Consider the following 57671-nt stretch of genomic DNA (forward strand, 5'->3'; position numbering starts at 1 on the left):
CCTACCTGATGCCACAGCGTGACTTTCTCACCCAACTGTGCGGCAACCTGCGGCATTGTCTGATTTAGCACCCGCGCGCCTTGGCTACCACCGATAACCAACACACGAACCGGGCCTTCACGGCCGACCAAACGTTGCGCCGGCAATGGCAGCGCAAGAACATCGGTACGAACCGGATTACCCACCACATCAGCATTTGGGAATGCGCCGGGGAAGGCCTGTAACACCTTTTTGGCAATTCTGGCTAGCCAGCGATTAGTCAAACCGGCAATGCCATTTTGCTCATGCAACACCACTGGAATACCGCACAGCCATGCCGCCAAACCACCGGGACCGGAAACATAACCGCCCATGCCTAGCACCACGTCCGGCTGGTAGTCACGCATGATTTTCTTGGCCTGACGCACCGCACGATAAATCCGCACTGGTGCCATCAGTTGCGCCATTAGCCCCTTGCCGCGTAGACCAGAAATCTGGATGAAATCAATCTCAATGCCATTTTGGGGTACCAATGACGCTTCCATTCGGTCTGCGGTGCCGAGCCAACGCACCTGCCAGCCTTGCGCCATCAGATGATGTGCCACGGCCAATCCGGGGAAGACATGCCCCCCGGTGCCACCAGCCATCACCATTAAACGCTTGGTCTTGCCACTCATCGGGCACTCCTTACAAACGCCTGGGCTTTTGCCAGGCGTGTTTCAAAATCAATGCGTAGCAACAGCACAATTGCCGTTGACATAATAATCAAGCTCGAACCACCGTAACTGATCAGTGGTAAGGTCAACCCTTTAGTCGGCAACATTCCGGCAGCAGCCCCAACGTTAACCAGAGCCTGAAAACTGAACCAGACGCCGATTGAGCAAGCCAAAAAGCCAGAAAATCGCTGATCTATCTCCAACGCGCGACGGCCGATGGACATAGCACGAAAAGCGACGAAGAATACCATTAACAGTGCCAGAACCACACCGAAATACCCCAGCTCCTCGCCTAAAATCGAGAAAATAAAGTCGGTATGCGCTTCCGGTAAATACTCCAGTTTCTGCACTGAGTTACCTAAGCCTTGCCCCCAGAATTCACCACGGCCAAAAGCCATCAGCGACTGGGTTAACTGATAACCACTACCGAACGGATCCGCCCATGGATTCCAGAAGGATGTCACACGGCGCATACGGTAGGGTTCAGCAACAATCAGCAGACAAACCGCAAACACACCAGAGCCGATAATCGCCAAAAACTGCCACATTTTCGCGCCAGCCAGAAACAGCATCGCCAGCGTGGTAATAAACAGCACCACCACCGTGCCTAGATCAGGCTGTGCCAGCAGTAACACCGCCAGAATAACCATGACCCCCATCGGTTTACAGAAGCCCCAGAAATTACTGCGAACCTCTTCAACCTTACGCACCAGATAGCTGGCCAGATAACAAAACAGTGACAGCTTGGATAATTCCGCTGGCTGAATACGCAGCGGCCCCAATGAAATCCAGCGTGATGCCCCGTTTACCGAGCTACCCACCACCAACACTACCAGCAACATTACTATCGAAATCAGCAACATAATATTGCTATAGCGCTGCCAAACCTCCATCGGGATACGTAATGTCACTAGCGACAAACCCAATGCCAGTGCCAGATAGAGAGCATCACGTTTGGCAAATAAGAAGGGATCACTAGCCAGACGCTGACCAATCGGCATTGATGCCGATGTCACCATCACAAAACCGATAATCGCCAAACCGAATGTCAGCCACAGCAAGGTTCTGTCGTAAAGCACCATGCTGGTGGTGTCGCTTTCGCGCGATCCCATCACAAAATGTTTTACGGTATTAAACAGCCCCAGCCCCGGCATGCGCATCAGCCCAACTCCTCTGCCAGGCGAGCAAACTCATCACCACGTTGTTCAAAACTGCGGAATTGGTCCAAACTGGCGCAAGCAGGAGACAGCAACACCATATCCCCCGGAGCCAGTCTCTGCGCCAGCAGTACCATGGCCTGTTCCATCGTCTCGGTAAGCTGAGAGACCTCAGGGCGCAGTTCAGCCAGTTGCTCACCATCACGGCCAAAGCAGTAAATTTTGATATGGTCGCCTTGTAGAAAACGCGTCAACCCAGAGAAATCAGCGGATTTACCGTCGCCGCCCAACAATAAATGCAAGGTACCGTCAACCTGCAAGCCATCCAACGCTGCTTCCGTACTGCCAACATTGGTGGCTTTAGAGTCATTAATCCAACGCACGCCATTGTGCTCAAACACCAGTTGGAAGCGGTGTGATAAACCGGTAAAGGTGGTCAATGCTTTCAAACTTGACGAGCGGGGAATCCCCACAGCATCAGCCAGCGCCAGTGCTGCCAACGCATTGGTATAGTTATGGCGACCGGTCAATTTCATTTCGCGGGTATTCAAGACTTTTTCACCCCGAACCCGCAGCCAGATTTCTCCCTGCTGCTTATTCAGATGGTAGTCACCCACATCCACACCAAAGCTAATACAGCGGCTATCAGCGCCACGCACCGGCATGGTAAGCGCGTCATCGGCATTCACCACACAAACTTTAGCGTTTTCATAGACTCGCAGTTTAGCTGCGCGATATTGCTGCAAACCGAACGGATAACGGTCGGTATGATCTTCTGTTACGTTCAAGATGGTGGCCGCACTGGCATGCAAGCTTGAGGTAGTTTCCAACTGGAAGCTCGACAGCTCTAATACCACCAACTGGTTTTCTTGTTTCAATAGCGCAAGAGCCGGAACACCGATATTGCCACCGACGCCAACCTGCCAGCCCGCCGCTTTAGCCATCTCGCCCACCAGCGTGGTCACGGTACTTTTACCGTTAGAGCCAGTAATCGCAACTACAGGCGCCTGATTCTCACGACAGAACAGCTCGATATCGCCGACAATCTCGACCCCCGCCTCAGCGGCATCACTCAAGGCAGGATGTGCCAGCGCAATACCTGGGCTGGCCACAATCAAATCTGCATCTAATAACCACTGCTGATGAAGGTCACCGACATGGCGCTCAACGCTTTCAGGCAATTTATCCAGGCCTGGCGGATTAATACGGGTATCCATCACACGCGGCGTAACCCCGCGCGCCATAAAGAAATCAACGCAGGAAAGGCCGGTTAGCCCCAGCCCGATAATGACTACTTTTTTACCCTGATAATCAGCCATAATTACCGCACCTTCAGCGTCGCTAGGCCAATCAGCACCAGCATCAGCGAGATAATCCAGAAACGCACGATAACCCGTGGTTCTGGCCAGCCTTTAAGTTCGTAATGGTGATGAATCGGGGCCATGCGGAAAATACGCTGCCCACGCAACTTAAAGGAACCTACCTGTAGGATCACCGACAGCGTTTCAACCACGAATACCCCGCCCATAATCACCAATAAGAACTCTTGGCGCAGTAACACCGCGATGGTGCCTAACGCACCGCCCAAGGCCAACGAGCCGACATCCCCCATAAAGACCTGTGCCGGATAGGTGTTAAACCATAAGAAGCCCAGCCCAGCCCCCACAATCGCGGTACAGACAATAACCAGTTCACCGGCATGGCGTAGATAAGGAATGTGCAGGTATGCGGCGAAATTCACGTTACCTGTCGCCCAGGCAACCAAGGCAAAACCACCGGCGACGAACACGGTCGGCATAATGGCCAAACCATCTAATCCGTCAGTCAGGTTCACCGCGTTACTGGTACCGACAATCACAAAGTAAGCCAGCAAGATATACATCAAACCCAGTTGCGGCATGACGTCTTTGAAAAATGGCACCACCAGCTCGGTAGCCGCGGTGTCTTTACCGATGCTGTACATGGCGAATGCTGCAGCTAGGGCAATCACTGACTGCCAGAAATACTTCCAGCGGGCGATCAACCCTTTAGTGTTTTTACGCACTACTTTGCGATAATCATCGATAAAGCCGACGATGCCATAACCGATAAGAATGAATAGTACACACCAGACATACGGATTGGAGGGGTAAGCCCACATCAGCACTGAAATGGTGATAGAGAACAGAATCATCAGGCCGCCCATGGTCGGCGTGCCGCGTTTACTGAAGTGTGACTCTGGCCCATCGTTACGTACTACCTGGCCAATCTGCAATTTCTGCAAATAAGCAATCAGGTGCGGCCCCATCCACAAAGAAATAAACAGTGCCGTCAACAGACTGACAATCGCTCGGAACGTCAAATAGGAAAAGACGTTAAAGCCCGAGTAAAATTTTACTAAGTATTCAGCCAACCAAACTAACATGATGCATTCTCCTGTAACGCACGCACGACATTTTCCATGGCGGCGCTACGTGAACCTTTAATTAAGACGGTGATAACCGGATGTTCGAGCAGCAATTCACTCACACGGGCTGCCAATGTGTTCTTATCCTGAAAATGTTCGCCGTTGCCGCTCGCATCACTCAGTGTTTGACTCAATGTGCCAACACTCAGCACTTTATCGACTCCCGCCTGTCTGGCCGCCTCACCCACCTGGCGATGACAATCCACGGCGGTATCACCCAATTCGGCCATATCCCCCACCACCAACACACGGTAGCCGGGCATATCTGCCAACACTTGGGCCGCGGCAGTCATAGAACCGACGTTGGCGTTGTAGGAGTCATCGAGCAGCAATTTACCTGCCGATAATTGAATCGGGAATAAACGGCCCGGTACAGCTTGTAATTGTGCCAGCCCTTGGCGGACGGCAGCTAAATCAGCGCCAACCGACATGGCTAACGCCGTTGCAGCCAAGGCGTTAGCAATATTGTGCCGCCCCGGCAGTGGTAATTCGATGGCTATAGTGCCAAATGGCGAATGCAGGGTAAAATGTGTCGCCTGTGGTGTAATACGCACATCACTGGCATAGAAATCGATATCTTCTGCGCCGCGAGGTGAAAAATACCAAACGCGCTTGTTGTGCAGCATTTCCTGCCAATGCGGCCAGTCATTGCTGTCAGCATTAATAATTGCCGTCCCGTTAGCAGGTAACCCGGCAAAAATTTCACCTTTGGCTTTCGCCACCCCTGCCAGTGAACCAAAACCTTCCAGATGAGCGGCCGCTAAATTATTAACCAAAGCACTTTCAGGGCGGCTTAAATCCGTGGTGTAGGCGATTTCGCCCACATGATTAGCACCCAACTCAATCACGGCAAAATCATGTTCAGGCGTCAAACGCAGTAAAGTCAGTGGCACCCCAATATCGTTATTGAAGTTACCGGCGGTATACAGCACATTGCCGCATTGACGCAAAATGGCGGCAACCATTTCTTTTACCGAGGTTTTACCGGATGAGCCGGTTAAAGCCACCACCCGAGCAGGCACTTGCTCACGCACCCACGCAGCAAATTGCCCCAGTGCCAGACGAGTGTCTTTGACCACTAACTGAGGGGCCCCCACCAGTAAGCGTTTACTTACCAGCAAAGCGCCTGCACCTGCGGCAACAGCATCTTCTGCAAAATCATGCCCATCAAAACGCTCGCCTTTCAGCGCCACGAACAAACACCCCGGTGTGACCTTACGGGTATCAATGGTCACTTCGGTGATGTCGACGTTTTCACTGCCAATATATTCAGCATTAAGCAGCGTAGACAGGAAATGCAGCGAGACCTTAATCATGCCATCACCCCCAACAAACGGGCGACGGTAACTCTGTCTGAATAATCCAGGCGGCGATTACCCACTAATTGATAATCTTCATGTCCCTTACCTGCCACCAGGACGACATCTTCTTCTTTGGCTTGCATAATGGCGCTGGTCACCGCTTCGGCGCGGCCATGAATTGCCAATGCATGCCCAGCATCCAACAAGCCACTGAGGATATCCGCCACGATAGCCTGCGGCTCTTCACTGCGTGGGTTATCGTCGGTGACGACCACCCGATCCGCCAGTTGTTCTGCGATACCGCCCATAAGTGGGCGCTTACCTTTGTCACGATCACCACCGCAACCAAACACACACCACAACTGACCTTTGCAATGTAAGCGGGCCGCAGCCAGGGCTTTTTCCAAAGCATCCGGGGTATGAGCATAATCCACGACCACCGTCGGCTTACCGGGCGCGTTAAACACTTCCATACGCCCGCACACCGGTTGCAGGCTTGGTGCTGTTGCTAATAATTGTGCTAACGGATACCCCAGAGAAAGGAGGGTTGACAGTGCCACCAGCAGATTACTGACGTTAAACGCCCCCATCAGACGGCTTTCTAATTGGCCTTCGCCCCAGCTTGAGTCAAAAGTGATGCTGGCACCGTTATCGTGATAATCAACGTTACTCGCCGATAACCATGGGCCATTCCAGCCCGTAGGAACTTTGTCTTCCATGCTGACAGCAACAGCTTGCGGCAACTGCCCTAACCAGCGGCGACCGACTTCGTCATCAGCATTGATAATTTTATGTTCGGATTGATGGGTGGAGAACAGCAACCATTTTGCCGCCTCATAACTCGCCATATTACCGTGATAATCCAGATGATCGCGGCTTAAGTTAGTAAACACTGCTGCTGCAAACGGCAATGCGGCTACGCGGTTCTGAATCAAACCGTGGGAAGAAACTTCCATCGCCGCAAAAGTAGCCCCTTGCTCAACCAAATTGCGCAGTAAATGTTGAATATCAACCGCTGAACCGGTGGTATTTTCCGTCGGAATCACTTGCCCTAACAGACCATTGCCAACTGTACCCATTACCGCGCTGGTTTCCCCCAGTGCCTGACTCCATTGTGCCAGTAGTTGGGTGGTGGTGGTTTTGCCGTTGGTCCCCGTCACACCGACCAAACGTAATGCTGTACCCGGCTGATGGTAGAATTGCCCCGCCAGCTTGGATAAATGTTGATTCAAATTACGCAAATAAATAACAGGAATGCCATGCATCTCTACCACACTGGCATCCGGCGCTACACCATCGGCTTCAGCGACCACTGCCGCAACACCTTGTGCAATGGCTTGCGGGATATAGCGACGCCCGTCCGTCTGGTGGCCGACAATGGCGACAAACAAATCCCCGGCAGCGGCAACACGGCTGTCTAATGTCATTTCCCGTAGCGCCCGCTCCGGGACGTCTAGCCCCCAAGGAGCGAGTAAGTCGCGCAAGTTACGATCTGCCACCTGAACCCTCTTTTGTATTAATCACTAATTCGCTTTTATCACCGGTGGGTAACGCATCTGGCTCAATGTTCATGGTACGCAGGACGCCGCCCATGATGGCACCGAACACCGGTGCAGAAACCGCACCACCGTAATATTTCCCTGCCTGCGGGTCATTGATGACCACAACCAGAGCAAATCGAGGGTTACTCGCGGGCGCTACGCCGGCGGTGTAAGCGAGGTATCGATCCATATATTTACCGTCCGGGCCAACTTTCTTGGCAGTACCGGTTTTAATGGCAATACGGTAGCCTTTAATGGCGGCTTTGGTACCCCCGCCGCCAGGTAATGCCACGCTTTCCATCATATGAACCACGGTACGAACCAGCGGTTCAGGGAAAACGCGTTCACCGGCCACTGGCGGGTCAACTTTAGTGATCGACAGCGGGCGATAAATCCCCATGCTGCCGATGGTTGCATAGACTCGCGCTAGTTGTAACGGTGTTACCATTAGCCCGTAGCCGAAAGAGAAGGTGGCCCTCTCTATGTCAGACCACCGTTGTTTTTTAGGATATAAGCCACTGCTTTCTCCGACCAACCCCAAATTGGTCGCTTTCCCAAACCCAAACCGTGAGTAAGTATCTACTAACGCTGAGGATGGCATCGCTAACGCCAGCTTAGAAACGCCGACGTTACTCGACTTCTGCAAGATCCCGGTCACAGATAGTTCTGCATAACGGGCCACGTCTTTAATCTGGTGACCGTTAACAAAGTACGGCAAGGTGTTCAGCACGCTGTTTTCTTTCACAACGCCATGCTGCAATGCCGTCATCACTACCATGGGCTTCACTGTGGAGCCGGGTTCAAAAATATCGGTTATCGCCCGGTTACGCATAGCATCTTTCGGCGTTCCGGTCAGGTTATTCGGGTTATAAGACGGGCTATTCGCCATGGCTAATACTTCGCCGGTACTCACATCTACCAGCACCGCAGTGCCTGATTCTGCTTTGTTGAATGCCACCGCATTGTTCAATTCGCGATACACCAGCGCCTGTAAACGCTCATCAACACTCAACACCAGATTATGTGCTGCCTGACTATCGACAGAAGAGATATCCTCAATGACACGGCCATAGCGGTCTTTACGTACCGTACGTTCACCCGGTTGCCCGGTAAGCCAACGGTCAAAGCTTTTCTCAACCCCTTCGATACCTTGGCTATCGATGTTGGTCACACCGATAATGTGTGCCATCACTTGGCCTGCCGGATAGTAACGGCGTGATTCCTGGCGCAAATAGATACCGGGAAGTTTCAGCTTATGGATATAGTCGCCAATCGCGGGATTAACCTGACGCGCCAGATAAACGAAACGTCCCTTCGGGTTAGCATTAATCCGGGCCGCCAATTGATCCAGTGGGATTTCCAGTGCATCCGATAGCGCTTTCCAGCGAGTATCTAACGTAATACCCCCGCGCTCGGTCAGCTCTTTCGGATCTGCCCAAACCGCATTAACCGGCACGCTAACCGCCAACGGGCGACCTGAACGGTCACTGATCATGCCACGGGCTGTCGGCACTTCCTGTACCCGTAACGAGCGCATATCACCCTCACGCACCAGTCTGTCAGGGTTAATCACTTGCAGGTATGCAGTACGTAACATCAAACCGACCAATGCCAATAAAATACAGCCGCACAGCAACGCAAAACGCCAGCTAATAAAGCTGGCTTGTTCTTCCTGGCGCTTTAACTTCCCGGGGCGCGTTGCTTTCATCCGTTACCTTGGCTGCTAGGCGTCATGGTGGCGACTCATTCCTTTATTTATTGGAGAAATTTATTGTTTAACCACAATATTTTCTTGTGATGGATCAACATGTTGCATTTTCAATTTGTCAGTCGCGATACTTTCCACACGACTGTGGTCACCCAACGCATTCTCTTCCAGAATCAGGTTACGCCACTCGATATCGAGCGCGTCCCGCTCCAGCACCAACTGCTCACGCTCTGCGGTCAACAAGCGTGTACGGTGGGCGGTGGTTACCACGAAAACAGCAGATACCAACACCGCGATCAGTAAAATCAACGGGATCTTCGCATTGCGGATTAAATCACCGCCGATGACCCCAACTAAACCGTGGCGTTCGCTGCCTATCACTCTTTAATCCTCTCGGCAAAACGCAATACCGAGCTTCGTGCCCGTGGGTTTTCAGCCACTTCAGCATCTGGAGGCATCATCTTGCCAACCGATTTCAATGTGCGCCCACCCATGCTGCGCAACTGCGCTTCCGTCAATGGCAACCCCGCCGGCACCTGTGGTCCACGGCTGTGATGACGAATAAAGTTTTTAACAATGCGATCTTCAAGAGAGTGGAAGCTAATTACTGACAAACGGCCCGCAGGGGCCAGGACTTCAAGTGCGCCATCAAGTGCGCGCTCAATCTCTTCCAACTCACTATTGATATAGATACGAATAGCCTGGAAGCTACGGGTAGCAGGATGTTTGTGCTTTTCGCGAAATGGGCTGGCGTTGGCAATCAAATCCGCCAGCTCTTTGGTACGAGTCATCGGTTGAGTAAGGTTGCGCTCAACAATGGCTTTGGCCAGACGCTTGGCAAAACGCTCTTCACCAAAGGTTTTCAGCACCCACGCGATATCATCAGCGCTGGCTTTCATCAACCATTCAGCAGCTGATAATCCACGGGAGGGGTCCATGCGCATATCCAACGGCCCGTCACGCATGAAAGAGAAACCACGCTCAGGGTCATCCAACTGTGGTGATGAAACCCCGAGATCCAGCAATACACCGTCAATCCGGCCCACTAAGTCCAGCTCTCGCACATAATGTGCTAACTCGGAAAAAGGACCGTGTACGATAGAGAAACGCGGATCTGTAATAGATTTTGCCGCTTCGATAGCTTGTGGGTCACGGTCAATTGCAATCAGACGCCCTTCTGGCCCAAGCTGGGACAGAATCAGACGCGAATGGCCACCACGGCCAAAAGTTCCGTCAATATAGATGCCGTTATCGCGGATGTTCAGGCCATTTACCGCCTCATCCAGCAATACGCTTGTATGCTTGTAGTTGTTATCTACAATTTTGTTGTTATCTACCATGCTTATAGCGATAAGTCCTGTAGCCGCTCAGACAATGGTTCCTGAGTGGACTGTTCTGCGTCGATGTCATCCTTGACTTGTTGATACCAGGTCTGTTCATCCCACAGTTCAAACTTGTTGAACTGCCCAACCAGCATCACTTCTTTATTCAGCCCGGCATGCTGTCGCAGTGTTCCTGCGATCAGTAAGCGCCCAGCACCATCCATCTGACATTCACTGGCGTGCCCTAACAGCAAACGCTGAACCCGACGTTCAGCCGGATTCATGCTCGACAGACGGGATAATTTTTGTTCAATGATTTCCCACTCAGGGAGTGGATAAAGCAACAGGCATGGTTGGTGAAGGTCTATGGTACAGACCATCTGGCCCTGCGATTCCTCATTCAGTAAATCCCGATAACGGGTAGGTACGGCAAGCCGCCCTTTACTGTCGAGGTTAACCATCGTTGCACCACGAAACATGACTGAGTTACCCCTTCATGACCCAATTCGCCACTTTACCCCACAAATCCCCACATTAAAGAGTTTACGGATGGTATGAAAACCTTGTCAAGCCAGAGCCGATGCGCTTTGACAATATTTATGGGCCGTTTTTGAGATATATCTCGTAGAAGGGGCTATTTTAGTGGTTGTAATAGAAATTAACGTCATGATAAACGGGCTATTTTTCCGCCAGTAATTCCAGCTACTTAAATAAATAATTAATTGTCGATTAATTGTCTCATTATTTCCTTCTGCAAGGAATGTCTCATTTTTAGTATGAAAATTGTACGGTCTAAAAATAAACAGCCTGAGCACAAAACCCGCTGCCGCTGGCGTCTCCTAAGGAAAAACAGCGGTAATCGACGGCAAAACCCACAGCAACACAATAATAACCTTGAGAACAACAAGTGTTACTGGCGCGACATTTTACTTCAATTAACCGACGGGGATTAATCTATTTTGAAATAAATTATTGGTGTCTATTTCCGAGCATCACTGAAATATGAATGCCTTCAGACAGATAAATCTTAAATTAGCAAAATTGAATGATTTAGTTTTTGTCTCACTCATTATTTTAAATTTGACTGACCTTTGCCGGCCCCCCTCTGCTGATAACGGAGAAACACAACTATCTGTTTTTAAAGTAAAACAAGATACCTTACCATTTAAAAAACCGCCAAAAGCTCAATTCCTCACAGTACAAAGTATAAAAATCAGCCAAATGTTAAAAATAAAAATTTTGAGCTGGTTATATTACAAACAATAGCACTGTAAACTACATCAAAAGCAAAAAAGCAATACAATCACCTGCCATTAAAATTATTAGCAATATATAAACCCTGCCAATAATCTCATCAATTGGCGATTTGGCAGATTTTTCCCCCAAGTAGGGAGTTAATGACAATGTTTTCAACTGGGTCCCGTCTGCGTAGTGCCGCAGCCGATACTTTTGCACTGGTAGTGTATTGTTTTGTCATCGGCATGATAATTGAAATCGTGATCTCGGGAATGACCTTCCAGCAGTCTCTTTCTTCTCGCCTGGTTTCAATACCGGTCAATATCCTTATTGCCTGGCCTTATGGGGTGTATCGGGATGCTTTTATCCGCTTTGCGCGTCATCATGCCGGCAAGTATTTTTGGGCAAGGAATCTGGCAGACTTACTGGCCTATGTCAGCTTCCAGTCTCCAGTTTATGCCATAATTTTGTGGTCGGTCGGGGCTGATTTAGAGCAAATCACTACAGCGGTTACCAGTAACGCGTTGGTTTCAATGGCGATGGGTGTGGCTTACGGCTATTTCCTGGAATATTGCCGTCGATTGTTCCGCGTGGCGGGCTATATTTGAATACCCGCCATCTTTCATGGTGCAGGTGTGTTGGCTGTGCTCACTACTCGGCCCATCCATGGGCCTCACCTCATTGAGGCCGCTGCCGCCTCCTGCACCATAAATCTATTGGGTATTAAGCGTCCTAACCGAAATGTTTATTACTCGGTTACTTGCGGCTCAAACTGCCACGGCGGAACAAATTGCGGCGAATACGGGTTAAACCCGGTTTCGGTTTATGCGGTTCATCCAGACTGGCTAATACCAGCTCCAGTACGCGCTCGGCAACATCGCGATGACGCTGTGCCACCGCCAGTACTGGGCACTCAAGGAAGTCCAGCAACTCGTTATCACCAAAAGTAGCAATCGCCAGATTACTGGGTAAACGCCCACTTTGCTTTAAGGTAACATCCATAACGCCCTGTAGTAGCTGGAATGAGGTGGTAAACAACGCCTGTGGCATTGGGTGGGTCTTAAGCCACTGCGCAAACAGCACACCGGCAGCTTCGCGCTCGTAGCTATTGGCATACAGGTAATCGACTTTACGTGGATCATCTTTCCACGCCTCACGGAATCCCATCTCACGCAAGAAACTGACTGACAGTTCCGGCAGCGCGCCTAAATACAATACAGATTCCGCCGGGAAGGCACGCAGTTCTTGTGCCAACATCAGTGCATCTTCTTGATCCGCGCCGACGACGCTAATGAAATGCTCCCGATCTAGCGCCCGATCCAATGCAATTATTGGCAATGGATCATTAGCCCAGCGCTGGTAAAAAGGGTGCTCAGGGGGCAATGCGGTAGAAACGATAATGGCATCAACCTGACGCTGTAACAGGTGTTCGATACAACGCATCTCGTTATCTGGTTGATCTTCCGAGCAGGCTATCAACAGTTGATAACCGCGCTGGCGCGCCTGGCGTTCCAGATAATTTGCAATGCGGGTATAGCTGGTATTCTCAAGATCCGGGATCACCAAACCGATGGAGCGGGTTCTGCCCGCGCGCAATCCTGCTGCAACAGCATTTGGGTGATAGTTATGTTCCCTGACAACCGCCATAACTTTGTCTACTGTTTTATCGCTGACTCGGTACTGTTTCGCTTTGCCATTAATGACATAACTGGCCGTTGTACGCGAAACGCCCGCAAGACGCGCGATTTCATCCAGTTTCACATTAACCCCTTATAAACCCAATAAAGTGATGAAAGGCATGATGTCTGCCAGAGCTAAATATCCCAGAATTTCTCAATACGCCAATAAACCGCAGTGTTACAGGCTAAAACACACGATTTATAGACATAGTTTAACTACGGATATAGCACACTGTAGATCTAACCGCAGAACTCACTATTGAGCAACCGCTTTAACCGCCCTATAACGCTATCTCGGTTAAAAAATAAGAAAAAAAAAGCCCGACACACCTGCCGAGCCTGATTATTGGAGATTAGTCAGTGTTAATAAGTTTCATTAACGCATAATCTTGTCACCGCGTGACACACCAACAATGCCTGAGCGGGCAACTTCAACAATTTCTGCCACTTCCCGCACCGCATTGAGGAATGCATCCAGTTTATCACTGGTGCCCGCCAGTTGGACGGTGTAGAGCGTGGCGGTAACATCCACAATTTGCCCACGGAATATTTCCGCACATCGTTTCACTTCCTCACGCCCGTAACCACTGGCCTGCAACTTTACCAGCATAATCTCACGTTCAACATGCGAGCCAGAAACCAGCTCACTGACGCGCAGTACATCCACCAATTTATGTAGCTGTTTTTCTATCTGCTCCAGAACTTTGGCATCACCTACGGTCTGAATCGTCATGCGGGAAAGTGTAGGATCGTCGGTCGGCGCAACCGTTAAACTCTCAATGTTATAACCACGTTGAGAAAACAGGCCCACCACTCTTGAGAGGGCACCTGATTCGTTTTCCAGTAGAACTGATAAAATCCGGCGGCGCATAATTATGTCCTCTCCGTTTTGCTAAGCCACATTTCGTCCATGCCACCACCACGAATCTGCATCGGGTAAACATGCTCCGTTTCATCAACCGTCACATCTACAAATACCAAACGCTTGGTCTCGGATAATTGTGTCAGGGCATCAGCCAGTTTGCTTTCCAACTCATCCGGCGTGCGGATGGAAACACCAATATGACCATAGGCTTCAGCCAATTTGACGAAGTCAGGCAGCGAATCCATATAAGACTGTGAGTGGCGGCCAGAGTAGATCATATCCTGCCACTGTTTCACCATGCCGAGATAGCGGTTGTTCAGGTTCAGCACGAGCACTGGCAAGTTATATTGCAGTGCAGTAGATAACTCCTGAATATTCATCTGGATGCTACCATCACCGGTAACGCAAACTACCGTTTCGTCTGGTAACGCCAGTTTAACGCCAAGCGCTGCCGGCAGGCCAAAGCCCATCGTCCCAAGGCCTCCTGAGTTAATCCAACGGCGTGGTTTATCAAACGGATAATAAAGTGCGGCGAACATCTGGTGTTGACCGACATCAGAGGTGACATAAGCATCACCGCTGGTGAGGCGATGTAGGGTTTCGATCACTGCCTGCGGCTTGATTTTTCCACTGTCTTTGTTGTAACTCAGACAATTACGGGCACGCCATTGTTCGATGGATTGCCACCAATCACGTAAACTATCGCAATCTTGTGTGCAATCAATCTGAGACAGCAGCTCCAGCATCTGTACCAAGACTTGTTTGGCATCACCAACAATCGGAATATCGGCATTTACGGTTTTCGAAATTGAAGTCGGGTCGATATCAATGTGTACCACAGTGGCATTCGGACAGTATTTCGCCAGATTATTGGTGGTTCGGTCATCAAAGCGCACGCCAACGGCAAAAATCAGATCCGTATTGTGCATCGCCATATTGGCTTCGAATGTCCCGTGCATCCCCAACATACCCACGCTTTGGCGATGAGTGCCCGGGAAGCTCCCCAGCCCCATCAAAGAGCTGGTCACCGGCAAATTCAGTTGCTCAGCAAGAGCTAGCAGCTCTTCGTGGCAGGCAGAATTAATCGCCCCACCGCCGACATACATGATGGGTTTTTTAGCCGTCAGAATAGTTTGCAGCGCGCGTTTAATCTGCCCACGATGGCCTTGTACCGTGGGGTTATAAGAGCGCAAGCTAACCTGATCCGGGTAGGCGTAAGGCATTTTTACCGCAGGGCCAACGATATCTTTTGGCAAATCGATAACGACCGGACCTGGGCGGCCAGTCGATGCCAGATAGAAGGCTTTTTTCAGTACCATTGGAATATCTTCAGTGCGCTTCACCAGAAAACTGTGTTTCACCACTGGGCGGGAGATCCCCACCATGTCACATTCCTGAAAAGCATCGTAACCTATCAATGAGCTAGGTACCTGACCGGAAAGCACCACCATCGGTACAGAATCCATATACGCGGTAGCAATACCGGTAATGGCATTGGTCGCCCCAGGGCCGGAAGTGACTAGCACCACGCCAACCTCACCGGTTGCCCGAGCATAACCATCGGCCATGTGAACCGCGCCTTGTTCATGGCGTACCAGCACGTGATCGATGCCGCCGACCGTATGCAGGGCATCGTAGATATCAAGTACGGCCCCGCCGGGATAACCGAATACATGCTTCACGCCCTGGTCGATTAACGACCGGACAACCATCTCGGCTCCTGACAACATCTCCATGGGTTTTGCCTCCAGGCTTTGTTTGCTCATTGGATAACGGGAAGTCATTTCCACGGGATCCTGTAGGAAAGGCACTACGCCCTGATTCCTATATTTATTATTTTTAACGTAACCAACTTATTAACATAACGTCAGATTTTCTGGCAGGCAAATGGCAATTCGCTGCGCTAAAGACAATTCTGTTGGTCGTGCTCTGTTTTTGCTTACATTCCAAACATAAAACACTGCCTGTTAAGGAGTGACCTTAGTTTAAACACCGCCAAGATGACCAATCATAGAACTTAATTAGGCTGATAATTTTTATGCATCGGAGGAAGAAAAACAGGGGGCGATACCGAGCCAGGTGGCGAAAGTGCTGAACGTTCAGAAAAACAGCGGCTGCCTGTTAACAACAGACAGCAACGTAATAACACTATCGATTAATCACGGTACATCGAATCAATTTCATTCTGATAACGCTGGAGAATGATTTTGCGACGCAATTTCATCGTCGGTGTCAGTTCACCGGTTTCCATGGTGAATGCCTGTGGTAACAACGTAAAGCGCTTAACCTGCTCGAACATCGCCAACTCTTTTTGCATATCTTTCAGTCTTTGTTCAAACAAACCGACAATATGGCTATGGCGTAACAACTCTAACCGGTCATGGTATTTCAGGTTTATCGAACGGGCATACTCTTCAAGTGATTCAAAACAGGGCACAATCAGCGCTGAGACAAATTTGCGCGTATCGGCAATAATCGCGACCTGCTCAATGAAACGATCCTGACCGAGTGTGCCCTCAATCATTTGCGGCGCAATGTATTTGCCGCCGGAGGTTTTCATCAAATCTTTCAGCCGTTCGGTGATAAACAAATTACCCTGAGCATCCAACGCCCCGGCATCCCCCGTTTTGAGCCAACCATCTTCGGTGAACGACTCTGCCGTCTGTTGCGGTTTATTAAAGTAACCACGCATCACAATCGGGCCACGTACCTGAATTTCATTCTCTGCGCCCAAACGCACATCAATCCCCGGTAATGGCTTACCGATAGAGCCGAACCGGAAGTCGTGCTCTTCCCAACAAGAGACGGTGGCACAGGTTTCGGTCATGCCATAGCCGTACTTAATGTTGATACCGATGGACTGGAAAAACAGGATGATATTGTCATCTAACCGAGCACCGGCGGCCGGTAAAAAGCGCACTCTACCCCCCAACACCCCTCGCAATTTCCTCAACACCAGACGATCCGCCAACTGGTACATCTGTTCGGATAGCAATGATAATGTTTCCCCACGTTGCAGGCTTTGGAATTTGCGCTCACCCCGACCTACCGCCCAGCGAAACAATAGCCGGCGATGCCATTTTGCCAGAGCAACTTTGTCATTGATGGCACTGAATACCTTCTCGTAAAAACGAGGGACGGCACACATCACTGTCGGCTTTACTGCCTGCATTGCCGAGCGCACCCAATCAGTGTCGCTGATATAGACATTTTGCGCGCCGGTATGCATTACATAGAAGCTCCACGCCCGCTCAAACACATGGGATAACGGCAGGAAACTAAGAGAGACATCCTCTGCTGTCAGGGTTAAGCGCTGATCGTGCAAATAAAGCTGGGCTGCCATATTACGGTAATCCAGCATCACACCTTTAGGTTCACCCGTGGTACCCGAGGTATAAATCAGTGTGAATAAATCATTTAAGTCGCAACTATCTATACGTGTAGTGAGTAGGTGCTGTTGGACCGCATCAGGTTGTTGCTCAAAATCAGCTAAGTGTTGGGCATATTCACAACCGCGCAAATCGACTGCGGGGTTTAATACAATAATTTGGGCAAGTTGCGGGCACAATGGCTTTAGTGTTGCAGCAACATCAAATTGTGTCTGTCCACCGACAAATAAAATACGCACATCGGCATCATTGAGCACATAAGCGGCCTGAGTGCTGGTATTGGTGGCATACAGTGGGACGCTGACGCCACGCAACTGTAAAATAGCTAAATCCGCCAACGACCAAGTCATACTGTTGTTGGCAAAAATCCCAATACGCTCCTGAATGGCAACCCCGAGGGATAACAAAGCTGCTGAAATCCGGGTGACATGCGTGTCAACCTGCTGCCAGCTTAGTTGTTTTTTACCCTCGGGTGACCATTCACGCAAAGCTATCTGGTCAGCACGGTGGCTGATTTGTTGGCGCAGACGGCGCACAAGGTGGTATTGCTCTAATGTGTGGGTCATAACATCGCCGCTCGCTATATACTTGCTGTCTTCCAAGTTGCTACTGTGTGATGGCGGGTGCTCATCCAAATCACATGACGGAGTCCGTTCATTGGGAGCCTTTCATTTACCGCCTTGCTACACCTTGAAATCTATTGGGTATTGATTATTCATTAAAGTGTACTGTAACTTACCACTAATTGGCATTCAGCTTACATGTGTTCACTTTTTTTCGCGCAGTCTACCTGCTCTATTGGCTATGGCAAACAAAATTCAGAGTAGAAGTGTGAGCTGAAATTGACTTTGATGAAAAAGAGAGCGTTTAGAACCATAAGAGTGAGGGGTAAACACGTCAATAACGTTGTATTGAACTGACCAATGGCTGGAAACAAAACATGTTTTAATTTAGTTGTTACCTTTACCTGCCACTGAAAATAATATGATTCCAGCAGCAGGGGTTAATAAAAGTAATTACTCAGGAGTATCCAATTGGCTGAGTAACTCTTTCATCCACTGATGGCCTTTATCTCTATCAGTAGATTCGTGCCACGTGAGATAACATGGGCGGCATGTTTCCTTCCAAGGTAAAGAGATAAGTTTCAGATTAAGTGCTTCACTGTATGTTTGAACAAGCCAGCGAGGAGCAATCGCCACAAAGCAAGTTTGGGATACAATATTAAGCACACTATTCATATCGGTACTTTCATATACAATAGTTTGAGCACTTATCTCTGATTCATAATAATGCTCACTGAAAGAACCTACTTTATCCAATGACACTACCGCGTGTGACTCTGAAAGGAGCTGTTCTTGCGTAATTGAATTATCAATACGGGGGTGATTTTTTGAGACCGCCAAAACGGACTCATCATTAGATATTGATAAGTAATGGAAGTCTGGGCGCTCAAACTTGGTATAACCTATCACAAACTCGGTCTCTTGATAACGTAACTGATGCTCAATATTATCATTCAAATAGGATTTGATAATGAGTTGAACATTAGGCGCTAATTGCTTAACACTTTCTATTATTTGTGCCGTCAATCTAATATCTAACGGGCTACAAATAGATAGATTAAAGATTCGCCCACTCTTTTTGGCTTCAAAGCCCGCACCGGGTAACTCATTTTGAACTAATTGCAGAGCTTGTCTAACCGGGCCAAACAATTGACGAGCCCTGGCGGTAGGCTGGATACCACGGCCATAACGAACAAACAGCTCATCATTAAACATCACTTTCAAGCGAGCGACTGCGTTACTCACCGCAGGCTGGGACATCCCCAGTGACTGGGCTGCACGTGTTACATTATGCATTTGCATCACCGCATCAAAAACCGTTAATAAATTGAGATCGACACTTCTTAAGTGAACATCACTACCTTCTTTTTTAGTTACTTGGTCGTCGGCTACTAAGTTGTGTTCAAGCATGCTTAACTCCACTGATCTTTATGCAGATGACATGATTAATAGAAGAATCCTGCTGATACTTTTACATACCTCAAAATATCTTTATTCTCTTACTATTAACGATGCCAATGTTCTCATCATTACTCTTGTCAGGTAAAATGAGTCTCATCCTTGTATAAATGCAAAAGTATTAATTCCCTCCCTACCTTTCAGTCAATAACGCCCATAGATAAGTGCGTGAACAAGATATTCACATAAAGTATCTTATATATGCTCATACAGTAATTTACATCAGGAATATCAAACCATTAAATTATAAGCACCAGTAATAAAATCAACAAGATGATCACATCACAAAATGGGATAGTTGACAACTATGCCATTAATAAATAATAAATTCATCAATTGAAACTTATTAGTTCTTATTTATTAGTATGAATATATTAAATAGTGGATTAGATCTAACCACACTTAAGTATGAATTCACGCCATATTCATAACATCTAAAGCCAATAAATAATAGCATTTATTAGAGTGATGAATATTTATATTCAACAAATATATAATAGGAAGATAATAAGGCTTATTGTGAATTTATAATTATGGATTACTCTTACTTACCTCATTCCATCTCTGGGAGACTTAAATATAACGTCCCAAAACTGATGTTCACCTCTCTAGCTAGAGAATTTATGATCCAAATATCAAAAAAGCACAATAATCCATATTATTAAGACTATGCCAAATAAAACAAAATCATCAGCATCTATTTTTAGATTAAAAATCCTATATTTTTAATTTTTAGGTTTTTTGTGTCGTTATAAGGAATTGATAACCCGTGCAACCAGTTGAACTGGCCATTTTAAACAAAAGTTGACATGACCACAAAATTCACGTATCAATTTAGGCAACGCACTATTTTAACCCATGAGAAACTGAAAAATTATGTTCTACTCAACCCGCCTACTAAGCCTACTACTTAACGCATCTCACTTGCGCGGTATGTTGGTGGACGGAAATCAGAACTGATTCAGTCATCAAGATTAACAAGCCCGCGCAAATGCGCGGGTTTTTTTTTACCCGCTAAGCGCAAATGTAAACACGACAAGGAACAACCCATGAGCCAACAAGTCATTATTTTCGATACAACATTGCGCGACGGTGAACAAGCATTGCAAGCCAGCCTGAGTGTTAAAGAGAAGCTGCAAATCGCGCTTGCACTGGAAAGAATGGGTGTCGATGTAATGGAAGTCGGTTTCCCGGTTTCCTCCCCTGGCGATTTTGAGTCAGTGCGCACCATCGCTCAGCAAGTCAAAAACAGCCGCGTGTGTGCTCTGGCTCGCTGTGTAGACAAAGATATTGATGTCGCCGCCGAAGCTTTACGTATTGCTGAAGCCTTCCGTATTCATGTGTTCTTGGCGACATCCACCTTACATATCGAATCCAAATTAAAGCGCTCATTTGATGATGTGTTGGCGATGGCAGTGCACTCGGTGAAACGCGCTCGCAACTATACCAATGATGTTGAATTCTCTTGTGAAGATGCTGGCCGTACCCCTATTGATAACCTGTGCCGCATCGTAGAAGCTGCGATTAATGCCGGCGCGACTACCATCAATATCCCTGATACTGTCGGTTACACCACTCCTTATCAATTCGGCGGAATTATCACCGACTTGTATGAGCGGGTGCCAAATATTGATAAAGCCATTATCTCGGTGCATTGCCATGACGATTTGGGCATGTCCGTTGCCAACTCCATCACCGCAGTACAAGCCGGTGCGCGTCAGGTAGAAGGCACGATTAATGGTTTGGGCGAACGCGCCGGTAACTGTTCACTGGAAGAAGTGATCATGGCTATCAAAGTGCGTGAAAAGATGTTGGGCGTGCATACCAATATCAATCATCAAGAGATTTACCGCACCAGCCAGTTGGTCAGTAAGTTATGCAACATGCCAATACCCGCTAACAAAGCCATTGTCGGCAGTAATGCTTTCGCTCACTCATCCGGTATTCATCAGGATGGCGTGCTGAAAAATCGTGAAAACTACGAAATCATGACACCACAATCCATTGGCTTGAAAGAAGTGCAGTTGAACCTGACCTCCCGTTCTGGTCGCGCGGCGGTCAAACACCGTATGGAAGAGATGGGTTATCAGGATAAAGATTACAATTTGGACTCTTTGTACGACGCATTCCTGAAGCTGGCAGATAAAAAGGGCCAGGTATTTGATTACGATTTAGAAGCGTTAGCCTTCATTAATAAACAACAGGAAGAGCCGGAACACTACCGTTTAGACTATTTCAGCGTGCAGTCGGGTTCCAGCGTAATGGCAACAGCATCCGTGAAATTGGTCTGTGGCGAAGACATTAAATCAGAAGCGGCCACAGGTAATGGCCCGGTTGATGCGGTGTATCAGGCCATCAATCGCATTACCGGTTATGAAATTGAACTGGTGAAATATCAACTGTCTGCCAACGGTCAGGGTAAAGACGCATTGGGTCAGGTTGATATCGTGGTTGATCATAAGGGCCGCCGCTTCCACGGCGTGGGTCTGGCAACAGATATTGTCGAGTCATCCGCTAAAGCGTTGGTTCACGTATTAAATAACATCTGGCGCGCTCATCAGGTAGAGATTGAGAAGCAGCGCTTGCAACAAAATAATCAGGAAATGGTGTGAACATGACTAAGACTTATCATATTGCCGTTTTGCCCGGAGACGGTATTGGCCCTGAAGTAATGGCTCAGGCAAATAAAGTATTGGATGCGGTGCGTCAACGTTTCGGCATCAAGATTTCAACTAGCGTTTATGATGTAGGTGGTGCAGCCATCGACCGTCACGGCAGCCCGTTACCGGCAGCGACAGTCAGCGGATGTGAGCAGGCTGATGCTATCTTGTTTGGCTCGGTAGGCGGCCCGAAATGGGAACATTTGCCACCGGCTGAACAACCCGAGCGTGGTGCGTTGTTGCCTTTGCGCAAGCACTTCAAATTATTCAGCAACTTGCGCCCGGCGCGGTTGTATCAAGGGTTAGAAGACTTCTGCCCATTGCGCAGCGATATTGCTGCCAAAGGTTTTGATATTCTGTGTGTGCGTGAATTAACCGGCGGTATCTACTTCGGCCAACCCAAAGGCCGTGAAGGCCAAGGCCAGCACGAGCGTGCTTTTGATACCGAAGTTTATCATCGCTTTGAGATTGAACGTATTGCCCGTATTGCCTTTGAATCTGCGCGTAAACGTCGTGGCAAAGTTACTTCTATTGATAAAGCCAATGTGTTGCAAAGCTCTATTCTGTGGCGTGAAGTGGTAACTGCCATTGCGGCCGATTACCCAGATGTTGCGTTGTCCCATATGTATATCGATAACGCCACCATGCAGTTGATCAAAGACCCTGCCCAGTTTGATGTATTGCTGTGTTCTAACTTGTTTGGCGATATTTTGTCTGATGAGTGCGCCATGATAACGGGTTCAATGGGGATGTTGCCGTCGGCCAGCCTGAACGAACAAGGTTTCGGTTTATACGAACCCGCAGGTGGCTCCGCACCCGATATCGCGGGCAAAAATATCGCCAACCCAATTGCCCAGATTTTGTCATTAACTCTGCTGTTGCGTTTCAGTTTAGGTAAAGACGATGCCGCCGATGCTATTGAGCATGCGATCAATCAGGCATTGGAACAAGGCTATCGCACGGCTGATTTGGCAGGCGAAGGTAAAGCCATCGGTACCAACGAAATGGGCGATATTATCGCTAAATTCGTGATGGAGGGGGTGTAAAATGGGCAAAACGTTATATCAAAACAAGACCTTATATCAAAAATTGTACGATGCGCACATCGTTTACGAAGCGCCAAATGAAACCCCATTGTTGTACATCGACCGCCATCTGGTGCATGAAGTTACTTCGCCGCAAGCCTTTGATGGTTTGCGCGCCATGGGTCGTCCGGTGCGTCAGCCGGGTAAAACCTTTGCCACGATGGACCACAACGTTTCAACCCAGACCAAAGATATCAATGCCAGCGGCGAAATGGCGCGGATCCAGATGCAGGAACTGATTAAGAACTGTGCTGAGTTCGGTGTCTCTTTATATGACCTGAATCATCCGTTCCAAGGCATCGTCCATGTGATTGGCCCTGAACAAGGTATGACTTTACCGGGCATGACTATCGTCTGTGGTGACTCACACACGGCGACCCATGGTGCATTCGGCTCATTGGCCTTCGGTATCGGCACTTCAGAAGTTGAGCATGTGCTGGCAACCCAGACCCTGAAACAGGGCCGTGCCAAAACCATGAAAATCGAAGTTAACGGTACTGTTGGTGCAGGGATTACCGCCAAAGACATCGTCTTGGCGATTATCGGCAAAACCGGCAGCGCGGGCGGCACCGGCCATGTTGTGGAGTTCTGTGGCAGCGCGATTGCAGCGCTGAGCATGGAAGGCCGGATGACATTATGTAATATGGCGATCGAGATGGGTGCTAAAGCCGGTTTAGTCGCCCCGGATGACACCACTTTCGACTACCTGAAAGGTCGTCAGTTCGCCCCAACTGGCGAGCAGTGGGAACAAGGCGTGGCCTATTGGCGCAGCTTGAAATCTGATGCTGATGCTAAATTTGACACTATCGTCACCCTGGATGCCGCCGACATCGCGCCACAAGTCACTTGGGGCACCAACCCGGGCCAGGTTATTGCGGTTAATGACATGATTCCTGCGCCTGAGTCCTTCAGTGATCCCGTTGAACGTGCCTCGGCGGAAAAAGCGTTGGCATATATGGATTTGCGCCCCGGCATTAAGTTGACCGAGGTAGCCATTGATAAAGTCTTTATCGGTTCCTGCACTAACTCACGCATTGAAGATTTGCGTGCCGCAGCAGCGGTGGCGCAAGGTCGTAAAGTCGCGACTGGCGTGCAAGCTATTGTGGTACCCGGCTCAGGCCCGGTAAAAGCGCAGGCAGAAGCGGAAGGTTTGGATAAGATCTTTATCGAGGCCGGTTTTGAGTGGCGTTTGCCTGGTTGTTCCATGTGTTTGGCGATGAACAACGACCGTCTGGAACCCGGAGAGCGTTGTGCCTCCACCAGCAACCGTAACTTTGAAGGCCGTCAGGGCCGTGGTGGCCGCACACATTTGGTTAGCCCGGCAATGGCCGCCGCCGCCGCTGTCAGTGGTCATTTTGCTGATGTTCGCGACTTAGAAGCCGCCACCCACTAACCGGAGACACCATTATGGCTAAATTTACTCAACACACGGGTTTGGTTGCTCCGTTGGATGCGGCAAACGTCGATACCGACGCGATTATCCCAAAACAATTTTTACAAAAAGTGACGCGCACTGGCTTTGGCCAACACTTGTTTAACGATTGGCGTTTTCTCGACGACGCAGGCAAAGTGCCAAACCCTGAATTTGTGCTGAACCAACCCCGCTATCTGGGTGCAACCATTTTGTTAGCGCGTGAGAATTTCGGTTGTGGCTCCTCACGGGAACACGCGCCGTGGGCATTGACCGACTTCGGTTTCAAAGTGGTTATTGCCCCTAGTTTCGCTGATATATTTTACGGTAACTCGTTTAATAACCAATTATTACCAGTGACCTTAAGCGAAGCAGATATCGATACCTTATTCCAATTGGTTAACGATAATGAAGGCATCGAGTTTATTGTTGATTTGGAACAGCAAACAGTGAATGCCGGTGGCAATAGTTATTCTTTTGAAATAGACAGCTTCCGCCGCCATTGTATGATTAATGGTTTGGACAGTATTGGCCTGACGTTGCAGCATGAAAGTAATATTTCTGCATATGAAAAACAGCAACCAGCATTTTTACGTTAATTTATTTTAAGTTCATTTTGTGAGTATATTGTTGGTGTCAGGTAAGCCCTGACCCAACAATTCAAAATAGATAAAAATCCCATTTTAAAACGCACCCTTCCTTTTTTCATTATTCACAAAAACAAATCCCATATCAATCAATATGTTACATGATATATTCTCAAGTCATTATTTTAACTAGATATTAATTATTCTGATATTGATTTATTTGATTATATTTTGTGCTGGCGGTCACTTTTTATTTTTTCAACCAAGGTATGCTATTATTCACCATCCACACCTAGAGGGCGCCTTATGATACGCATTATACTGCGTTACGAAGCACGCATCTCCGGCGATAGCCGAGCCTGGTTTAATATAGATTACCGCCTCGCCAACGATTTCCCGCGTTAACTCCCCCATTGCTTATTCAGCTTAGGCTGAAAAAACTCATCTCTTTATTTTGTTGCCGTCATTGGTAATGCGAATGGCTATTTTCACTCGCCAAAATATGACTGCATTTTAAATATTAATAATAAAAATACCCAAAATGATTGGCGTTGCAGAGACGTTAGCTGCGACTTCAAGTTCCAAGGGTATTTGGAGTCATAAGCCATGAAACGTATCCCAGAGCCCTTCCGTATTAAAATGGTTGAAAATATTCGGATGACCAATCGGGAAGATCGTGAGAAAGCATTAATCGAGGCAGGCTATAACCCATTCTTACTGCCGAGTGAAGATGTCTATATTGATTTGCTCACCGACTCTGGCACCGGTGCGATGAGTGACCGCCAATGGGCCGGATTAATGATGGGCGATGAGGCCTATGCCGGTTCGCGTAACTACTATCACTTGTGTGACCAAGTGAAGAAACTGATTGGCTATCCATTTACTATCCCAACCCATCAGGGGCGTGGCGCGGAGCAAATATTATTCCCTTGCCTGATTGCGAAAAAACAAAAAACCGGTGGTGGCAAGAAACCGGTCTTTATTTCCAACTTCCACTTTGATACCACTGCCGCCCATGTTGAGATGAACGGCGCGAAGGCAATTAACGTAGTCACGCCGAAAGCCTTTGATACCGTTACGTATTATGACTGGAAAGGGGATTTCGATTTAGATCAGTTAAAGGCAACCATCGCTGAACATGGTGCAGAAAACGTAATTTCTATTATTACCACCGTGACCTGTAATAGCTCCGGCGGCCAACCTATTTCCATGAGCAATATGCGTGAAGTGTATCGCATCGCTCAGCAGCACAATATTCCAGTAGTGATCGACTCGGCTCGCTTCTGTGAGAATGCCTGGTTTATCAAACAAAGAGAGCCGGGTTACGCAGATAAGTCGGTCAAAGAGATCATTCTGGAGATGTACCAATATGGTGATATGTTAACCATGTCTGCCAAAAAAGATCCCATGGTGAATATTGGCGGGCTGTGTTGTTTCCGTACCGATGAACACCTGTTTGACGATGTTCGCATCCGTTGTGTGCCAATGGAAGGGTTTGTCACCTATGGCGGTTTAGCCGGCCGTGATATGGAAGCGCTAGCTATCGGGCTGGAAGAAGGGATGAACGAGGACTTCCTGAAGTACCGCATCGGACAAGTCGAATATTTGGGTGAACACCTGCGGGCGGGCGGGATTCCAATTCAGTATCCTACCGGCGGCCACGCGGTATTTGTCGATGCCAAGATTCTGCTGCCACATATTCCGGCGGAGCAATTCCCAGCCCAAGCCTTAAATAACGCACTGTATCTGGAGGCGGGTATCCGCAGTGTGGAAATTGGCTCGCTACTGTTGGGACGAGATCCAGAAACGGGTAAACAAAAACCGTCACCGCTGGAACTGCTGCGTCTGACTATCCCGCGCCGGGTCTACACCAACGACCATATGGATTACATCGCTGATGCCCTGATCTCGCTCAAGTCACGCGCTCATGATATCAAAGGCTTAACCTTTACCTACGAACCCCCGGTTCTGCGCCACTTTGTTGCGCGATTAAAACCGGTCGAATAAAGCGCGACTGCCACTCTCCCCCTGCTCACTTCAGGCTGGGGGAATATTGCTGCCAAATAGGTTAGTCATTACCCTTAGCGCCCTACCGGGCGCTATGCCTCTCTCACCCGTGCACAGATGATTAACGCCAGAATAGCTAATCCCATCGCCACCACATATACCGAATTATGGCCCCAGGTTTCGGTCAATACCCCTTGCAGAACCCCAGCCAGAATCACCCCAGTGGAAATGCTATTGGTAAACAGCGTGGTTGCTGCCCCGGCTCTGCCTGGCATTAAATCCTGAAAATAGAGCATGCCAATCCCGGCGACAATACCAATAAAAATGGCATTAAAAATCTGCAATAGCATCAGTGCAGTTTTGAATTTGAATAACACCAATCCGGTATAAAACAGCACACCCGCCAGCACCGCAAACAGCATAATTTTGCGCTTACCAAAACGCCTGACCGAGTAACCCGCCAGCAGCATAATAGGGATTTCCAACCCGGCAGCAGTCCCCATCAACAGACCAGCCAACCGCTCAGGCAATCCTAAGCTTGCTGTGATATACAGAGGCATATCAATGATGTACATGGTGTTGCAGGTCCACATCAACATTGAAGCAATAAACAGCAACAAAACGTCTTTATCGGCAAACAAACTGCCCTGCACCACCGCTGGCGCATCTACTACTAGCTCTGCTCGCTGTACCGAGGGTAAAATAAACCACACCACCAGCGCACTGAGGACAAAAATACCGGCGGCGATACTGAACATCAGCGTAAAGCCATAATTCAGCGCTAACATAAACGACAGCGGCGGGCCGATAACCCAAGCCAATGAAAGCTGCGCACGCATAATCGAACTAAACATCACTACTTCCCGCGCCGAGCTATCGGCATATTCTCGCGCTAAGGCGAAAATCTGCGGCATGGCGGTATTTGCTACTGCTGCCAGCAGCACACCGGCAGTGATTAGCGTCAGATAGTCACGATTAAAAGCAAATAGCAGGCAGTTCCCCACCGCCATCAAGTAGCAGACCATAATTAGCTTGCGGCGGTCACCACGTAAATCTGATCGTTTGGCCAGTACAAAGCTGACGGTAATCCCGGCAATGGCATTGACGGTATAAAACAATCCCACCCACAGTGGGCGTACTTTCACTTCAGTGCTTAAGAACAAGCTTAATGTCGGTGCCTGTAACGCGCCGGCGATACCGGAAAGAAAAGCCACCACGAAGAAAGCGAGAAACACCGGGTTAATACGGCGGGAAAAGATCAAAGCAGATTTCATTCCAGGCTCCAGCGCCAGAAATAACAATTAAACGCTATGCTACAGAAGCGGGTAGATTTATATAGAGAAAAGTATATCAGCCGCATAAATTTCACATCCGAATAATGGATACGGCTGACCGTGTTTCAGCCTTAAGGAGGCAGGATATTATCCAAAGTCATTGGGGCTATAGCTAGGCAGCAAGCGAACAAATCCCGATGAGCTTACTCAAGTAAGTGATTCGGGTGCGTGAACGCAGCTAACAACGCTGTAGCCTCAAGGAGACAGGATATTATCCAAAGTCATTGGGGCTATAGCTAGGCAGCAAGCGAACAAATCCCGATGAGCTTACTCAAGTAAGTGATTCGGGTGCGTGAACGCAGCTAACAACACTGTAGCCTTAAGGAGGCAGGATATTATCCAAAGTCATTGGGGCTATAGCTAGGCAGCAAGCGAACAAATCCCGATGAGCTTACTCAAGTAAGTGATTCGGGTGCGTGAACGCAGCTAACAACGCTGTAGCCTCAAGGAGACAGGATAAAAAAAGCCAGCAGGTTGTTAAGCCCACTGGCTGGTGAAAGTCACCATTACTCAGAAATTTTTGGTACACAGCAAGGCAAGACTTGGTTCATTTAACAAACATCAACATCAATTATCATCTACCACAGCTCACAAAGTGTGCTCTGTTCGGGCGATGATATCGTCTTGTGCATCTGGCGATAGCGCGGTAAAGAATGCCGAGTAACCGGCAACCCGCACCACCAGATCACGGTAGCGGTCTGGGTGCTGCTTGGCATCGAGCAATATCTCACGCGATACAATGTTGTATTGCACATGCCAGCCCAGATACTCCTCGAAGAAGGTACGCAACATCATCATCAGCTTTTCGCGATCACGCGGGTTATCCAAAGTTGACGGATTCAGTTTTTGATTCAGTAGCACCCCGCCCAGAATAGAGGCTGTCGGCAGTTTTGACAGGGAGTTAAACACCGCAGTTGGCCCCAGATGATCAGTACCAGAAGCAGGGCTTGCTCCCTCCGCCAGCGGGCTGTGCGCTTTACGGCCATCCGGTGTTGCCATCGTTGCCGCACCAAACGGCACGTTAGCAGAGATAGAGGACGTCCCGGCGTAATAGGTACCGCCTATCGGGCCGCGACCAAAGCGGGTATTGTGATATTGCTTCAACTCATCAATATACGTCTGATAAGCGCGCACCAGCAGTTGGTCTACATCATCAACATCATTACCGTATTTCGGTGCTGAATTAATCAGATGTTGGCGTAATTGCTCACCGTTCAGGCCAGCAAAGTCATTTGTTAACGCCGTTGCCAGTTGCTGCTGTCCGATAAGCTGTTGTTCAAACACCAGTTTTCGTACCGCTGCCAGACTATTACCCAAATTGGCAATGCCCACCTGCAAGCCGGAAACCCAGTCATAACGCGCGCCGCCCTGCTTAATACTTTTACCGCGCTCAATACAGTCATCCACCAGTGCAGAACAGACAATATCGTGGGCATTCTCTTCCAACACCGTATCTACCACACACTCAATTTCGATGGATTTTCGCGTGTAGTAACGAATCTGCTGATCCCATTGCGCCATCACTTGTGAGAAATCAGTGAAGTTACCCTTCGATAACCCCTGCTCTTGCGGCAAGAATACTTGCCCAGAGGTCGCATCTTTACCTTGCTCCAGCGCCGCTAGCATCACGCGAGCAAAATTAATAAAACTCATGCCAGTACAGCGATAGCCCCATTTCCCCCCCACCGCAGTTTCAATGCAACCGATGGCAGCGTAATCGTAAGCATCCTGTGGCTCTACACCCAATTTGATAAATTCAGGAATAACAATTTCGTCATTATTAAACGCAGGCATACCAAAGCCGCAGCGAATGACTTGCACACAGGCATCGAGGAAATCATCACTGATACCGGCATGGTAGCGCACGCTGAGATTCGGCTGAGTTGAACGTAAACGGCCGCAAGACTCCAACACCGCATAAGAGAGCGGGTTAACCGCATCAATCGCTTTACCCTGCACCAGCTTCTGCCCACCAATAGTGACATTCTGATACAACGGGCTGCCCGCCGAGGCTTTGGAGTGCGAACCGGAACGGATCTTGTTCACTTCCAGCAACTTGAGCCAGCAGCTATGCAACATCTCAATGGCTTTTTCGCGGCTGAGGGTATTTTCCAGCTCCACGTCACGGCGATACCACGGATAGAGGTATTGGTCGAGGCGGCCAAAGGAAACCGAGTGGCCGTTAGATTCAATTTGCAGCATCAATTGGATGAAATAGCACAACTGCAAGGCTTGCCAGAAGGTCTGTGGCGGTTGGTGAGCAATCAGTTCGCAGTTTGTGGCGATAGTTTGTAACTCAATGCGCCGCCAATCACGGCTCTCTTCTTCTGCCATTTGCCGCGCAACCGCCGCATAACGTTCGATATGTTCGCTCAGCGCCGCCAATGAAATATCAATGGCTTTAAGGAATTGCTCTTTATGCAGGTCACTCCAGTCCGTCAGTTGTAACCGTTCGCGGCGACTTGCCACTTTGCTGCGCAGACCATCCAGCCCTTTTTCCAGCAATAACGGGAAGTTAACCGCCAAATGCGCATCGCCGGAGGTCATATTACCTTCGGCTTTTATAATGCCGGTAGCCAATAACGCTTTTTGCTCATCGGTAAACATGCCGTAGCAGCGGTCCTGCACTGTTTGGCCGCGCCACCACGGGCAGATACGGTGCAATACCGCTTTATCTGCTGCACTGACCGAGAAACCCGCACCGGGGCGATCGGCCAGCTCATCAATTTCGTTTTCAATCCAACTCACGGTGTATTCAGGGAAAATTGGCGCGGCGCGCAGTTGGCTGGCCTGATTACCGATAATCAGCTCATCATTTTTGATCCAGACGGTGCGAAGCTGTAAGTGATGCGCCAGCGCCAGCGCGCGCCTGACGGGGAGAGGTTTGTCCTGATGCTGCTGATAAGCCTCGGTATAATGCTGAGCTCGTTCGGTACAAACCGGCGGCTTCACAATGTGGATCAGTGCGTTTTTATGCTGTTTCGTCCGTTCGCTTAGCGTTACCAAATCAAGGGTGGTCATAGCATTATCCTCGTAAAATTGCGGTCAAGCCTTTATCACGGGCATAGCTTTCCGCGAAGTGAAGCAGTTCAGGAGCGTCCAAAGGTGTGCTTGCTGCCCGATACTCTTCACCCAGCAGCGAATATTTGTTGATACCCAACGTGTGGTAAGGCAAAAAGTGAATCTCTTTAACGCCTATCTCATCAGCCGCAAAATCGACGATCCCTTGTATAGAGTGGCGATCTGCATTGAAATCTGGGATCAACGGCACCCGTACTGTGATGTTGGTGCCCGCTGCCGCTAACTGACGAAAGTTGTCCATCACCCGTTTAGCCGAACCTCCAGTCCACTGGCGAAAACGGTTTTCATCCGTGTGCTTTAAATCCGCCAGCATCAGATCCAGCCACGGCAAAGAGGGCGCGATGTAATGCCACGGCGTATGCAGACAAGACTCAACCGCCGTGTGGATACCAAGCAGATGACAGCGTTGCAATAACTCAGCCGCTACATCGGGTTGCATAAATGGCTCACCACCGGATAGCGTCACACCACCGCCACTGCGCCGATAAAACGGCATATCGCGCAACAGTGTTGCCATAGTGGTATCAATATCAATCGGGCTACCACACACCGTCAGTGCACCACTCGGGCAACGCACGGTGAGTGCCTGAAGGTCATCCTCTTCCAGCCGTTGGCGCGTGATAACAATGCAATCGTCAATGCGCTCTATTGCCTGCGGGCAGGTCTGTTGGCACAACTCACAACCTGATAAGCACAGGCGCGAGTCAAATAGCACCTCCGCTTTACGTGATCGACTTTCCGGGTTTTGGCACCAACGGCAACTCAGCGAACAGCCTTTCAGGAATACCACACTGCGAATACCGGGGCCGTCATGGGTGGAATAACGCTGTAAATTAAAAATCATTTATTCCTCCCGTTGGCGGCATTGCCACGATAACCCGCTTTCATTGGCAATCAGTATCTGCGTAATATAGGGAAAGAAAAATTGATGAAATTTGCCGTGGAGTTCCTCTTTTATGTCTGCCTCACGTCTACAACAGCAGTTTATTCGCCTCTGGCAACGTTTTAATGGCCAGCCGACGGAAACCACCTTGCAGGAGCTGGCAGACGTGCTCAGTTGTTCACGCCGCCATGTACGATCCTTGCTGGGTAGCATGCAACAAGAGGGTTGGCTAAGCTGGCAGGCTGAAGCGGGTCGCGGTAAACGCTCACAACTGGCCTTCCTCTACTCCGGGTTGGCACTGCAACAACAGCGGGCCGAAGAGCTGCTGGAACAGGACCATATCGATCAGTTAGTGCAGTTGGTAGGGGATAAAAAAGCAGTGCGCCAAATGCTGCTATCCCAGTTGGGACGCAGTTTCCGCCAAGGAAAACACATCCTGCGGGTGCTCTATTATCGCCCGCTACAAAACCTGCTGCCCGGTACCGCGTTGCGCCGCTCCGAAACACATATGGTGCGGCAGATTTTTAATGGCCTGACACGCATAAATGAGGAAAATGGGGAACTGGAACCGGATTTATCCCATCACTGGCAAGCTATTAGCCCGTTGCATTGGCGTTTTTATTTGCGCCCTGCCATCCATTTTCACCATGGGCGTGAACTGGAAATGGATGATGTCATCAGCAGCCTGACCCGGCTGATTCCGCAGCCCCTGTTCTCTCATATCACCGCCGTGCGCTCACCAACGCCCTATGTGATTGATATCCATCTAAGTTGCCCGGATCACTGGTTGCCATGGTTGTTGGGTAGTGTTCACGCCATGATTTTGCCGCAAGAATGGGAGAATCAACCCGACTTCCGCCGCCATCCTATTGGTACCGGCCCCTACTCGGTGATTAGAAATCACCATAATCAGTTGAAGATACAGGCTTTTGATAACTATTTTGGTTTCCGCGCACTGATTGATGAGGTCAATATCTGGGTGCTACCTGAGTTGTCTGAGGAGCTGGTTTATTCCGGTGTGCAATTGCAGGCTGACGATACCAGTAAAAACGAGCTGGAAAGTCGGCTGGAGGAAGGCTGCTATTTTTTACTGTTTGATCAGCGATCGCCTCAGACCAGTAACCCAGAGATCCGCCGCTGGTTGTGTGAGTTGATAACACCGGTCGCCCTGCTCAGCCATGCAGATCCTTTCTATCAACGCTACTGGTCACCGGCCTACGGCATGCTGCCCCGCTGGCATCACAACCGGCTAACCACCCTTGAGCCAAAGCCCGCAGGGCTGACCGAATTGACGCTGACATTTTACAGCGAGCATTCCGAATTTGACGCCATCAGCCAAACATTAACCACATTGTTGGCCGCACACGGCGTCACACTGGTGATACAAGTGCTGGATTATGTCAGTTGGTATCAGGGCGATGCACAGAGTGATATCTGGCTTGGCAGCGCGAATTTCTATCTGCCACTGGAGTTCTCCCTGTTTGCCACCCTGTACGAACTGCCGCTACTACAACATTGTTTGGATGAAAAACTGCATCAGGATGTTGAATTATGGCGAAATAATACCCTGCCGATGGCGGATTGGAGCCAACGGTTGGTTAGCCAGAATCAATTCCACCCGCTGTTCCATCATTGGTTAGAATTATATGGACAGCACAGTATGCGCGGGGTGCGCATGAACACGCTCGGCTGGTTTGATTTCAAATCGGCCTGGTTTACCCCACCAGAGGGCTAACCTGCTTTCATCCGCCCAGATTAGTCTCTACAATGGCACCGTCTCAACGGGGTGCGGAAAAACTGTTGTGGTCGTGTCCAGAATTCATGCTGGTTCGTTCCATTAACAATGAAACAAAAACGTCGCGAGGTAGGTTCAGTCGGAGGCGGACAGCACGCAGAAACCGGAGCGTACAAGTAGTACGTGAGGATTTCGAGTACTGCCCAACACCGGATCAACCTAACCGCAGCAAGTTTTTCGCTGAGAGCAAACCCGTCGAACCTGATCCGGCTAACCCCGGCGGAGGGATTTGAGAAAAATAACGCTGCATTATCATGATATCGCTGTTATTTACCGCCTCAGATACCTTTGCCACCTTTATTGTTAAGGAGTGCAAAGTGTTTAAACGCATTATTCCCTGCTTGTTTTTGCTATCTGCCGCTGCGGTGGCCGCCGATAAACCGACACTGACGGTTTACACCTATGACTCCTTTGCCGCCGACTGGGGTCCAGGGCCTGCGATTAAAAAAGCCTTTGAAGCCGAGTGTGATTGCCAGCTTAAATTTGTGGCGCTGGAAGACGGTGTTTCATTACTTAATCGCCTGCGGATGGAAGGTAAAAACAGTCAGGCTGACGTGATTTTAGGATTGGATAATAATCTGGTGCAGGCGGCAGAACAAACTGGATTATTCGCACCAAGTCAGGTGGATACCGCGAACCTTACTCTCCCGGAGAAGTGGCAGAATAAGACTTTCGTCCCGTACGATTATGGCTATTTCGCCTTTGTGTATAACAAAGATAAACTGAAAAATCCGCCGAAGAGCTTGCAAGAATTAGTTGATAGCAAAGAGCCGTGGAAAGTGATTTATCAAGACCCGCGCACCAGTACCCCGGGTCTTGGTCTGATACTGTGGATGCAGAAAGTGTATGGTGATAAAGCGCCGCAGGCGTGGCAGCAACTGGCGAAAAAAACCGTCACCGTTACCAAGGGTTGGAGCGAAGCTTATGGCTTGTTCCTGAAAGGTGAAGGGGATTTGGTGCTGAGCTATACCACTTCTCCGGCTTATCATCTGATTGAAGAGAAGAAAAGCAATGCAGCGGCTAATTTTAGCGAAGGCCACTATCTGCAAGTCGAAGTCGCAGGCTTGGTTGCCTCGAGCAAACAGCCGCAACTGGCACAGCGCTTTATGCAATTTATTGTGACGCCAGCATTCCAGAACCATATTCCCACCGGTAATTGGATGTATCCGGTGATTAAAATGGATTTACCGGCTGGGTTTGAAACCCTTACCGTGCCGCAAAAAGCGTTGCAATTTGATGCTAAAGATGTGGCAGATAATCGCGGCAAATGGATTCAGGCATGGCAATCCGCCGTCAGCCACTGATCCCTCCATGGTTGTGGCCAGGGCTACTGGCTGCCTTACTGATAGTCGGTGTCGCCTTACTGGCGTTCACCGCTATCTGGCGTCACGCGCCTGCGGCAGACTGGCACAGTATCTGGCATGACCGCTATTTGTGGCATGTGATCCGCTTTACCTTTTGGCAGGCATTCTTATCCGCCCTGCTGTCAGTCATCCCTGCCATTTTCTTAGCGCGAGCCCTGTATCGCCGCCGCTTTCCCGGCCGACAACTGATGTTGCGTTTATGCGCTATGACACTGGTGCTACCGGTGTTAGTGGCGCTGTTTGGTATTCTGACGGTTTATGGCCGTCAGGGTTGGCTGGCGACCCTGTTTAGCTGGCTGGGGGTTGATTACCGCTTCTCACCTTATGGTTTACAGGGCATTTTGCTGGCGCATATCTTCTTCAATATGCCACTGGCGACTCGCTTGCTATTGCAGTCACTGGAAAGCATCGCCGTTGAACAACGCCAGTTAGCCGCACAACTGGGGATGAATGGCTGGCAGCACTTGCGCTGGGTTGAATGGCCCTATCTGCGCCGCCAAATTCTGCCAACCGCGGCGCTGATTTTTATGCTCTGTTTTGCCAGTTTTGCCACCGTGCTGTCACTGGGTGGCGGGCCGCAAGCCACCACTATCGAGTTGGCCATCTATCAGGCACTCAGTTATGACTACGATCTGGGGCGTGCGGCCTTATTAGCGCTAATCCAACTGGGTTGCTGTCTGGGTTTAGTGGTGCTAAGCCTGCGGTTAAACACAGTATTGGCGGTAGGTAATACTCACGGTCAAATCTGGCGTAGTCAGCAGGATAGCTATTGGTCTCGCATCAGCGACACCCTGTTAATTGGTACTGCTTTGCTATTGATGGTGCCGCCATTGCTAGCGGTAGTGATTGATGGCAGTAATCAAACTATGCTGGCGGTGCTACAACAAACTGCGCTATGGCAAGCCTTCTTTACCTCATTGACTATCGCTATCGGGGCGGGGTTGCTGTCCGTGACACTCACGATGATGTTGTTGTGGAGCAGCCGTGAACTGAAACTGCGCCAACGGATGGCCTGTGGGCAGGCACTGGAAGTCAGTGGTATGGTGATTCTGGCGATGCCGGGCATTGTCCTGGCGACCGGCTTCTTTTTATTGCTCAACGATACCTTTGGCTTGCCACAATCCCCTTACGGGCTGGTGATCCTCACCAACGCACTGATGGCTGTGCCCTACGCACTAAAAGTGTTGGATAACCCAATGCGGGATCTGGCTGAACGCTACACGCCGCTGTGTTTATCACTGGAGATTCGTGGCTGGCACCGTGTGCGCCTGATTGAGCTAATGGCACTAAAACGCCCGCTGGCTCAAGCACTTGCCTTTGCCTGTGTGCTATCGATTGGTGATTTTGGTGTGGTGGCACTGTTTGGCAATGAGCACTTCCGCACGCTGCCGTTTTACCTTTACCAGCAGATAGGTTCTTATCGCAGCAACGACGGCGCAGTTACCGCCCTACTGCTGTTGTTACTCTGTTTCTTGCTGTTTACTCTTATTGAACGACTGCCGAGCCGCCATGTTAAAGCTTGAGAAAATCACCTATTTGTATGACCACTTACCGATGCGTTTCGATTTGCATATTCAGCCCGGTGAGCGGGTGGCGATTCTTGGCCCAAGTGGTGCTGGCAAAAGTACCCTGTTAAGCCTGATTGCTGGTTTTCTCGCCCCCGCCAGTGGCCGTATGCTACTGAATAATCAGGATCACACGGCAACAGCCCCCGCCGAGCGGCCAGTATCGATGCTGTTTCAGGAGAACAACCTGTTCTCACATTTGACCGTCACACAGAATATCGGGTTGGGTTTACATCCGGGGTTGAAACTCAGCCATGAGCAAAAGTTACTGTTACACCAAATTGCCCAGCAGGTTGGACTGGAAGATTGCCTTGAGAGGTTACCCGCACAACTTTCCGGCGGCCAACGTCAGCGGGTAGCATTGGCACGCTGTTTAGTGCGCAGTCAGCCAATCCTGCTACTGGATGAGCCATTTTCCGCGCTCGATCCTGCGTTGCGCAATGAGATGCTGCAATTGGTCGATCATGTCTGTACCCACCGGCAACTGACATTACTGATGGTGTCACACAATTTGGATGATGCTGCCCGCATCGCCGATCGGACATTGCTCATTGTCGATGGCCGTATTTACTACGACGGCCCGACACAAGCGCTGGTTAACGGCACCGCCCCCGAAGCCAGTGTGTTGGGCATTACTACCCGACCATAATAACTTGTATACCCAAGGGGATTACCCAGCGAGGACCTTCCACAACAAATGACGATAAATCGGCATAATGGGCTGCATATGCAGCCAGACAAAGCTGGCAATCGCCGCCACCATAGCCAGTACCGTCACCCAGCGCAGGCGAGCCAGTGGCAACCATTGGCTCAGGCGGTCCGGGCTACGCTTGCCAAACCGCCACCAGCGCCATGATAGCCACAGTGCCAACCAAATCAGCATCACCACCACAAATAGCAACCACTTAAACATATAGCTATTGGCGCTCGGTGGGATATCAATAGCAACACCTGCCAGTATGCCTGGGAAGAAGTAGAGCGGTGGCCAGGTCAGGCAACCAATCACGTTGGGCAAGGCAAATTTTGCCGGTGGCAGGTTTAACATACCAGCCACCATCGGGACAATCGGCCGTGCCGGGCCGATAAAGCGCCCAAGTAGGACGGTTGCCATACTGTGGTTATGCAATGCGTGTTCGGTTTTATCCAGCATCGACTTATGCTTTTTCAGGAAGGACCAACGGTGCAGTGGTTCTTTGAAGCGCCGACCGATAAAATACGAGATCCAATCCCCCAATAGGCAGCCGACAGTTGCAGCGGCCCAGGCCGAGTAAAAACCGACTTCGCCACTGCCAATCAACGCCCCCACACTGGTCATCATTACCGTGCCGGGAAGCAACATCCCCACCAGTGCTAATGATTCGAGAAAAGTAACGAACATGACGATAAATAGCGTGAAAGCCAGAGATTGCGTCAATAAATGTAATAAATAGGCTTCCATAGAGTTGTCCGTTGGTTAACGCCCAAGGTTCAGGGCGGAGGATTGTCCGGCGTGCCGCGAAATGAGTCAATCAACAAATTTCCCCTTCGTCCTTGAAGCCGCAGAGTTGTTAGCTGCGCTTACTCACCCAAATCACTTACTGGCCGTTGACCTTAAAATGAATAGACTCATCGGGATTAGACCACTTGCTGCCTACCTGCAACTCCAATGACTTTGGGTATACATGGAGCGAATGGAAATCATCATTAAAATAGACAAATACTGTATAAATAACCATACTAAGATAGCATAAACTCTCAGGCGTTATTGTTGCAGTCAGTTTGGATGCGGACAGCGCGGAGAAACCGGAGCGTACACGTAGTACGTGAGGATATCGAGCACTGCCCAAGTTCAAAATGACAAATAAAATAGCCTGTACATTACCTATAAAGGTTAGCACCGTGGCGCAACACCGTCAGGGCTTCCTGCTCACTCGCCACTGGCGCGACACGCAGGCAGGCACCGAAGTTGAATTCTGGTTAGCCACCGATGAAGGGCCACAGCAGGTCAGGCTGCCGCCGCAACCCTCAGTGGCATTTATCCCGGCCGAACAACGGCAACGGGCTGAAACCGTGCTGCGTGATGAACGCCGCTGGCAGTTGCGCCCACTTGAACTGACTGACTTCCACCAACGCCCAGTGCTGGGCCTGTATTGCAGTCAACATCGTCAATTAATTCGTTTGGAAAAACTGCTGCGCGAAAGTGGTGTGAATGTCTATGAAGGCGATATTCGCCCACCAGAACGGTTTCTGATGGAACGATTTATTACCGCGCCGGTGTGGTTCAGCGGTGATGACAATAACCATGGCCCGCTGCTTAACACCCAAATGAAACCGGCCGAGGATTATCGTCCAACACTGAAACTGCTGTCGCTGGATATCGAAACCAGTGAACATGGCGAGCTGTACTGTATTGGGCTGGAGGGTTGCGGCCAGCGCCAGGTTTACATGTTGGGGCCACCTAACGGTGATACGGCTGAAAGTGCAGCGCTGGATTTCAATCTGGAATACGTCGCCAGCCGCCCGCAGTTGTTGGAAAAACTAAACCAGTGGCTGGCAGTGCATGATCCCGATGCCATTATTGGCTGGAATCTGGTGCAGTTTGACTTACGTGTTCTACAAAAACACGCTGACCGCTATCAGATCCCACTGCGCTTTGGCCGTGGTGGCAACCTGCTGGAATGGCGTGAACACGGCTTTAAACAGGGGCACTTTTTTGCCTCGGCAGCCGGTCGGCTGATTATCGACGGCATCGAGGCGCTAAAATCCGCCACCTGGAATTTCCCGTCATTTAGTCTGGAATCTGTTTCGCAAACCCTGCTGGGCGAAGGCAAAGCCAGCGACAGCCCCTATCAACGAATGGATGAAATCAATCAACGTTTCGCCCATGACAAACCGGCACTGGCGCGCTATAACCTGAAAGATTGCGAGCTGGTGACGCGGATTTTTGCCAAGACCGAGCTGCTCAGCTTCCTGCTGGAACGCGCCACAGTGACGGGGTTAGCAGCGGATCGTAGCGGTGGCTCCGTGGCGGCGTTTACCCATCTTTACCTGCCGCGTATGCACCGCATCGGTTACGTCGCCCCCAATTTAGGTGAGTTACCAGAAGAGCACAGCCCCGGTGGTTTTGTGATGGACTCCCAACCCGGCTTATATGACTCGGTATTGGTACTTGACTATAAAAGCCTGTATCCGTCGATTATTCGCACCTTTTTAATCGATCCGGTCGGTTTAGTGGCAGGTATGGCTCTGCCTGATGAACAGCACTCGGTGCCGGGGTTTCGCGGTGCCTGGTTCTCGCGCGAGAAACACTGTTTGCCCGCCATCGTTAACCAAATCTGGCAGGGCCGGGAAGCGGCTAAACGTCAGAAAAACAAACCGTTATCACAAGCACTGAAGATCATTATGAACGCCTTTTATGGCGTATTGGGTTCCAGCGGCTGCCGCTTTTTCGATCCCAGACTGGCCTCATCGATCACCTTGCGCGGCCATGACATCATGCGCCAGACCCGCGAACTCATTGAAGCACAGGGCTATCAGGTGATTTATGGTGATACCGATTCAACCTTCGTCTGGCTGAAAAAGGCTCACAGTGAAGAGCAGGCATCACAGATAGGTAAAGAGTTAGTACGTCAGGTCAATCTATGGTGGAAAGATCATATACAACAAACCTTTAATCTACCCTGCGCCCTGGAACTGGAATTTGAAACTCACTATCGGCGTTTTCTGATGCCTACCATCCGGGGTGCCGAGCAAGGCAGTAAAAAACGCTATGCCGGGTTGATTTCTACCTCTGAGGGTGATCAGATGGTGTACAAAGGGCTGGAAACCGTGCGCACTGATTGGACACCACTGGCCCAGCAATTTCAGCGAGAATTGTATCTACGCATTTTTCAGCGGCAACCCTACCAGGATTATCTGCGGGATTACGTAGCGCGAACCCTGAATGGCGAATTAGATGAACAGCTAGTTTACCGCAAACGTCTACGCCGACGGCTGGATGACTATCAGCGTAATGTGCCACCACACGCTAGAGCGGCACGCTTGGCGGATGAGTTTAACCGCAAACTCGGTCGCCCGCTGCAATATCAAAATGGGGGCTGGATAAGCTATGTCATGACCACCGCTGGCCCCGAACCCCTTGAGATTCGGCAATCCCCTATCGACTACGATCACTACCTGACACGACAGTTGCAACCGGTAGCAGACGCTATACTTCCTTTTATGCACGATGACTTCACAACGTTAATAACAGGTCAGATGGGGCTATTCTGATACCTTATAGCCTGGATAATTCGAGTTGCAGGAAGGCAGCAAGTGAGCGAGTCCCCAAGAGCTTATTAATTTTAAGATCAAGAGCAGTAAGTGACTGGGGTAAACTGCGGCCGCCAACGCACATGCAGCTTGAAGTATGACGGGTATTTTACAGGTGACGAAACGCTCCGCTTCCATTACCATAGCGCCCTTGCCAAAATTCGCATTAATCACATTTACATAACCGCTAGCCGTAATACTCCTTCTTATTGGGTGCTGCCTGTAGATGCCACATTTTCAGACAGACTCTCAGGCCGCATCGCCTGTGCGGCGGGTAGACTATTGCCAGTGGTTTTATGATATTTGGCTGCCACTAATTATTTATAACCAGATAATTTAAAAAGCATTTCCTTAACTGTCCAACAAAAAATCGAGCCGATAATTTATGCCTTTTACACTTGGTCAACGCTGGATCAGCGACACAGAAAGCGAACTTGGATTGGGTACTGTCGTTGCCATCGACGTACGCATGATTACCTTACTGTTTCCCGCAACCGGTGAAAACCGCCTTTACGCTAGAAATGATTCGCCAATCACCCGCGTCATGTTCAATCCGGGCGATACCATCACCAACCACGAAGGCTGGCAGCTAAAAGTGGAAGAAGTGACTCATGAAAATGGGCTGATTACTTATATCGGCACCCGTTTGGACACTGAGGAAACCGGCGTCTCAATGCGTGAAGTGTTGCTCGATAGCAAACTGACGTTTAGCAAACCGCAGGATCGGCTATTTGCCGGTCAGATCGATCGTATGGATCGCTTTGCCCTGCGTTTTCGCGCTCGTAAATATCAAAGTGAGCAGTTCCGTCTGCCATGGAGTGGGTTACGCGGTATCCGTGCCAGCCTGATCCCACACCAATTACATATCGCCTATGAAGTGGGTCAGCGCCATGCACCAAGGGTATTACTGGCCGATGAAGTCGGTTTAGGTAAAACCATCGAAGCCGGGATGATCATTCACCAACAACTGTTGTCAGGCCGTGCTGAACGAATCCTGATTGTAGTGCCGGAAAGCCTGCAACATCAGTGGTTGGTGGAAATGTTGCGCCGCTTCAATTTGCGCTTCTCACTGTTTGATGACAGCCGCTACTCCGAAGCCCTGCTTGACAGCACCAATCCGTTTGAAACCGAGCAGATGGTTATCTGTTCACTGGATTTTGTGCGCCGCAATAAACAACGGCTGGAACAACTGGCAGATGCGTCTTGGGATCTGTTGGTGGTGGATGAGGCGCACCATCTGGCCTGGAGCGAAGAAGCCCCAAGTCGTGAATATCAAGTCATTGAACAATTGGCTGAGAATATCCCAGGGGTGCTGCTGTTGACCGCAACACCAGAGCAATTGGGCCAGCAGAGCCACTTTGCCCGTCTGCGTTTGCTGGATCCCGATCGCTTCCACGATTACGAAGAGTTCGTCAATGAACAGCAGAAGTATCGCCCAATTGCAGATGCAGTAACACTGCTGCTGGGTGGTGAGCGTTTAACTGACGATAAACTGAATCTGTTGGGCGAACTCATTGATGAGCAGGATATTGAGCCCTTGCTGAAAGCGGCCAACAGCCAAAGTGAAGACAGCGAAGCCGCTCGCCAAGAGTTGGTAACAATGCTGATGGACAGACATGGTACCAGCCGTATCTTGTTCCGTAATACCCGCAATGGGGTGAAAGGCTTCCCGCACCGCGTCCTGCATCAAATCAAACTGCCATTGCCAACCCAATATCAGACGGCGATTAAAGTATCAGGCATCATGGGTGCCAAAAAAACGTTGGAAGCGCGCGCCAAAGATATGCTTTACCCGGAACAAATCTATCAGGAGTTTGAAGGCGAAAATGCCACCTGGTGGAACTTTGACCCACGGGTAGAGTGGTTACTTAACTATCTGATTGCTAACCGTAATGAGAAAGTGTTGGTTATCTGTGCCCAGGCAGCCACTGCCTTACAGCTTGAACAAGTGCTACGTGAACGTGAAGCTATTCGCGCCGCCGTGTTCCATGAAGGTTTATCACTGATAGAGCGTGACCGTGCTGCGGCCTATTTTGCCTCTGAAGAAGATGGCGCTCAGGTATTACTGTGTTCTGAGATAGGTTCAGAAGGCCGTAATTTCCAGTTTGCCTGCCAGTTGGTGATGTTCGACCTGCCGTTTAACCCGGACCTGCTGGAACAGCGTATTGGCCGTCTGGACCGTATCGGTCAAAACCGCGAAATCCAGATTATGGTGCCTTATCTGGAACATACCGCACAGGCGATATTGGTGCGTTGGTATCATGAAGGTTTGGATGCTTTTGAGCACACCTGTCCGACCGGGCGCACCATTTATGACAGCGGCTATCAAGAACTGATCGGCTATCTGGCAACGCCAAGTGAACAAGAAGGGTTAGATGAATTTATTCACGCCTGCCGTCTACAGCACGAAGAGCTGAAACTGCAACTGGAACAAGGTCGTGATCGGCTACTGGAGATGCATTCCAACGGCGGCGAGCATGGTCAACAACTGGCGCAGATCATTGCAGATCAAGATAATGACGTTAATTTGGTCAGTTTCGCGCTTAACCTGTTCGATATTGTCGGGATTAACCAAGAAGACCGCAGTGACAACCTGATCGTACTGACCCCCTCTGATCATATGCTAGTACCGGACTTCCCTGGGCTGCCGCAAGACGGCTGTACCGTGACATTCGATCGTGAACAGGCGTTATCGCGGGAAGATGCCCAGTTTGTGAGTTGGGAGCACCCGATCATCCGTAATGGTTTGGATTTGATCTTGTCCGGCGATACCGGAAGCTGTGCGGTTTCTTTATTGAAAAACAAAGCATTACCAGTAGGAACACTGCTGGCTGAATTGGTTTATGTGGTAGAAGCTCAAGCGCCAAAACACCTGCAATTAACCCGCTTCTTGCCACCCACCCCAGTGCGGATGCTGATGGACAGAAATGGCACCAATCTGGCGGCACAGGTTGAATTTGAAACCTTTAACCGTCAGTTGAATGCGGTAAACCGTCATACCTCCAGCAAGCTGGTCAATGCAGTGCAACAAGAAGTCCACGCCATGTTGCAACAAGCAGAGGCACTGGTTGAAGAGCAGGCAAAACTGTTGATTGAATCGGCCAAGCACGAAGCTGATGATAAGCTGAGTACCGAACTGGCACGTTTGGAAGCCCTGAAAGCGGTTAACCCAAATATTCGTGATGACGAAATAGAAGCACTGGAGCATAACCGTAAAATGGTGCTGGAAAACCTCAATCAAGCGGGCTGGCGTTTAGATGCTATCCGCCTGGTGGTGGTCACACATCAGTAATCCTGAGTAATAATCAGTTTCTGCAATATACCCAACAGATTTCAAGATGCAGGCAGGCGGCAAAGGAGAGACAAATCGGTTGGGAACCGATTTGAATAGCATTTATGCTAGCCTCAAGGATGAGGCTCATTAATCCCGATGAGCTTATGCAGTCAAATGATTCGGGTTAACGAGAGCAGCCAACACACCTGCGACTTGAACAATGCAGGGCATAAATGGAGCACTAATGGAACCCTATAATCCCCCACGCGACCCTTGGCTGCACATCCTGTTTCAGGATGAGCACATCATGGTGGTCAATAAACCTAGCGGGCTACTTTCTGTACCCGGTCGCGCGCCGGAGAATAAAGACAGTATCATGACTCGCATTCAGGCTGATTTTCCGGCGGCAGAGTCCGTTCATCGGCTGGATATGGCCACCAGTGGCGTAATTATCGTGGCACTGACCAAAGCGGCTGAGCGCGAGCTGAAGCGCCAATTTCGCGAACGTGAACCGAAAAAGTCTTATATTGCCCGCGTCTGGGGGCATCTGGCCGAAGATGAAGGGCTGATAGATCTGCCGTTAATCTGTGACTGGCCAAACCGGCCAAAGCAGAAAGTCTGTTATGAAACCGGTAAATCTGCACAAACTGAGTATCTGGTGCTGTCACGCGATACTGATGGCAGCACGCGAGTGAAGTTATCGCCCATCACAGGGCGCTCACACCAATTACGGGTCCATATGCTGGCGATGGGTCACCCAATCCTTGGTGATGGCTTCTACGCCCATCCAGAGGCCAAAGCGATGGCATCCCGCTTGCAGTTACATGCGCAGGAGCTGTGTATTACTCACCCTGAGTTTGGAACGGCGATGCATTTTACATGTGAGGCGGAATTTTAATTTTTGTCGTAAGAGTATTGGCCCGAAATTACCTCAGAACGGCGCATTAACGCCGATCTGAGGTGGCCACTCTTAAAAAAAAACCTACTTGAATCCCTTCTCGCGCTTAATCAAATCATACGCAGCTTGAATCTCTTGGGCTTTTTGCTTCGCCATCTCCATCATTTCAGGTGGCAGACCTTTTGCCACCAACTTATCTGGATGATGCTCACCCATTAACTTGCGATAAGCACGCTTGATGGTCACGCTGTCGTCGGTACTATTAACGCCGAGCACTTTGCAGGCATCCTCCAATGTCGGGCCATTCGACGCTTGCTGATAGCCCCCCTGAGAATATCCACCCTGCTGGCCCTGCCAACCGCCGTGACCACCAAATTGACGGCCGCCTTCAATCATGCTCAAGAACTGATCAAACTGGCCGCGCGAAATCCCTAACTCTTCAGCAATGACATACAACACTTGCCGCTCGTTAGGATGCAAAGATCCATCAGCAAATGCGGCCTGTAATTGAATTTCCAGAAACATCCGAATTAAATCGAAACGCCCAAAACAGACACCACGTAATTCCTGCAATCTTTCACGCAACGGGAAATCACTTTCTTTCCCTTCGCGAAACGCTTGCTGTGCGGCAGTTCGAGCTTCACCGTGCAATTGCATTCGATCCATCAACTGGCTGGCGAGTTGAATATCAACTTCCGTAACCCGCCCTTTGGCCTTGGTTAAATGCCCCATGACCTGAAAAGTGGCGCGGAAAAAAATTAATTGTCGTGTTTGTTGATCGGCAAAATAGCCGCGGCGCTTCGTGCTTCGCACCCTGTCTACCATATGGCCGACAAGCAACCCCAGTACCACACCCCAGAAACCAGCACCAGACATTAAGCCCAATACCAGACCGAGCAGTTTTCCCCAATACCGCATATACTCCTCAATTCATCATGCCGTCAGTCAAAATTTGCATTATCATACTCGGCATTCAGCTCAGCGCCTAACAACGAGACGTGCAAACGGCCGGATTTAACGCTAGCGCAACTGTGATGAGTAATATAGTCTCAGACCGTTTGCCGGCATGATGCCCCCCGATGACGGAACACCAAAACCGCGTATGAAAAAAAGATTCCCAACACTGCTGGCCACATTGATATGGACGGCACTATATAGCCAGCAATCGCTGGCCGGCCTCGCTGAGCAATGTATGCTTGGTGTACCCACCTATGATCAGCCATTGGTCAGCGGTGATCCGAATCAGCTACCGGTCCGTATTAATGCGGATAAAACCGAAGCCAATTATCCCGATAATGCCTTGTTCACCGGCAATGTCATTGTCCAGCAAGGCAATAGCACCCTGACCGCGAATCAGGTTGAACTGACGCAGGTACAAAAACCCGGTGAAGCTATCCCAGTTCGTACTGTCACGGCCACTGGCGACGTTAATTATGACGATCCGCAAATCAAGCTGAAAGGCCCGAAAGGCTGGTCAAACTTGAATACCAAAGACACTGATATGGATAAAGGCAAATATCAGATGGTCGGCCGTCAAGGGCGTGGTGATGCGGATTTAATGAAGTTACGAGGTCAGAACCGTTACACCATTTTAGAAAATGGGACGTTTACCTCCTGTCTACCAGGTGATAATAGCTGGAGTGTCGTGGGCTCTGAGGTTATTCATGACCGCGAAGAAGAAGTAGCAGAAATCTGGAATGCCCGCTTTAAGATTGGCAAAGTACCGGTGTTCTACAGTCCTTATATGCAATTACCGGTTGGTGATAAACGCCGCTCAGGCTTCCTGATCCCTAATGCTAAATATACCAGTAATAACGGCATCGAATTTATGCTGCCATACTACTGGAATATTGCGCCCAACTTCGATGCTACAATTACGCCTCACTACATGGAACGGCGTGGGTTACAGTGGCAAAACGAGTTCCGCTACTTGCTGGCTCCGGGCAGCGGCACCATGGCATTAGACTGGCTACCGAGTGATCGCTTATACCACGGCACCGATGGTACAGATAAAGATGCCACCCGCTGGTTGTACTACTGGGGCCATTCCGGTGTGATGGATAAAGTCTGGCGTTTCAACGTCAACTATACCCGTGTTAGTGACCCAGATTACTTTACTGATTTAACGTCGCAATACGGATCGACCACTGACGGCTATGCAACCCAAATATTCAGCGTTGGCTATGCTGATCAAAACTGGGATGCCACCTTGGCCTCTAAACAGTTCCAAGTCTTTACTGACGCCGGTAATAATAATGCTTACCGGGCCCAACCTCAGTTGGATATGAACTACTATAAAAATGATATTGGCCTGTTTGATCTGCATGTTTACGGTCAAGCCGCCAAATTCACCAGCGTCAATCCAGAAAACCCAGAAGCCAGCCGCTTCCATATTGAACCGGCGATTAACCTACCACTGTCCAACGGTTGGGGTAGCCTGAATACCGAAGCCAAATTACTGGCAACCCATTATCAGCAGGATATCCCGACAGGCTTTGCCAATAATTACAAAAACCAGAATGGGCAGGACGCGACGGTTCCTGACCTGAAAGACTCGATTAACCGGGTGATGCCGCAATTTAAAATTGATGGCAAAGTGGTATTTGATCGGCCAATGGATTGGAGTGAAGGCTTCACCCAGACACTCGAACCACGGATGCAGTATCTCTATGTTCCATACCGCAATCAGGATGATATCTATATTTACGACACCACGCTGATGCAGTCAGACTACTCGGGACTGTTCCGTGACCGTACCTATAGTGGCTTGGACCGTATAGCGTCTGCGAATCAGGTATCTACCGGTTTAACTTCACGCATATATGATGATGCACTGGTTGAACGTTTTAATGCTTCTGTGGGTCAAATCTATTACTTCAGCCGTTCGCGTACCGGTAATAGCGAAACAATTGATAACAGTGATGATACTGGTAGCCTTGTTTGGGCTGGTGATACATTCTGGCGTATCAGTGATCAAGTGGGTCTAAAAGGTGGCGTGCAGTATGATACCCGTCTGGGGAGTTTGACCCTGGGTAACGCGGTAATGGAGTATAGAAAAGACTCAGAGCGTATGATTCAATTGAATTACCGCTATGCCAGCCCAGAATATATTCAGGCAGCAGTACCGAATGTAAAAAGTCCTGGTTATCAGCAAGGCATTTCTCAGATTGGTGCTACCGCCAGTTGGCCGATTGCGGATCGTTGGGCACTAGTCGGTGCTTATTACTACGATACCAAAGCCAATCAGCCCGCTAGCCAGTTAGTTGGTTTACAATACAACACGTGTTGCTGGGCTATAAACGTGGGCTATGAACGTAAAATTACTGGCTGGAATTCACAAACAGAAGCCAGTAAGTATGATAACAAGATTGGTTTTAACATTGAATTACGTGGTCTGAGCAGCGACCACAACCTGGGTACTGCACAAATGCTGCGCTCAGGCATTCTGCCTTATCAAAGTGCATTCTGATACTGTGTAACACACTGAATACAGTGAATTTTAACCCGCTAAAGCGGATTACATAAATGGAAAAGGTATGAAGAACTGGAGAACGCTTATTCTCGGATTGGTTGTCTGTGCCAATACCGCGTTCGCAGCACCACAAGAAGTTGATAAAGTTGCCGCAGTGGTTGATAACGGCGTCGTTTTGCAAAGTGACGTTGACGGTCTGTTACAATCCGTGAAACTGAATGCACAGCAGTCTGGGCAACAAGTTCCTGATGATGCGACGTTACGTCATCAGATTCTTGAGCGTCTGATCATGGATAATATCCAGTTACAGATGGCGAAGAAGATGGGCATTACTATCAGTGATGAAGCATTGGATAAAGCCATTGCTGATATCGCTGCGCAAAACCGCATGACTCCCGCTCAGATGCGTAGTCGTCTGGCTGCTGATGGCCTGAATTATGACACTTACCGCGAGCAGATCCGTAAAGAGATGCTGACTTCTGAAGTGCGTAACAACGAAGTACGCCGCCGAATAACTATCCTGCCACAGGAAGTTGAGTCACTGGCCAAACAAGTTGGGAACCAGACCAGCGGTGATGCTGAACTGAACCTCAGCCACATTCTTATCCCATTGCCAGAAAATCCCTCTCAGCAACAAGTTGATCAGGCTGAAGAGCTGGCTAACAAATTAGTCTCCGACATTAAAGGCGGCGCTGATTTTGGTAAATTGGCTATCGCCAACTCGGCGGACTCTCAGGCGCTGAAAGGCGGCCAGATGGGTTGGGGCAAATTACAGGAACTGCCTTCTTTGTTTGCTGAAAGATTACAAACTGCGAACAAAGGTGATGTTGTCGGGCCAATCCGTTCTGGTGTCGGTTTCCACATCCTGAAAGTAAATGATATCCGTGGTGCGGATAAGACCGTTTCCGTGACTGAAGTTCACGCCCGCCACATCTTGCTGAAACCTTCACCGGTAATGACCGACGATCAGGCTCGTGCCAAGTTAGCGGCAGCGGCGGCAGATATTAAGAGTGGTAAATCTAGCTTCGCCACTATTGCCAAAGAGATCTCTCAGGATCCTGGTTCTGCAATGCAAGGCGGTGATTTAGGTTGGGCATCACCAGATATTTATGACCCGGCGTTCCGTGATGCGCTGATGAAACTGCAAAAAGGTGAGATCAGTGCACCGGTTCACTCTTCTTTCGGCTGGCACTTAATTCAGGTTGTCGATACACGTCAGGTAGACAAGACTGATGCAGCACAGAAAGACAAGGCATACCGTATGCTCTTTAGCCGTAAATTTGCTGAAGAAGCTCAAACTTGGATGCAAGAGCAGCGTGCTGCTGCTTATGTAAAAATTCTTGATGGTAGTAATGCACAACCATAATAATCGTATTGTTATTACCCCCGGTGAGCCAGCCGGGGTCGGGCCCGATTTAGTCGTCGCCCTGGCTCAACAGGATTGGCCTGTTGAGTTAGTGGTGTGTGCCGATCCGGCCTTGCTACTTGCTCGGGCCCGTCAGCTTAATCTGCCTTTGCAGTTGCGTGAATATCAAGCCAGCAAGCCTGCGTTAGCGCAACAAGCGGGGTCACTGACTATCTTGCCGGTAAAAACGGCCACAGAAGTGATCCCCGGCAAACTCAACATCCAAAACAGCCACTATGTTGTGGAAACATTGGCCAAGGCTTGTGATGGCGCGATAAGCGGGGAATTTTCTGCATTGGTCACCGGCCCGGTACAAAAAAGTATTATCAATGATGCTGGCATCCCTTTTATCGGACACACCGAGTTTTTTGCAGATCGCAGCCTCTGCCCACGGGTAGTGATGATGCTGGCAACTGAAGAGTTACGTGTGGCATTGGCGACAACCCACTTACCTCTGCTGGCCGTACCTGGCGCAATCACTCAAGCTAGCCTGCATGAAGTGATCACCATTCTTGATAGTGACCTGAAAACCAAATTTGGCATTAGCCAACCACAGATTTACGTGTGTGGACTGAATCCTCACGCAGGTGAAGGTGGCCATATGGGCCATGAAGAGATCGATACCATTATTCCTGCACTAGATGCACTGCGTCAGCAAGGTATAAATCTTATCGGCCCTCTACCAGCAGACACCCTATTTCAGCCTAAATATCTACAACATGCAGATGCGGTTCTGGCGATGTATCATGATCAAGGATTGCCAGTGCTGAAGTATCAAGGGTTTGGCCGAGCAGTAAATATCACTCTCGGTTTGCCTTTTATCCGCACTTCTGTGGATCACGGTACCGCTTTAGAACTCGCCGCAACCGGTTCTGCCGATGTTGGCAGTTTCATTACGGCATTAAACTTAGCCATTAAAATGATAAATAACAGCAATGAATAATAGAGTCCACCAAGGGCATTTTGCCCGCAAACGCTTTGGACAAAACTTTTTAAACGATCAGTTTGTCATCGACAGTATTGTTTCTGCAATTCACCCCGTTCCTGGCGAAGCCGTAGTTGAAATAGGTCCCGGTTTAGGGGCATTGACTGAACCTGTTGCTGCGCGTATGGATCATATGACGGTGATCGAGCTTGATCGCGATCTAGCGGCTCGTTTAGCCAGCCATCCGCAACTGAAAGACAAGCTAACCATCCATCAACAAGATGCGATGAAAGTTAATTTTTCTGAGTTAGCAGAGCTTGCAGGGCAGCCATTACGTGTGTTTGGTAACTTGCCATACAACATTTCCACCCCGCTGATGTTCCATCTTTTCAGCTATACTGATGCTATTCGTGACATGCATTTCATGTTGCAAAAAGAAGTGGTTAATCGTCTGGTCGCAGGACCTAATAGTAAAGCGTATGGCCGACTGACGGTGATGGCGCAATACTATTGCAATGTTATCCCGGTGCTAGAAGTACCGCCAACGGCGTTTACCCCCGCGCCAAAAGTTGATTCGGCCGTGGTGCGCTTGATTCCGCATGTCAACATGCCGAATCCGGTTGGTGACGTTCGTATGCTTAGCCGCATTACCACGCAAGCATTTAATCAGCGCAGAAAAACCGTGCGTAACAGCTTAGGTGATCTATTCACTCCAGAGCAGTTAATCGAATTAGGTATTGACCCGATATTACGGGCAGAGAATATTTCGGTAGCGCAATACTGTAAGCTGGCTAACTGGCTTTCAGCTCAATCGACACCGCAAGAATAAGCAGGAGCACATTATGATTGAACAGCCCCGCGTTTGTGTACAGGTGCAGAGTATCTATGTGGAAACCCAGTCGATACCTGATGAAGAACGTTTCGTCTTCGCCTATACCGTGACGATACGCAATTTGGGTCGTTCAAATGTGCAACTGATTGGTCGTTATTGGTTAATCACTAATAGTAATGGCCGGCAGACTGAAGTTCAGGGTGAAGGGGTCATCGGCGAACAGCCGTTGATCCAGCCAGGTAATGAGTTTCAATACACCAGCGGTGCTGTACTGGAAACCCCGCTGGGTACCATGGAAGGGCATTATGAGATGGTTGATCACCTTGGTCAGCCCTTCCGTACTGCAATTCCGGTGTTCCGCTTAGCGATCCCAGCACTGATCCATTAACTCTGACCTTTCAACTATGTCTACTTATCTTATTGGCGATGTTCATGGCTGCCTCGATGAGCTGCTTGCGCTATTAGCACAGGTGAGCTTTGATCCGCAGCAGGATACTTTGTGGTTAACCGGTGATTTAGTTGCCCGTGGCCCAGCATCACTGGATGTTTTACGTTATGTCCGCTCATTAGGGCCTGCTGTTCGTATGGTTCTGGGTAACCATGACCTGCATTTACTGGCCGTTTATGCCGGTATCAGCCGTAATAAACCCAAAGATCGTATTACTCCACTGCTTGAGGCGCCGGATGCTGATGAGCTGATTAATTGGCTGCGTCGCCAACCGGTCTTACAAGTTGATGATGAATTAAAATTGATCATGGCTCATGCCGGGATAACACCTCAATGGGATATTGAAACCGCCCAAATGTGTGCACGTGAAGTGGAGGCGGTATTAAGTAGTGATAGCTATCCACTCTTCCTCGATGCCATGTACGGCGATATGCCGAATAACTGGTCACCAGAGCTATCCGGGCTAGCACGCTTGCGTTTTAGTACTAATGCACTGACTCGCATGCGTTTTTGTTTCCCGAACGGGCAGTTGGATATGATCTGTAAAGATACGCCAGAAAATGCCCCCGCTCCACTCAAGCCTTGGTTCGAGTTGCCAAGATTGGTCTCCCCTGACTATTCAATTATTTTTGGTCACTGGGCATCGCTGGAAGGGAAAGGTGTTCCTGAAGGTATTTATGGCTTGGATACCGGCTGTTGCTGGGGCGGCGATTTAACGCTGCTGCGCTGGGAAGATAAACGCTATTTCACACAGCATGCATTCAAAGTGGAAGCAGAAGTAAGTAACACTGATGAAATAGCAGCGGCAAAAGATCCCTTTAGTTATCTGTAATATACTGATAATTAGATGTTAAAAAATAAAGGCGCATAATATGCGCCTTTATTTTTGGTGACGTTCTTGTTTGAGGCAGACAGGTCTTATTTGGATGGTAGCAATAATCAGCGGCGCTCAAGGATCTCAAAACAATAGCTGTGCGAGTTCGCTTCATCTGCGTCATGAAACTCACTGAATGTGCTTTCCCACTCATCCGGCTCATAGTCAGGGAAATGAGTGTCCCCCCCTACTTCCGCATCGATATGGGTAAGATACATACGATTCGCGCGAGCTAAGAATTGCTTATAGACCCGTCCGCCCCCCATAACCATAACTTCTTCTACGTCGCCTGCGAAAGAGAGAGCTTCTTCAATTGACGTAGCCCAGGTCACGCGCTCATCAGTACCCGGCTGGCTACTGATAACAATATTCAACCGCCCCGGCAAAGGACGACCGATTGATTCGAAGGTCTTACGACCCATAATTACCGGTTTATTTAACGTGTTACGTTTGAACCACGCTAAATCAGCCGGTAGGTGCCATGGCATGGCGTTTTCCATACCAATAACGCGATCCGCCGCCAACGCAGCGATCAGGCTGATAATCATTTTTAAACCCTGTAGGCTACAAGAGCCAGTACCGAAAAATTGCTCACACTATACGTAAAGCCTAATCAAGCGTCGATAGCGATAAGCAGGCTAATCACACATATAAGATTGCTCTTAGCCTGATACAAGAACAGAGCAGAAAAAAAGTCTTATACACCAGGACGTTTGCGATATAACCATAATCCTGGCAAAGATAAACCAATCGACAACGCTCCAACAATAAATGACGCTTTCAAGAAATTGGTCACCATCGTGGACATTAACGCTTCGCTATAACCCAAGTGAGAAATCTCAACGACCGATATCATTGCGGTATAGGCGGAAATACCCGGAAACATAGGAATAACAGCCGCGACAGTGAAAACTTTTGGATGTGCCAGCAACCAGCGTGACCAGTTAATCCCGATGACGCCAATCATAATTGAAGCCAATAATGAAGCCAGCTCGATATTCATACCAAAATGGATCATTAACATACGCGAACCGTGCCCGACCGCTCCCAGTAATGCGCAGTAACGCAATGCCCGCACCGGCACATTAAATACCATAGCAAAACCCAGTGCCGGGATAGCCGCCAACACCATGTCTTGTAATAATGCCCAGAGTAAATTCATTACCACCCCCGCAATCCCCATAACGCCATCGCGAATATCACCCCAATACAGGTTGATAACGTTAATAAACTTGCCATCGCCCAACGGGCCAAACCGGTATTAACGTGGCCCTTAAACATATCGGCTACCGCATTAATCAACGGGAACCCAGGCACGAGTAGCAGTACGCTGGCCGCCATCGCCACGCTGGATGCTTCCTGGAAAAACGGTAAACGCATCAACAAACCGGATGCGGATGTGGCAACAAAAGCAGTGATGCAGAAATTAATCAGCGGATTCATATGATTAATCGTCAGACTCTGGCGAACAAACATCGCCAACCCACTGGCTAAAAAGCTAATGGAAAACGCATCCCAACCACCACCGTTTAATTTACTGAAACAGCCACAAGAGAGCGCCACCATCACAACGACCAGCCAGCGCGGATAACGCAGAGGTTTGATATGCTCGAAGCGTTTTTCCACATCTTTTGCATCCAATAAGCGATGCTCCGCCATAATCACAATATGCTGCACTTCAGTGACTACCTGCATATTGATGCCACGATCGGTATTTTTACGGGTAGATGTCAGGCAGTTACCTTCGCTGATAGTGGTCAACACGATTGCGTTAGCCGAGATAGAACTCTCAACGCTGTCCATCCCCAGAGCCATACCAAGCCGTGCAGATAGCTGCTCAACTAGCATACTTTCTGCCCCATGCTGCAACAGCATTAGGGCGCATTTGATGCACAATCGCGTAATCTCTCGCTGCTGTTGATGCGAAACATCACTGTTTATTACATTTTCCAGGCTCATATTCGTGCATCGCTATCCGTCAAAAAGTAAAAGACATCTGTTGCAATCCCATCACTACTGATAACCAAACCACCACAGATAACAAATAAGAATAATGCAGAGGGAGCCAAGTGGCGTTATGATCGCCAGACAGCACCACTATCACTCGGTAATCCTTATGCTTGAAACCTCTATATTTGTTGCCACCCTTGCTACCTTGGGCATGCTCTCCCCTGGGCCAGATTTCTTTCTGGTAATCAAAAATGCTGCCCGCTATCGCCGCCCCGCAGCCATGATGACAGCCCTTGGTGTAATTTTGGGTGTTGCGACACATATGTCTTATTGCGTGGCTGGCCTGGCAGTTGTTATCACTACCACACCATGGCTATTCAACCTGCTGAAATATGCCGGAGCCTGTTATTTGATCTGGATTGGTATCCAGGCACTGCTATCACGAGGAGATAGTAAGCTTAGTATCGATAACACTGCACAATATCCCGTCACGCTGAAAGCCGCATTCTTGCAGGGATATCTTTGCAATTTATTGAATCCCAAAGCGACTCTTTTCTTTCTCGCCGTTTTCACACAAATATTACAGATAGACTCCGGCGTGGGTGAGAAACTGTGGTACGCCTCAATCATCTGGCTACTGGCCGTTATCTGGTGGCCCCTACTGGTAATTCTGATTCAAAGTGCGCCCGTACGCCGCGGTTTGGCGAAAGTGCAAAAAGTTGTCGATAAATTACTGGGCGGCCTGTTGATCGGCCTGGGTATCAAAGTTGCATTAAGCTAGCTGCGCCGATTGTTAACGCCTGGCTATAAGCTACTATCCACAACCCGCACGAACATTGATCTTCACCAATATTGTTTATGAACAATACTATCGTTTATGAATAATACTTCTGCGCATAAAAAATACTGTTTATGCGGGTAAAAAGCGCGATTTTATAAATAGTAAGCATAAAAAAGGGCGATGTTTCCATCGCCCCCTTTCTTAGCGCCCAAATTAAGCTTTCATATTCTTAATCTTGGCATGCATTTCTTGTACTGAAATCACTTGCTCGGTAGGGTCCGCATTCAAAGCCATCGCGGTTGCGAAGCCACCATTCAAGGTAGTGTCGTAATGCACTTTATATTGCAAAGCACTACGGCGGATCAGTTTAGAATCTTCAATCGCCTGACGCCCTGCCGTTGTATTCACAATATAAGTATATTCGCCATTCTTGATACGGTCCTGAATGTGTGGACGGCCTTCATGTACCTTGTTGACTAAGCGTGGATTTATCCCTGCCTCGCCTAGAACCACCGCAGTACCGTGGGTTGCATCCAATTCAAAACCCTGTTTGAGCAACTTGGCAGCCAAGTCAACCACCCGGTGTTTATCTCCCTCACGAACCGATAACAGTGCGCGGCCACTCTTTTTCATACCAGATTGACTGCCCAACATGGCTTTAGAGAAAGCTTCAGCGAAGGTCCGGCCGACCCCCATCACTTCACCGGTAGAACGCATTTCTGGTCCTAAAATCGGATCCACACCTGGGAACTTGTTAAACGGCAATACCACTTCTTTTACCGAGTAATAAGGCGGGATAATTTCTTCCAGAATACCCTGCTCTGTCAATGACTGCCCCACCATCACGCGTGCGGCGATTTTTGCCAGTGGCATACCGGTGGCTTTAGACACAAATGGTACGGTACGGGCTGCTCGAGGGTTAACTTCAATCAGATAAACTTCGTTATTCTTTACGGCAAACTGCACATTCATTAAACCGCGCACGCAGAGTTCAAACGCCAGTTTTTCAACTTGTTGGCGCATCACATCCTGAATTTCTTTACTCAGGGTGTAAGCGGGCAATGAACAGGCTGAGTCACCGGAGTGCACCCCTGCTTGCTCAATGTGCTCCATAATGCCACCGATCAACACGCGCTCACCGTCGCAAATGGCATCAACATCCACTTCAACAGCGTCATCGAGGAAACGATCCAACAGCACGGGTGCATCGTTGGAGACACTCACTGCATTTTGGAAGTAGCGGCGCAAGTCAACTTCGTCATAAACGATTTCCATCGCGCGACCACCCAAGACATACGATGGGCGGACCACTAGCGGATAACCCAGACCCGTGGCTTTCTCTACGGCTTGTTCGATAGTAGCAACCGTCGCGTTCGCGGGCTGTTTCAAG

Annotated in this window: 46 protein-coding genes (2 of these 46 only partly in view); 22 read left to right on the forward strand and 24 right to left on the reverse strand. The window is 49.3% G+C overall.

Features of this window, described 5'->3' with window-relative positions; all coding sequences use genetic code 11:
• The 10 genes in view from murG to mraZ are tightly spaced (at most 60 nt apart) and all read right to left on the reverse strand, a layout consistent with a single transcriptional unit that may run on beyond the window.
• Positions 1-656, reverse strand: the 5' portion of a protein-coding gene (gene murG, locus V1953_RS17620; RefSeq protein WP_083160523.1) for an undecaprenyldiphospho-muramoylpentapeptide beta-N-acetylglucosaminyltransferase. Its footprint begins 415 nt before the window's first position; 656 of the gene's 1071 nt are visible here — the first part of the coding sequence; it begins with the start codon at positions 654-656; its stop codon lies beyond the left edge, outside the window.
• Positions 653-1855 carry a cell division protein FtsW gene (ftsW, locus tag V1953_RS17625; protein ID WP_083160525.1) on the reverse strand — a complete coding sequence of 401 codons (1203 nt, stop codon included), beginning with the start codon at positions 1853-1855 and terminating at the stop codon, positions 653-655. Before ftsW ends, murG begins: the two co-directional genes overlap by 4 nt.
• Entirely contained in the window at positions 1855-3171 is a 1317-nt protein-coding gene (murD, locus tag V1953_RS17630; RefSeq protein WP_442851165.1) for a UDP-N-acetylmuramoyl-L-alanine--D-glutamate ligase, read from the reverse strand. Before murD ends, ftsW begins: the two co-directional genes overlap by 1 nt.
• Positions 3172-3173: 2 nt before the next feature.
• A complete protein-coding gene (gene mraY / locus V1953_RS17635; RefSeq protein ID WP_083160529.1) occupies positions 3174-4256 on the reverse strand; it encodes a phospho-N-acetylmuramoyl-pentapeptide-transferase in 1083 nt (360 codons plus the stop codon).
• Entirely contained in the window at positions 4250-5614 is a 1365-nt protein-coding gene (gene murF, locus V1953_RS17640) for a UDP-N-acetylmuramoyl-tripeptide--D-alanyl-D-alanine ligase (RefSeq protein WP_083160531.1), read from the reverse strand. Before murF ends, mraY begins: the two co-directional genes overlap by 7 nt.
• On the reverse strand, positions 5611-7098 hold the full coding sequence (gene murE, locus V1953_RS17645; protein ID WP_442851166.1) for a UDP-N-acetylmuramoyl-L-alanyl-D-glutamate--2,6-diaminopimelate ligase: 1488 nt from the start codon (positions 7096-7098) through the stop codon (positions 5611-5613). Before murE ends, murF begins: the two co-directional genes overlap by 4 nt.
• A complete protein-coding gene (locus V1953_RS17650) occupies positions 7085-8848 on the reverse strand; it encodes a peptidoglycan glycosyltransferase FtsI (protein ID WP_083160533.1) in 1764 nt (587 codons plus the stop codon). The genes murE and V1953_RS17650 overlap by 14 nt, the downstream gene beginning before the upstream one ends.
• Before the next feature lie 60 nt (positions 8849-8908).
• The gene (gene ftsL / locus V1953_RS17655; RefSeq protein WP_083160535.1) at positions 8909-9229 is read right to left on the reverse strand and encodes a cell division protein FtsL; all 321 of its coding nucleotides are present in this window, start codon (positions 9227-9229) and stop codon (positions 8909-8911) included.
• On the reverse strand, positions 9226-10188 hold the full coding sequence (gene rsmH, locus V1953_RS17660; RefSeq protein WP_083160537.1) for a 16S rRNA (cytosine(1402)-N(4))-methyltransferase RsmH: 963 nt from the start codon (positions 10186-10188) through the stop codon (positions 9226-9228). The genes ftsL and rsmH overlap by 4 nt, the downstream gene beginning before the upstream one ends.
• 2 nt (positions 10189-10190) lie before the next feature.
• Entirely contained in the window at positions 10191-10649 is a 459-nt protein-coding gene (gene mraZ, locus V1953_RS17665) for a division/cell wall cluster transcriptional repressor MraZ (protein ID WP_004875568.1), read from the reverse strand.
• A 523-nt stretch (positions 10650-11172) separates the two neighbouring features.
• On the opposite strand from mraZ, the gene V1953_RS17670 reads away from it, so the two are divergent.
• Positions 11173-11436 carry a hypothetical protein gene (locus tag V1953_RS17670; RefSeq protein WP_083160539.1) on the forward strand — a complete coding sequence of 88 codons (264 nt, stop codon included), beginning with the start codon at positions 11173-11175 and terminating at the stop codon, positions 11434-11436.
• A gap of 137 nt (positions 11437-11573) precedes the next feature.
• Positions 11574-12014 carry an L-alanine exporter AlaE gene (locus V1953_RS17675; RefSeq protein WP_193784727.1) on the forward strand — a complete coding sequence of 147 codons (441 nt, stop codon included), beginning with the start codon at positions 11574-11576 and terminating at the stop codon, positions 12012-12014.
• Positions 12015-12162: 148 nt separating this feature from the next.
• Here V1953_RS17675 and cra read toward each other — a convergent pair whose 3' ends face one another.
• The 5 genes from cra to leuO form a co-directional block, all read right to left on the reverse strand.
• Positions 12163-13167, reverse strand: a complete 1005-nt coding sequence (gene cra / locus V1953_RS17680) for a catabolite repressor/activator (RefSeq protein WP_005181395.1) — start codon at positions 13165-13167, stop codon at positions 12163-12165.
• A gap of 294 nt (positions 13168-13461) precedes the next feature.
• Entirely contained in the window at positions 13462-13956 is a 495-nt protein-coding gene (gene ilvN / locus V1953_RS17685) for an acetolactate synthase small subunit (RefSeq protein ID WP_004388986.1), read from the reverse strand.
• A 2-nt stretch (positions 13957-13958) separates the two neighbouring features.
• Positions 13959-15686 carry an acetolactate synthase 3 large subunit gene (gene ilvI, locus V1953_RS17690; RefSeq protein WP_083163874.1) on the reverse strand — a complete coding sequence of 576 codons (1728 nt, stop codon included), beginning with the start codon at positions 15684-15686 and terminating at the stop codon, positions 13959-13961.
• A gap of 419 nt (positions 15687-16105) precedes the next feature.
• The gene (locus V1953_RS17695) at positions 16106-17905 is read right to left on the reverse strand and encodes an AMP-dependent synthetase/ligase (RefSeq protein ID WP_442851167.1); all 1800 of its coding nucleotides are present in this window, start codon (positions 17903-17905) and stop codon (positions 16106-16108) included.
• Between the two features lie 450 nt (positions 17906-18355).
• Entirely contained in the window at positions 18356-19312 is a 957-nt protein-coding gene (gene leuO / locus V1953_RS17700; RefSeq protein WP_083160545.1) for a transcriptional regulator LeuO, read from the reverse strand.
• 1097 nt (positions 19313-20409) lie between these two features.
• Between leuO and leuA the strand changes: the two genes are divergently transcribed.
• From leuA to tnaA, 6 genes are all read left to right on the forward strand, one after another.
• Positions 20410-21972, forward strand: a complete 1563-nt coding sequence (gene leuA, locus V1953_RS17705) for a 2-isopropylmalate synthase (RefSeq protein ID WP_372557997.1) — start codon at positions 20410-20412, stop codon at positions 21970-21972.
• Between the two features lie 2 nt (positions 21973-21974).
• A complete protein-coding gene (gene leuB, locus V1953_RS17710; protein WP_420073873.1) occupies positions 21975-23066 on the forward strand; it encodes a 3-isopropylmalate dehydrogenase in 1092 nt (363 codons plus the stop codon).
• 1 nt (position 23067) lies between these two features.
• Positions 23068-24498, forward strand: a complete 1431-nt coding sequence (leuC, locus tag V1953_RS17715) for a 3-isopropylmalate dehydratase large subunit (RefSeq protein WP_442848133.1) — start codon at positions 23068-23070, stop codon at positions 24496-24498.
• A gap of 14 nt (positions 24499-24512) precedes the next feature.
• Positions 24513-25115, forward strand: coding sequence for a 3-isopropylmalate dehydratase small subunit (gene leuD, locus V1953_RS17720; RefSeq protein ID WP_083160554.1), 603 nt, complete (start codon positions 24513-24515; stop codon positions 25113-25115).
• A 294-nt stretch (positions 25116-25409) separates the two neighbouring features.
• Positions 25410-25508, forward strand: coding sequence for a tryptophanase leader peptide (gene tnaC, locus V1953_RS17725; protein ID WP_083160556.1), 99 nt, complete (start codon positions 25410-25412; stop codon positions 25506-25508).
• A gap of 201 nt (positions 25509-25709) precedes the next feature.
• Positions 25710-27110: a tryptophanase gene (gene tnaA / locus V1953_RS17730; protein ID WP_442851168.1), complete on the forward strand. Its 1401-nt coding sequence runs from the start codon at positions 25710-25712 to the stop codon at positions 27108-27110.
• 92 nt (positions 27111-27202) lie between these two features.
• Here tnaA and V1953_RS17735 read toward each other — a convergent pair whose 3' ends face one another.
• From V1953_RS17735 to V1953_RS17745, 3 genes are all read right to left on the reverse strand, one after another.
• Positions 27203-28384 (reverse strand): sugar efflux transporter, encoded by a 1182-nt coding sequence (locus V1953_RS17735; protein ID WP_442851169.1) that lies wholly within the window; start codon positions 28382-28384, stop codon positions 27203-27205.
• Positions 28385-29032: 648 nt separating this feature from the next.
• Positions 29033-31465 carry a formate C-acetyltransferase/glycerol dehydratase family glycyl radical enzyme gene (locus V1953_RS17740; RefSeq protein WP_372568666.1) on the reverse strand — a complete coding sequence of 811 codons (2433 nt, stop codon included), beginning with the start codon at positions 31463-31465 and terminating at the stop codon, positions 29033-29035.
• Positions 31466-31469: 4 nt separating this feature from the next.
• Positions 31470-32369, reverse strand: a complete 900-nt coding sequence (locus V1953_RS17745) for a glycyl-radical enzyme activating protein (RefSeq protein WP_442821262.1) — start codon at positions 32367-32369, stop codon at positions 31470-31472.
• Between the two features lie 112 nt (positions 32370-32481).
• Between V1953_RS17745 and sgrR the strand changes: the two genes are divergently transcribed.
• The 4 genes from sgrR to thiQ all read left to right on the forward strand — a co-directional run bounded on the left by sgrR (position 32482) and on the right by thiQ (position 37781).
• Positions 32482-34143 (forward strand): HTH-type transcriptional regulator SgrR, encoded by a 1662-nt coding sequence (gene sgrR, locus V1953_RS17750; protein ID WP_083160566.1) that lies wholly within the window; start codon positions 32482-32484, stop codon positions 34141-34143.
• A 377-nt stretch (positions 34144-34520) separates the two neighbouring features.
• Complete coding sequence (gene thiB, locus V1953_RS17755) at positions 34521-35507, forward strand: thiamine ABC transporter substrate binding subunit (protein ID WP_442851170.1); 987 nt, start codon at positions 34521-34523, stop codon at positions 35505-35507.
• Positions 35483-37090 carry a thiamine/thiamine pyrophosphate ABC transporter permease ThiP gene (thiP, locus tag V1953_RS17760; protein ID WP_442851171.1) on the forward strand — a complete coding sequence of 536 codons (1608 nt, stop codon included), beginning with the start codon at positions 35483-35485 and terminating at the stop codon, positions 37088-37090. Before thiB ends, thiP begins: the two co-directional genes overlap by 25 nt.
• Positions 37077-37781 carry a thiamine ABC transporter ATP-binding protein ThiQ gene (gene thiQ / locus V1953_RS17765; RefSeq protein ID WP_442851172.1) on the forward strand — a complete coding sequence of 235 codons (705 nt, stop codon included), beginning with the start codon at positions 37077-37079 and terminating at the stop codon, positions 37779-37781. The genes thiP and thiQ overlap by 14 nt, the downstream gene beginning before the upstream one ends.
• Before the next feature lie 21 nt (positions 37782-37802).
• Here the strand turns inward: thiQ and V1953_RS17770 are convergent, their stop codons facing one another.
• Entirely contained in the window at positions 37803-38570 is a 768-nt protein-coding gene (locus V1953_RS17770) for a DedA family protein (protein WP_442851173.1), read from the reverse strand.
• Between the two features lie 440 nt (positions 38571-39010).
• Here V1953_RS17770 and V1953_RS17775 point away from each other — a divergent pair, with 440 nt between their 5' ends.
• The 3 genes from V1953_RS17775 to rluA all read left to right on the forward strand — a co-directional run bounded on the left by V1953_RS17775 (position 39011) and on the right by rluA (position 45594).
• Positions 39011-41383, forward strand: coding sequence for a DNA polymerase II (locus V1953_RS17775; protein WP_442851174.1), 2373 nt, complete (start codon positions 39011-39013; stop codon positions 41381-41383).
• A gap of 424 nt (positions 41384-41807) precedes the next feature.
• Entirely contained in the window at positions 41808-44714 is a 2907-nt protein-coding gene (gene rapA / locus V1953_RS17780; protein ID WP_442851175.1) for an RNA polymerase-associated protein RapA, read from the forward strand.
• Between the two features lie 226 nt (positions 44715-44940).
• Entirely contained in the window at positions 44941-45594 is a 654-nt protein-coding gene (gene rluA / locus V1953_RS17785) for a bifunctional tRNA pseudouridine(32) synthase/23S rRNA pseudouridine(746) synthase RluA (RefSeq protein WP_442851176.1), read from the forward strand.
• An 84-nt stretch (positions 45595-45678) separates the two neighbouring features.
• On the opposite strand, the gene djlA is transcribed toward rluA, so the two are convergent.
• Positions 45679-46512, reverse strand: a complete 834-nt coding sequence (djlA, locus tag V1953_RS17790; RefSeq protein ID WP_442851177.1) for a co-chaperone DjlA — start codon at positions 46510-46512, stop codon at positions 45679-45681.
• Positions 46513-46696: 184 nt separating this feature from the next.
• Between djlA and lptD the strand changes: the two genes are divergently transcribed.
• The 6 genes from lptD to apaH all read left to right on the forward strand — a co-directional run bounded on the left by lptD (position 46697) and on the right by apaH (position 53508).
• Positions 46697-49063, forward strand: a complete 2367-nt coding sequence (lptD, locus tag V1953_RS17795; protein ID WP_442821266.1) for an LPS assembly protein LptD — start codon at positions 46697-46699, stop codon at positions 49061-49063.
• A gap of 67 nt (positions 49064-49130) precedes the next feature.
• Positions 49131-50432, forward strand: a complete 1302-nt coding sequence (gene surA / locus V1953_RS17800; RefSeq protein WP_083160586.1) for a peptidylprolyl isomerase SurA — start codon at positions 49131-49133, stop codon at positions 50430-50432.
• Positions 50419-51414 carry a 4-hydroxythreonine-4-phosphate dehydrogenase PdxA gene (pdxA, locus tag V1953_RS17805; protein WP_442851178.1) on the forward strand — a complete coding sequence of 332 codons (996 nt, stop codon included), beginning with the start codon at positions 50419-50421 and terminating at the stop codon, positions 51412-51414. The genes surA and pdxA overlap by 14 nt, the downstream gene beginning before the upstream one ends.
• Positions 51407-52225: a 16S rRNA (adenine(1518)-N(6)/adenine(1519)-N(6))-dimethyltransferase RsmA gene (gene rsmA, locus V1953_RS17810; protein ID WP_083160590.1), complete on the forward strand. Its 819-nt coding sequence runs from the start codon at positions 51407-51409 to the stop codon at positions 52223-52225. Before pdxA ends, rsmA begins: the two co-directional genes overlap by 8 nt.
• A gap of 13 nt (positions 52226-52238) precedes the next feature.
• On the forward strand, positions 52239-52616 hold the full coding sequence (apaG, locus tag V1953_RS17815; protein ID WP_083160592.1) for a Co2+/Mg2+ efflux protein ApaG: 378 nt from the start codon (positions 52239-52241) through the stop codon (positions 52614-52616).
• Positions 52617-52632: 16 nt separating this feature from the next.
• Positions 52633-53508, forward strand: a complete 876-nt coding sequence (apaH, locus tag V1953_RS17820) for a bis(5'-nucleosyl)-tetraphosphatase (symmetrical) ApaH (RefSeq protein ID WP_083160594.1) — start codon at positions 52633-52635, stop codon at positions 53506-53508.
• Between the two features lie 107 nt (positions 53509-53615).
• On the opposite strand, the gene folA is transcribed toward apaH, so the two are convergent.
• The 3 genes from folA to V1953_RS17835 all read right to left on the reverse strand — a co-directional run bounded on the left by folA (position 53616) and on the right by V1953_RS17835 (position 55509).
• Positions 53616-54098, reverse strand: a complete 483-nt coding sequence (gene folA / locus V1953_RS17825; RefSeq protein ID WP_083160596.1) for a type 3 dihydrofolate reductase — start codon at positions 54096-54098, stop codon at positions 53616-53618.
• A 149-nt stretch (positions 54099-54247) separates the two neighbouring features.
• The gene (locus tag V1953_RS17830) at positions 54248-54712 is read right to left on the reverse strand and encodes a threonine/serine exporter (RefSeq protein ID WP_193784728.1); all 465 of its coding nucleotides are present in this window, start codon (positions 54710-54712) and stop codon (positions 54248-54250) included.
• Positions 54712-55509, reverse strand: a complete 798-nt coding sequence (locus V1953_RS17835; RefSeq protein ID WP_083160598.1) for a threonine/serine ThrE exporter family protein — start codon at positions 55507-55509, stop codon at positions 54712-54714. Before V1953_RS17835 ends, V1953_RS17830 begins: the two co-directional genes overlap by 1 nt.
• Before the next feature lie 157 nt (positions 55510-55666).
• Here V1953_RS17835 and V1953_RS17840 point away from each other — a divergent pair, with 157 nt between their 5' ends.
• On the forward strand, positions 55667-56281 hold the full coding sequence (locus tag V1953_RS17840) for a LysE family transporter (RefSeq protein WP_083160600.1): 615 nt from the start codon (positions 55667-55669) through the stop codon (positions 56279-56281).
• 213 nt (positions 56282-56494) lie between these two features.
• Here V1953_RS17840 and carB read toward each other — a convergent pair whose 3' ends face one another.
• Positions 56495-57671, reverse strand: partial view of a carbamoyl-phosphate synthase large subunit gene (carB, locus tag V1953_RS17845; protein WP_372568657.1) — the final stretch only. The gene runs 2057 nt beyond the window's last position; 1177 of the gene's 3234 nt are visible here — the last part of the coding sequence; its start codon lies off the right edge, out of view — the gene reads right to left on this strand; the stop codon is at positions 56495-56497.

This window comes from Yersinia sp. 2541 StPb PI, from assembly GCF_052217145.1.
Lineage (GTDB): Bacteria > Pseudomonadota > Gammaproteobacteria > Enterobacterales > Enterobacteriaceae > Yersinia > Yersinia enterocolitica_E.

What these genes read in the sequence shown, in the direction of transcription:
- ftsW (WP_083160525.1), bottom strand. Translation starts at nt 1,855, where the DNA reads ATGCGCATGCCGGGGCTGGGGCTGTTTAATACCGTAAAACATTTTGTG.
- murD (WP_442851165.1), bottom strand. Translation starts at nt 3,171, where the DNA reads ATGGCTGATTATCAGGGTAAAAAAGTAGTCATTATCGGGCTGGGGCTA.
- mraY (WP_083160529.1), bottom strand. Translation starts at nt 4,256, where the DNA reads ATGTTAGTTTGGTTGGCTGAATACTTAGTAAAATTTTACTCGGGCTTT.
- murF (WP_083160531.1), bottom strand. Translation starts at nt 5,614, where the DNA reads ATGATTAAGGTCTCGCTGCATTTCCTGTCTACGCTGCTTAATGCTGAA.
- V1953_RS17650 (WP_083160533.1), bottom strand. Translation starts at nt 8,848, where the DNA reads ATGAAAGCAACGCGCCCCGGGAAGTTAAAGCGCCAGGAAGAACAAGCC.
- rsmH (WP_083160537.1), bottom strand. Translation starts at nt 10,188, where the DNA reads ATGGTAGATAACAACAAAATTGTAGATAACAACTACAAGCATACAAGC.
- mraZ (WP_004875568.1), bottom strand. Translation starts at nt 10,649, where the DNA reads ATGTTTCGTGGTGCAACGATGGTTAACCTCGACAGTAAAGGGCGGCTT.
- V1953_RS17670 (WP_083160539.1), top strand. Translation starts at nt 11,173, where the DNA reads ATGAATGCCTTCAGACAGATAAATCTTAAATTAGCAAAATTGAATGAT.
- V1953_RS17675 (WP_193784727.1), top strand. Translation starts at nt 11,574, where the DNA reads ATGTTTTCAACTGGGTCCCGTCTGCGTAGTGCCGCAGCCGATACTTTT.
- ilvN (WP_004388986.1), bottom strand. Translation starts at nt 13,956, where the DNA reads ATGCGCCGCCGGATTTTATCAGTTCTACTGGAAAACGAATCAGGTGCC.
- ilvI (WP_083163874.1), bottom strand. Translation starts at nt 15,686, where the DNA reads ATGGAGATGTTGTCAGGAGCCGAGATGGTTGTCCGGTCGTTAATCGAC.
- V1953_RS17695 (WP_442851167.1), bottom strand. Translation starts at nt 17,905, where the DNA reads ATGACCCACACATTAGAGCAATACCACCTTGTGCGCCGTCTGCGCCAA.
- leuO (WP_083160545.1), bottom strand. Translation starts at nt 19,312, where the DNA reads ATGCTTGAACACAACTTAGTAGCCGACGACCAAGTAACTAAAAAAGAA.
- leuA (WP_372557997.1), top strand. Translation starts at nt 20,410, where the DNA reads ATGAGCCAACAAGTCATTATTTTCGATACAACATTGCGCGACGGTGAA.
- leuB (WP_420073873.1), top strand. Translation starts at nt 21,975, where the DNA reads ATGACTAAGACTTATCATATTGCCGTTTTGCCCGGAGACGGTATTGGC.
- leuC (WP_442848133.1), top strand. Translation starts at nt 23,068, where the DNA reads ATGGGCAAAACGTTATATCAAAACAAGACCTTATATCAAAAATTGTAC.
- leuD (WP_083160554.1), top strand. Translation starts at nt 24,513, where the DNA reads ATGGCTAAATTTACTCAACACACGGGTTTGGTTGCTCCGTTGGATGCG.
- tnaC (WP_083160556.1), top strand. Translation starts at nt 25,410, where the DNA reads ATGATACGCATTATACTGCGTTACGAAGCACGCATCTCCGGCGATAGC.
- tnaA (WP_442851168.1), top strand. Translation starts at nt 25,710, where the DNA reads ATGAAACGTATCCCAGAGCCCTTCCGTATTAAAATGGTTGAAAATATT.
- V1953_RS17735 (WP_442851169.1), bottom strand. Translation starts at nt 28,384, where the DNA reads ATGAAATCTGCTTTGATCTTTTCCCGCCGTATTAACCCGGTGTTTCTC.
- V1953_RS17740 (WP_372568666.1), bottom strand. Translation starts at nt 31,465, where the DNA reads ATGACCACCCTTGATTTGGTAACGCTAAGCGAACGGACGAAACAGCAT.
- V1953_RS17745 (WP_442821262.1), bottom strand. Translation starts at nt 32,369, where the DNA reads ATGATTTTTAATTTACAGCGTTATTCCACCCATGACGGCCCCGGTATT.
- sgrR (WP_083160566.1), top strand. Translation starts at nt 32,482, where the DNA reads ATGTCTGCCTCACGTCTACAACAGCAGTTTATTCGCCTCTGGCAACGT.
- thiP (WP_442851171.1), top strand. Translation starts at nt 35,483, where the DNA reads ATGGCAATCCGCCGTCAGCCACTGATCCCTCCATGGTTGTGGCCAGGG.
- thiQ (WP_442851172.1), top strand. Translation starts at nt 37,077, where the DNA reads ATGTTAAAGCTTGAGAAAATCACCTATTTGTATGACCACTTACCGATG.
- V1953_RS17770 (WP_442851173.1), bottom strand. Translation starts at nt 38,570, where the DNA reads ATGGAAGCCTATTTATTACATTTATTGACGCAATCTCTGGCTTTCACG.
- rapA (WP_442851175.1), top strand. Translation starts at nt 41,808, where the DNA reads ATGCCTTTTACACTTGGTCAACGCTGGATCAGCGACACAGAAAGCGAA.
- rluA (WP_442851176.1), top strand. Translation starts at nt 44,941, where the DNA reads ATGGAACCCTATAATCCCCCACGCGACCCTTGGCTGCACATCCTGTTT.
- djlA (WP_442851177.1), bottom strand. Translation starts at nt 46,512, where the DNA reads ATGCGGTATTGGGGAAAACTGCTCGGTCTGGTATTGGGCTTAATGTCT.
- lptD (WP_442821266.1), top strand. Translation starts at nt 46,697, where the DNA reads ATGAAAAAAAGATTCCCAACACTGCTGGCCACATTGATATGGACGGCA.
- surA (WP_083160586.1), top strand. Translation starts at nt 49,131, where the DNA reads ATGAAGAACTGGAGAACGCTTATTCTCGGATTGGTTGTCTGTGCCAAT.
- pdxA (WP_442851178.1), top strand. Translation starts at nt 50,419, where the DNA reads ATGCACAACCATAATAATCGTATTGTTATTACCCCCGGTGAGCCAGCC.
- rsmA (WP_083160590.1), top strand. Translation starts at nt 51,407, where the DNA reads ATGAATAATAGAGTCCACCAAGGGCATTTTGCCCGCAAACGCTTTGGA.
- apaG (WP_083160592.1), top strand. Translation starts at nt 52,239, where the DNA reads ATGATTGAACAGCCCCGCGTTTGTGTACAGGTGCAGAGTATCTATGTG.
- apaH (WP_083160594.1), top strand. Translation starts at nt 52,633, where the DNA reads ATGTCTACTTATCTTATTGGCGATGTTCATGGCTGCCTCGATGAGCTG.
- folA (WP_083160596.1), bottom strand. Translation starts at nt 54,098, where the DNA reads ATGATTATCAGCCTGATCGCTGCGTTGGCGGCGGATCGCGTTATTGGT.
- V1953_RS17830 (WP_193784728.1), bottom strand. Translation starts at nt 54,712, where the DNA reads ATGAATTTACTCTGGGCATTATTACAAGACATGGTGTTGGCGGCTATC.
- V1953_RS17835 (WP_083160598.1), bottom strand. Translation starts at nt 55,509, where the DNA reads ATGAGCCTGGAAAATGTAATAAACAGTGATGTTTCGCATCAACAGCAG.
- V1953_RS17840 (WP_083160600.1), top strand. Translation starts at nt 55,667, where the DNA reads ATGCTTGAAACCTCTATATTTGTTGCCACCCTTGCTACCTTGGGCATG.